Source organism: Paenibacillus sp. MER TA 81-3 (assembly GCF_023713585.1).
Taxonomy (GTDB): domain Bacteria; phylum Bacillota; class Bacilli; order Paenibacillales; family Paenibacillaceae; genus Paenibacillus_B; species Paenibacillus_B profundus.
The window spans coordinates 57672-115342 of record NZ_JAMAWB010000009.1 but is presented as its reverse complement, the minus strand read 5'-3'; the positions used below and the strand labels follow the sequence as shown (position 1 = coordinate 115342).

The 57671-nt window shown below is 48.9% G+C and carries 58 protein-coding genes, 2 pseudogenes and 1 riboswitch (2 of these 61 cut by a window edge); of the genes and pseudogenes, 43 read left to right on the top strand and 17 right to left on the bottom strand.

What is annotated here, in order from left to right; genetic code table 11:
• Positions 1-458 carry the 5' portion of a DinB family protein gene (locus tag M3650_RS14750; RefSeq protein ID WP_251575829.1) on the bottom strand. The gene continues 43 nt to the left of window position 1, outside the view, so 458 of the gene's 501 nt are visible here — the first part of the coding sequence; it begins with the start codon at positions 456-458; the stop codon falls past the left edge of the window.
• A 28-nt stretch (positions 459-486) separates the two neighbouring features.
• On the bottom strand, positions 487-1167 hold the full coding sequence (locus M3650_RS14745; protein ID WP_233696810.1) for a peptidylprolyl isomerase: 681 nt from the start codon (positions 1165-1167) through the stop codon (positions 487-489).
• Between the two features lie 401 nt (positions 1168-1568).
• Between M3650_RS14745 and M3650_RS14740 the strand changes: the two genes are divergently transcribed.
• Together M3650_RS14740 and pepF are read left to right on the top strand one after the other, a co-directional pair.
• Complete coding sequence (locus M3650_RS14740) at positions 1569-1934, top strand: hypothetical protein (protein WP_251575827.1); 366 nt, start codon at positions 1569-1571, stop codon at positions 1932-1934.
• A gap of 253 nt (positions 1935-2187) precedes the next feature.
• Positions 2188-3987: an oligoendopeptidase F gene (pepF, locus tag M3650_RS14735; protein WP_251575825.1), complete on the top strand. Its 1800-nt coding sequence runs from the start codon at positions 2188-2190 to the stop codon at positions 3985-3987.
• Positions 3988-4072: 85 nt separating this feature from the next.
• On the opposite strand, the gene M3650_RS14730 is transcribed toward pepF, so the two are convergent.
• Positions 4073-4822, bottom strand: coding sequence for an endonuclease/exonuclease/phosphatase family protein (locus tag M3650_RS14730; RefSeq protein WP_251575823.1), 750 nt, complete (start codon positions 4820-4822; stop codon positions 4073-4075).
• A gap of 195 nt (positions 4823-5017) precedes the next feature.
• Here M3650_RS14730 and M3650_RS14725 point away from each other — a divergent pair, with 195 nt between their 5' ends.
• The 7 genes from M3650_RS14725 to M3650_RS14695 all read left to right on the top strand — a co-directional run bounded on the left by M3650_RS14725 (position 5018) and on the right by M3650_RS14695 (position 10576).
• A complete protein-coding gene (locus tag M3650_RS14725) occupies positions 5018-5608 on the top strand; it encodes a TetR/AcrR family transcriptional regulator (protein ID WP_251575821.1) in 591 nt (196 codons plus the stop codon).
• Between the two features lie 37 nt (positions 5609-5645).
• Positions 5646-6095, top strand: a complete 450-nt coding sequence (locus M3650_RS14720; protein ID WP_251575819.1) for a DMT family transporter — start codon at positions 5646-5648, stop codon at positions 6093-6095.
• Positions 6096-6098: 3 nt separating this feature from the next.
• Positions 6099-6491 carry a YvaD family protein gene (locus tag M3650_RS14715; RefSeq protein ID WP_251575817.1) on the top strand — a complete coding sequence of 131 codons (393 nt, stop codon included), beginning with the start codon at positions 6099-6101 and terminating at the stop codon, positions 6489-6491.
• A 129-nt stretch (positions 6492-6620) separates the two neighbouring features.
• A complete protein-coding gene (locus tag M3650_RS14710) occupies positions 6621-6800 on the top strand; it encodes a small acid-soluble spore protein H (RefSeq protein WP_019423993.1) in 180 nt (59 codons plus the stop codon).
• Between the two features lie 152 nt (positions 6801-6952).
• Positions 6953-7540 (top strand): YitT family protein, encoded by a 588-nt coding sequence (locus M3650_RS14705; protein WP_251575816.1) that lies wholly within the window; start codon positions 6953-6955, stop codon positions 7538-7540.
• 124 nt (positions 7541-7664) lie between these two features.
• Entirely contained in the window at positions 7665-9881 is a 2217-nt protein-coding gene (locus M3650_RS14700; RefSeq protein WP_251575814.1) for a heavy metal translocating P-type ATPase, read from the top strand.
• 17 nt (positions 9882-9898) lie between these two features.
• Entirely contained in the window at positions 9899-10576 is a 678-nt protein-coding gene (locus tag M3650_RS14695) for a sulfite exporter TauE/SafE family protein (RefSeq protein WP_251575812.1), read from the top strand.
• Between the two features lie 24 nt (positions 10577-10600).
• On the opposite strand, the gene M3650_RS14690 is transcribed toward M3650_RS14695, so the two are convergent.
• Positions 10601-11023 carry a FixH family protein gene (locus M3650_RS14690; protein ID WP_251575810.1) on the bottom strand — a complete coding sequence of 141 codons (423 nt, stop codon included), beginning with the start codon at positions 11021-11023 and terminating at the stop codon, positions 10601-10603.
• Between the two features lie 195 nt (positions 11024-11218).
• Between M3650_RS14690 and M3650_RS14685 the strand changes: the two genes are divergently transcribed.
• Both M3650_RS14685 and gpmA read left to right on the top strand, forming a co-directional pair.
• A complete protein-coding gene (locus M3650_RS14685; protein ID WP_251575808.1) occupies positions 11219-11800 on the top strand; it encodes an SCO family protein in 582 nt (193 codons plus the stop codon).
• A 200-nt stretch (positions 11801-12000) separates the two neighbouring features.
• Positions 12001-12732: a 2,3-diphosphoglycerate-dependent phosphoglycerate mutase gene (gene gpmA, locus M3650_RS14680; protein ID WP_251575806.1), complete on the top strand. Its 732-nt coding sequence runs from the start codon at positions 12001-12003 to the stop codon at positions 12730-12732.
• A gap of 63 nt (positions 12733-12795) precedes the next feature.
• Here the strand turns inward: gpmA and M3650_RS14675 are convergent, their stop codons facing one another.
• Positions 12796-13092: a DUF5316 family protein gene (locus M3650_RS14675; protein ID WP_251575805.1), complete on the bottom strand. Its 297-nt coding sequence runs from the start codon at positions 13090-13092 to the stop codon at positions 12796-12798.
• Between the two features lie 158 nt (positions 13093-13250).
• Here M3650_RS14675 and M3650_RS14670 point away from each other — a divergent pair, with 158 nt between their 5' ends.
• The 3 genes from M3650_RS14670 (at position 13251) to M3650_RS14660 (ending at position 17411) form a co-directional block, all read left to right on the top strand.
• Positions 13251-14168, top strand: coding sequence for an NAD(P)/FAD-dependent oxidoreductase (locus tag M3650_RS14670; protein ID WP_251575803.1), 918 nt, complete (start codon positions 13251-13253; stop codon positions 14166-14168).
• Positions 14169-14311: 143 nt separating this feature from the next.
• The gene (locus M3650_RS14665; RefSeq protein WP_251575801.1) at positions 14312-15391 is read left to right on the top strand and encodes a lactonase family protein; all 1080 of its coding nucleotides are present in this window, start codon (positions 14312-14314) and stop codon (positions 15389-15391) included.
• Positions 15392-15665: 274 nt separating this feature from the next.
• A complete protein-coding gene (locus tag M3650_RS14660) occupies positions 15666-17411 on the top strand; it encodes a Rieske (2Fe-2S) protein (RefSeq protein ID WP_251575799.1) in 1746 nt (581 codons plus the stop codon).
• Positions 17412-17539: 128 nt separating this feature from the next.
• On the opposite strand, the gene M3650_RS14655 is transcribed toward M3650_RS14660, so the two are convergent.
• Positions 17540-17731, bottom strand: coding sequence for a hypothetical protein (locus tag M3650_RS14655; protein ID WP_251575796.1), 192 nt, complete (start codon positions 17729-17731; stop codon positions 17540-17542).
• Positions 17732-17733: 2 nt separating this feature from the next.
• On the opposite strand from M3650_RS14655, the gene M3650_RS14650 reads away from it, so the two are divergent.
• Complete coding sequence (locus M3650_RS14650) at positions 17734-18060, top strand: HEAT repeat domain-containing protein (protein WP_369011123.1); 327 nt, start codon at positions 17734-17736, stop codon at positions 18058-18060.
• A gap of 17 nt (positions 18061-18077) precedes the next feature.
• Here M3650_RS14650 and M3650_RS14645 read toward each other — a convergent pair whose 3' ends face one another.
• Positions 18078-18992, bottom strand: a complete 915-nt coding sequence (locus M3650_RS14645) for a DMT family transporter (protein WP_251575792.1) — start codon at positions 18990-18992, stop codon at positions 18078-18080.
• A 194-nt stretch (positions 18993-19186) separates the two neighbouring features.
• Positions 19187-19963, bottom strand: coding sequence for a delta-lactam-biosynthetic de-N-acetylase (gene pdaA / locus M3650_RS14640; RefSeq protein ID WP_251575790.1), 777 nt, complete (start codon positions 19961-19963; stop codon positions 19187-19189).
• 280 nt (positions 19964-20243) lie between these two features.
• On the opposite strand from pdaA, the gene M3650_RS14635 reads away from it, so the two are divergent.
• The 8 genes from M3650_RS14635 (at position 20244) to M3650_RS14600 (ending at position 28700) form a co-directional block, all read left to right on the top strand.
• Positions 20244-22709, top strand: a complete 2466-nt coding sequence (locus M3650_RS14635) for a peptidoglycan-binding domain-containing protein (protein WP_251575788.1) — start codon at positions 20244-20246, stop codon at positions 22707-22709.
• A 191-nt stretch (positions 22710-22900) separates the two neighbouring features.
• On the top strand, positions 22901-23935 hold the full coding sequence (locus M3650_RS14630) for a glycoside hydrolase family 18 protein (protein WP_251575786.1): 1035 nt from the start codon (positions 22901-22903) through the stop codon (positions 23933-23935).
• Positions 23936-24082: 147 nt separating this feature from the next.
• The gene (locus tag M3650_RS14625; RefSeq protein WP_251575784.1) at positions 24083-24658 is read left to right on the top strand and encodes a TetR/AcrR family transcriptional regulator; all 576 of its coding nucleotides are present in this window, start codon (positions 24083-24085) and stop codon (positions 24656-24658) included.
• Positions 24659-24677: 19 nt separating this feature from the next.
• Positions 24678-25805, top strand: a complete 1128-nt coding sequence (locus M3650_RS14620) for a cytochrome P450 (protein WP_251575781.1) — start codon at positions 24678-24680, stop codon at positions 25803-25805.
• Positions 25806-25984: 179 nt separating this feature from the next.
• The gene (locus tag M3650_RS14615; protein WP_251575779.1) at positions 25985-26218 is read left to right on the top strand and encodes a hypothetical protein; all 234 of its coding nucleotides are present in this window, start codon (positions 25985-25987) and stop codon (positions 26216-26218) included.
• 22 nt (positions 26219-26240) lie between these two features.
• Entirely contained in the window at positions 26241-27377 is a 1137-nt protein-coding gene (locus tag M3650_RS14610; protein ID WP_251575777.1) for a GerAB/ArcD/ProY family transporter, read from the top strand.
• Between the two features lie 104 nt (positions 27378-27481).
• Entirely contained in the window at positions 27482-27598 is a 117-nt protein-coding gene (locus M3650_RS14605) for a YjcZ family sporulation protein (protein ID WP_233696833.1), read from the top strand.
• 154 nt (positions 27599-27752) lie between these two features.
• Complete coding sequence (locus tag M3650_RS14600) at positions 27753-28700, top strand: Gfo/Idh/MocA family protein (RefSeq protein ID WP_251575775.1); 948 nt, start codon at positions 27753-27755, stop codon at positions 28698-28700.
• A gap of 192 nt (positions 28701-28892) precedes the next feature.
• Here M3650_RS14600 and M3650_RS14595 read toward each other — a convergent pair whose 3' ends face one another.
• Positions 28893-29195: a hypothetical protein gene (locus M3650_RS14595; protein ID WP_251575773.1), complete on the bottom strand. Its 303-nt coding sequence runs from the start codon at positions 29193-29195 to the stop codon at positions 28893-28895.
• Between the two features lie 135 nt (positions 29196-29330).
• Between M3650_RS14595 and M3650_RS14590 the strand changes: the two genes are divergently transcribed.
• Positions 29331-29498, top strand: coding sequence for a hypothetical protein (locus M3650_RS14590; RefSeq protein WP_251575771.1), 168 nt, complete (start codon positions 29331-29333; stop codon positions 29496-29498).
• A 239-nt stretch (positions 29499-29737) separates the two neighbouring features.
• Here the strand turns inward: M3650_RS14590 and M3650_RS14585 are convergent, their stop codons facing one another.
• Positions 29738-30040 (bottom strand): Ger(x)C family spore germination C-terminal domain-containing protein, encoded by a 303-nt coding sequence (locus M3650_RS14585; RefSeq protein WP_251575769.1) that lies wholly within the window; start codon positions 30038-30040, stop codon positions 29738-29740.
• Positions 30041-30095: 55 nt separating this feature from the next.
• A complete protein-coding gene (locus M3650_RS14580) occupies positions 30096-30401 on the bottom strand; it encodes a hypothetical protein (protein ID WP_233696838.1) in 306 nt (101 codons plus the stop codon).
• Positions 30402-30929: 528 nt separating this feature from the next.
• Between M3650_RS14580 and rpoD the strand changes: the two genes are divergently transcribed.
• From rpoD to M3650_RS14565, 3 genes are all read left to right on the top strand, one after another.
• On the top strand, positions 30930-31802 hold the full coding sequence (gene rpoD, locus M3650_RS14575) for an RNA polymerase sigma factor RpoD (RefSeq protein ID WP_036705433.1): 873 nt from the start codon (positions 30930-30932) through the stop codon (positions 31800-31802).
• A 210-nt stretch (positions 31803-32012) separates the two neighbouring features.
• Positions 32013-32972: a ketopantoate reductase family protein gene (locus M3650_RS14570; protein WP_251575767.1), complete on the top strand. Its 960-nt coding sequence runs from the start codon at positions 32013-32015 to the stop codon at positions 32970-32972.
• Positions 32973-32987: 15 nt separating this feature from the next.
• A complete protein-coding gene (locus M3650_RS14565) occupies positions 32988-33938 on the top strand; it encodes an alpha/beta hydrolase (RefSeq protein WP_251575765.1) in 951 nt (316 codons plus the stop codon).
• A 186-nt stretch (positions 33939-34124) separates the two neighbouring features.
• On the opposite strand, the pseudogene M3650_RS14560 reads toward M3650_RS14565, so the two are convergent.
• Positions 34125-34914 (bottom strand): annotated as a pseudogene (locus M3650_RS14560) (ABC transporter ATP-binding protein).
• Between the two features lie 41 nt (positions 34915-34955).
• On the opposite strand from M3650_RS14560, the gene M3650_RS14555 reads away from it, so the two are divergent.
• The 5 genes from M3650_RS14555 to M3650_RS33135 all read left to right on the top strand — a co-directional run bounded on the left by M3650_RS14555 (position 34956) and on the right by M3650_RS33135 (position 40514).
• Positions 34956-35240: a hypothetical protein gene (locus M3650_RS14555; protein ID WP_251575764.1), complete on the top strand. Its 285-nt coding sequence runs from the start codon at positions 34956-34958 to the stop codon at positions 35238-35240.
• Between the two features lie 222 nt (positions 35241-35462).
• Positions 35463-37037, top strand: a complete 1575-nt coding sequence (locus tag M3650_RS14550) for a catalase (RefSeq protein WP_251576084.1) — start codon at positions 35463-35465, stop codon at positions 37035-37037.
• A gap of 558 nt (positions 37038-37595) precedes the next feature.
• Entirely contained in the window at positions 37596-38414 is an 819-nt protein-coding gene (locus tag M3650_RS14545) for a GNAT family N-acetyltransferase (RefSeq protein ID WP_251575762.1), read from the top strand.
• 132 nt (positions 38415-38546) lie between these two features.
• A riboswitch (FMN riboswitch) is annotated at positions 38547-38692 on the top strand.
• A 138-nt stretch (positions 38693-38830) separates the two neighbouring features.
• Complete coding sequence (locus M3650_RS14540; protein ID WP_251575760.1) at positions 38831-39751, top strand: DMT family transporter; 921 nt, start codon at positions 38831-38833, stop codon at positions 39749-39751.
• Positions 39752-39941: 190 nt separating this feature from the next.
• Positions 39942-40514, top strand: coding sequence for a YkoP family protein (locus tag M3650_RS33135; protein ID WP_483311744.1), 573 nt, complete (start codon positions 39942-39944; stop codon positions 40512-40514).
• Between the two features lie 86 nt (positions 40515-40600).
• Here the strand turns inward: M3650_RS33135 and M3650_RS14535 are convergent, their stop codons facing one another.
• On the bottom strand, positions 40601-42814 hold the full coding sequence (locus tag M3650_RS14535; RefSeq protein WP_251575758.1) for a GH92 family glycosyl hydrolase: 2214 nt from the start codon (positions 42812-42814) through the stop codon (positions 40601-40603).
• 170 nt (positions 42815-42984) lie between these two features.
• Here M3650_RS14535 and M3650_RS14530 point away from each other — a divergent pair, with 170 nt between their 5' ends.
• Positions 42985-43857 (top strand): AraC family transcriptional regulator, encoded by an 873-nt coding sequence (locus M3650_RS14530; protein ID WP_019422130.1) that lies wholly within the window; start codon positions 42985-42987, stop codon positions 43855-43857.
• A 93-nt stretch (positions 43858-43950) separates the two neighbouring features.
• On the opposite strand, the gene M3650_RS14525 is transcribed toward M3650_RS14530, so the two are convergent.
• Positions 43951-44595, bottom strand: coding sequence for a metal-dependent hydrolase (locus M3650_RS14525; RefSeq protein WP_251575756.1), 645 nt, complete (start codon positions 44593-44595; stop codon positions 43951-43953).
• A 328-nt stretch (positions 44596-44923) separates the two neighbouring features.
• Between M3650_RS14525 and aspA the strand changes: the two genes are divergently transcribed.
• Positions 44924-46348: an aspartate ammonia-lyase gene (gene aspA, locus M3650_RS14520; RefSeq protein WP_251575754.1), complete on the top strand. Its 1425-nt coding sequence runs from the start codon at positions 44924-44926 to the stop codon at positions 46346-46348.
• A gap of 23 nt (positions 46349-46371) precedes the next feature.
• Here aspA and M3650_RS14515 read toward each other — a convergent pair whose 3' ends face one another.
• The gene (locus M3650_RS14515; protein ID WP_251575752.1) at positions 46372-47229 is read right to left on the bottom strand and encodes an alpha/beta hydrolase family protein; all 858 of its coding nucleotides are present in this window, start codon (positions 47227-47229) and stop codon (positions 46372-46374) included.
• 486 nt (positions 47230-47715) lie between these two features.
• Between M3650_RS14515 and M3650_RS14510 the strand changes: the two genes are divergently transcribed.
• The 5 genes from M3650_RS14510 (at position 47716) to M3650_RS14490 (ending at position 54178) form a co-directional block, all read left to right on the top strand.
• Positions 47716-48630: a transposase gene (locus M3650_RS14510; protein ID WP_251575750.1), complete on the top strand. Its 915-nt coding sequence runs from the start codon at positions 47716-47718 to the stop codon at positions 48628-48630.
• Positions 48631-49428: 798 nt separating this feature from the next.
• Positions 49429-50964: a histidine ammonia-lyase gene (gene hutH, locus M3650_RS14505; RefSeq protein ID WP_483311745.1), complete on the top strand. Its 1536-nt coding sequence runs from the start codon at positions 49429-49431 to the stop codon at positions 50962-50964.
• 47 nt (positions 50965-51011) lie between these two features.
• Positions 51012-52676: a urocanate hydratase gene (gene hutU, locus M3650_RS14500; RefSeq protein WP_251575747.1), complete on the top strand. Its 1665-nt coding sequence runs from the start codon at positions 51012-51014 to the stop codon at positions 52674-52676.
• Positions 52677-52721: 45 nt separating this feature from the next.
• Complete coding sequence (hutI, locus tag M3650_RS14495; RefSeq protein WP_251575745.1) at positions 52722-54017, top strand: imidazolonepropionase; 1296 nt, start codon at positions 52722-52724, stop codon at positions 54015-54017.
• Positions 54014-54178: a hypothetical protein gene (locus M3650_RS14490; protein ID WP_251575743.1), complete on the top strand. Its 165-nt coding sequence runs from the start codon at positions 54014-54016 to the stop codon at positions 54176-54178. The genes hutI and M3650_RS14490 overlap by 4 nt, the downstream gene beginning before the upstream one ends.
• Here the strand turns inward: M3650_RS14490 and M3650_RS14485 are convergent.
• On the bottom strand, positions 54169-54312 hold the full coding sequence (locus M3650_RS14485) for a hypothetical protein (RefSeq protein WP_251575741.1): 144 nt from the start codon (positions 54310-54312) through the stop codon (positions 54169-54171). The genes M3650_RS14490 and M3650_RS14485 overlap by 10 nt on opposite strands.
• On the opposite strand from M3650_RS14485, the pseudogene M3650_RS14480 reads away from it, so the two are divergent.
• The 3 genes and pseudogenes from M3650_RS14480 (at position 54247) to M3650_RS14470 (ending at position 55531) form a co-directional block, all read left to right on the top strand.
• Positions 54247-54645, top strand: a pseudogene (locus M3650_RS14480) (arginase family protein). The gene M3650_RS14485 and the pseudogene M3650_RS14480 overlap by 66 nt on opposite strands.
• Positions 54646-54847: 202 nt before the next feature.
• Complete coding sequence (locus M3650_RS14475; protein ID WP_251575737.1) at positions 54848-55177, top strand: magnetosome magnetite crystal formation protein family; 330 nt, start codon at positions 54848-54850, stop codon at positions 55175-55177.
• Positions 55178-55363: 186 nt separating this feature from the next.
• A complete protein-coding gene (locus tag M3650_RS14470) occupies positions 55364-55531 on the top strand; it encodes a cold-inducible protein YdjO-related protein (RefSeq protein WP_251575735.1) in 168 nt (55 codons plus the stop codon).
• Positions 55532-55630: 99 nt separating this feature from the next.
• On the opposite strand, the gene M3650_RS14465 is transcribed toward M3650_RS14470, so the two are convergent.
• Positions 55631-56908, bottom strand: a complete 1278-nt coding sequence (locus M3650_RS14465) for an adenylosuccinate synthase (protein ID WP_251575733.1) — start codon at positions 56906-56908, stop codon at positions 55631-55633.
• A 134-nt stretch (positions 56909-57042) separates the two neighbouring features.
• Here M3650_RS14465 and M3650_RS14460 point away from each other — a divergent pair, with 134 nt between their 5' ends.
• Positions 57043-57671, top strand: partial view of a LysR family transcriptional regulator gene (locus M3650_RS14460; RefSeq protein WP_251575731.1) — the 5' portion only. The gene runs 253 nt beyond the window's last position; 629 of the gene's 882 nt are visible here — the first part of the coding sequence; it begins with the start codon at positions 57043-57045; the stop codon falls past the right edge of the window.

The window sequence follows — 57671 nt, the reverse complement described above, 5'->3', positions numbered from 1 at the left end:
GAAGGTCCGTATACACCAGGCACGGCGAGACCAGCCTGTCGCATCAATATTGTCAGCTGACCGCGGTGATGGTTCTGATGATTGATGAGCAGCATCAAAATCACGTTGTTCGGCATTTGTTGTCCGAACATGTCGCTCTTCACCTGCAGCGTGTCGTCCGTCCACTGCGACTTCAACGCTTGCATCAATGCATCAGTCGTGCGGCGATAGCTCTCGGCAATTTTCTGAGCCTCTGACGGTTCTGGAGCATCGCCGCCAGGCGCTTCGATCTGCAAACCGGCTCCCCCCATGATGACCTGTATTGAAGTCACGATATGCCATGCGATCGTTCCAAGCGTTCGATCTTGCGGCGTCACGTCTTGCTTCAGCGATTCATCGGTGAGCGCATCGAGTATGCGCTGAGTTGCACCTGCCTCGAATTCCCACGTTTGCAGAAAACCGTTTATCGTTTGATACATACGATCCCTCCTTATTAATTTGGCAGCGCTATTGCTTGATGGTTTCAGGCTCTTTGTACTCCACGCCGAAAGTATCGACCGTCACTTTCTTCATCTTTTGCGGAGTATTAGGCTTATCCTGCGCATCTCTAGGTGTGCTGACGATCTCTTGGACCATCTCCATTCCTTTAGTCACTTTGCCGAAGGCGGCGTATTGTCCGTCCAGATGAGAGGCTTCGGCAACCATAATGAAGAACTGGGAGCCGGCCGAATCCGGAGAAGCGGACCTTGCCATGGAGATGACGCCTTCGCTATGCTTCAAATCATTTTGAAAATTGTTGTCGGCAAATTCCCCTTTAATGCTGTAGCCGGGACCACCGATGCCTGAACCTTCCGGATCGCCGCCCTGAACCATGAATCCTGGGATGACGCGATGAAAGATCAGTCCATCGTAGAACCCTTTTTTCACTAATGAAATAAAATTGTTTACCGTATTCGGAGCAGTATCGGGGTAAAGCTCCAATTCAATTTTTTTACCGTCTTCCATTTCGATTGTGACAAGGGGATTCTTTCCGTTCGAAGCCGGCTCCTTCTTCTCAGTGTCAGACACGTTCGATGTGTCTGTGGCGGATTGGGCATTGTCCGCGTTTGATTTGGCGCCGCATCCTGCGATCATGATCATCGCTGCAATCAATAGAATGGACAAACTTAGTACTTTTCTGCTCCTCATGAATCGATTCCTCCTGCGTTCTGCTGCATTATACAGTACAGTATGCCATTGAACTAACTGCCAATCAAGCCACGGTTCGTGTTCTTGCGAATTGCACCTGATTGGAATACGATTGGAGAAACAATTTTAATGAGTTGTTGAAGGGGTTCGAGGCATCATTTTATCAACCGGAGCACCAGCCGGAAGGACTGGTTATGCTTTCATATATGTTTGTCATCAACAGCGAATTTGTGCGGCAGCGCATCATCCGCTGTTGATTTTTTTGCTGCAAAATTATTCATAGCAAGTATGTTTACCTAATCCAAGGAAGGCTTGCGGACATAAGCTGTTCATAATGGACGGTCTTCGTCTCGCATCAAATGCAAACCATATTGATAAAAAATAAAATGGAGGCTTTCATGATGAACAAAAGAAAAACTGTACGCGTGAAGCAAGCGCTGCCGCTGCTCAATCAAAATGTTCCAGGATTGTCTGGACCCGAGTCATCATTGACTGAAGCGACCGGTAGCGGGCCGTTTACTGCCAAGTTCTCATTGTTGGAGCGATTCGGGGGCATTGATGGCATCATGACGACGGTCGGTCACGTTCAAAAATTGTACGGCATGTATCAGCAGCTCAATTCGATGATGCGAACGTTCGGTTTATTGGGCGCGCCACAAGTGGCCGTATCCAATTCACGCGGTAAACGTTTGCAGAATACAACCCGAAAAACACAGACAGCTCGTTCGCGTGCGACATCATATCGCAAACATGCAAAAAGGGGTTGAACACTCGCCAACAAGTAGCAATAGCTCAGAGACTCGGGAAAGGACTGCTGGCTTGGCCCGTATCTCTTCACTGTCCATGAACGGAAGCCGCCCAATTTACGCGGCGGTTTCCGATTGGGTTACCATCGTACATAAGTTGCGAAAGATTGGCGGTCAGGAGAAGTCTTTTTACTAGATTGTTAGTATATGGTACTATTTTATAATAGAACATAATTCGAACTGTTCATTCCAATGGTGAGAGGGGTAAATAAAGATGGAAAAGAGACTGACACGCGCCGAAGTCCCGCAGGAGGCAACGTGGAAGCTGGAAGATTTGTTTACGACCGTACAGGCGTGGGAAGCTGAGCTGCAATCCATTCATGCAGATGTAGGTACGGTGACGCAATATAAGGGTCAATTACATGAGAGCGCCGCAACCTTGTTGTCTTGCCTCAATGCGCAGGAAGCACTTCAAGAACGGATTGGCAAGGTATCCGCATACGCGCGGTTGTGTCTATCCGAAGACAGCACGAACTCGGATCACCAAGCCAATTCGGGCCGGGCCGGGAACATTATGTCTGAGGTGTCCTCCGCGCTATCGTTTGTCAAATCGGAGATTTTGGCGCTGCCGAATGGTACACTTCAGCGCTACTTCGAGGAAGAGCCCGAACTGCAAGTATATCGGAGAAGTCTGCTGTTGCTGCTGGAGACGAAGCCGCATCAGCTATCCGCGGAGACGGAAGCGGTTCTGGCGTCGCTGGGGGAGGTCCTTGGTGCGCCTTATCGAATCTACCTGCGAAGCAAGCTGTCGGATATGACATTTGAACAGGTGCAAGACAAGAGCGGGAACACATTGCCTGTATCCTTTGCTCTATATGAGAACAAGTATGAGCAGTCTCCGGATATTGTGCTGCGGCGGGCAGCGTTTCAATCGTTCTCAAAAACGCTATCAACCTATCAGAATACGTTTGCCGAGACGTATGCGACGGAAGTAAAGAAGCAAATCGTGCTGTCCCGTCAGCGGAACTATGAATCTGTTACCCATATGCTGCTTCAGCCGCAAGAGGTAACGATGGACATGTATAACAATATTCTCGATGTCATTCAAGCAGAGCTGGCTCCCCATATGCGCCGGCTAGCCAGACTGAAGAAGCGTGTCCTCGGCTTGGACAAGATGCTGTATTGTGATTTGAAGGCGCCGTTGGATCCGGAGTTCAATCCAGAGATCACCTATGAAGAAGCAAGCCGCTTAGTTCAGGACGCGCTGCAAATTATGGGCCCTGAGTACGGAGAGATTGTGAAGACCGCATTCTCCGAGAGATGGGTCGACTACGCGGATAATGTCGGCAAATCGACAGGCGCATTCTGTTCGTCTATTTACGGAGCGCACTCATACATTCTCGTGTCTTGGGCGAACAACATGAGGGGCATGTTTACGCTTGCTCATGAAGTTGGCCATGCTGGGCATTTTATGCTGGCAGGACGATATCAAAGACTGGTCAACACGCGCCCGTCCCTGTACTTCATCGAAGCGCCATCAACGATGAATGAGATGCTGCTGGCTCAGCATATGATGAGCCAATCGACAGACAACCGCATGCGTCGGTGGGTCATTATGCAGCTCTTGAATACGTATTACCATAACTTCGTCACCCACCTTCTCGAAGGTGAAATGCAAAGACGCGTCTATCATTCGGCGATGGCCAATGAGCCTATTACTGCAAAGACATTGTCAGAGAAAAAGGGCGAGGTGTTGTCATCCTTCTGGGGCAATGAAGTGGAGCTGGATGAAGGCGCAAGACTGACCTGGATGCGCCAGCCGCACTACTACATGCAGCTCTATCCATACACATATGCCGCCGGTCTGACAGCATCTACGGCAGCGGCCCGCTTGATTCAGGAGGAAGGCCAGCCTGCTGTAGATCGCTGGCTGCAAGCGCTCAAAGCCGGAGGAACGCTCAGTCCGTTGGAGCTGATGAAGCTGGCTGGTGTTGATATGTCCGAGCGCCAACCGATCCAACAGGCTGTCGCTTATGTAGGCTCTCTGGTGGATGAATTGGAAAGCTTGTTCTAGGCAAGCTCAATTGAATTGAATCGAGGTCTATTGATCGAAGCCGGCATCTCTGTGCAGAGTGCCGGCTTCGTCGATCTAGTCAGGTTCAATGCTGCCCTGAAATCGGATTGTTAGCCAGAGTGAGCGACACCTTCAATGGCAGATGATCTGAAGCAGAAGGCAGGAGGCGAAGCGCTTCGACCGAATCGATCTGGAAGTGTGAGCTGGCGAAGATGTAATCGAACTGAAACAAAGGACGATACGAGGGAAAAGTGTGCACGGGAGATGAGTGAGCAGCATGACACACGTCGCGCACACAGTCATTCATTTTCAGCCAGGTTGCTGTCCCCGGTCTTAAATTAAAATCACCCATCACAAGGTGCGGCATTGATTCATTGATAAGCTTATTGCGAATCCTATTCGCTTGTATTGCTTTCAACACCGGATTAATGCTTAAGTGGGTCACGAACAATTTAAACGGTTGCCCGTGTGCCAGCAGACATGCTTCCAGCATGGCGCGTCCTTCGAGCTTAATCGGAAGCACATTCAAGGGGTGATTGGAGTGGCTGATGATTGGGAAACGGGAGAGAAGGCCGTTTCCGTACTGTCTTGGTGTTCTTTTCAATGTAGGCAGAGTCACCGTCGCTCCGAAAGCCGCATGCATGTTCAAGCGTTCAGCCAACCATTGCAGTTGATCGACCAAAGCGCTCCTTCTTAAAAAGCTCCGATCCAGTTCATTTAATCCGATGACATCTGCACCGCTTGCTTCAATGATATGTGCGATCCGGCTCAGGTCCAACTTGCCGTCTGTCCCTCTGCCATGATGTATATTGAACGTCAATATGTTGAGTTGCATAAGATACCTGCCTTATTCTAGAAGCTGCTTGAACTAGTATGACCAGTTATTGAATCTGGGTGAATATGTTATATCATTTTCGGATATAAGATAGCAAGCGGCGCTTGACAGGGATTTACGGGATAAAATATACTGATGTGATGGTACTAAAAAAAATATATTAGTACCCATGTTACAGCGAGGAGGGAGACACACATGAAAGACCGTCTCATGCAATCCGCCTTGGAATTGATGACATCGCATGGTCTCAAGTTCACGATGAGTGATCTTGCGAGTGAGTTAGGCACGAGTAAACGGACCATCTATGAGCACTTTGCGTCTAAAGAGGAGCTGATCGGGGCGATCGTCGACAAATCCATCGCAGAGGTCATTCAAATCGAAAAAGGAATATATGAGGACGACAGCTTAAGCTGTGTCGAGAAATTGAAGCAGGTGCTTTCCATTGTTCCAAGCGGTCTGAAGCTGAGCGATAGACGGCTGCTGGCGGAGATGAAGCGGTTCGCCCCGAATGAATGGAGCAAAATCAATAATTATTTGCAAGAAGAGTGCGGATGGGGAACGGTGAAAAACATTCTCGAAGAAGGGGTAGCAGCCGGTGATATCCGTCCCGTGCATGTCCCGAGCGTGCTGCAAATGATGATAGGTGCGTCAGCAGCAATATTTGATCCGGACTTCTTATTGCGCTCGTCCTGTACATTGCGGCAGGCTGTCGAAACGATGGCGGAGATGCTGACTTTTGGTTTGTCTGCAGCTCAAGAGAATGTGAATGATGCAAGGGAAGGATAAAGAGCGAGTAACAACCTCATAAAAGGAAGTGACAACGATGCATTGGCTCTTTTTGCTTGGCGCTATCGTACTGGAAATTGCCGGGACGGTATCGATGAAGCTGTCGCAAGGCTTTACGCGGCTGCTGCCGTCGGCACTTATGATCGTTTTTTATTTATTGGCCTTCACTAGCTTGAATTTCTCGCTCAAGCAAATTAACGTCAGTGTCGCCTATGCCATCTGGTCTGGCGTTGGAACGGCGGCCATCGCCGTTATCGGCTACATGTATTTTCAAGAGGAGCTGACTTTTCTGAAGATTGCATCCATCATCTTAATCATTCTCGGTGTAATCGGCCTGAACATTGGCGGAGGAGCGCATGCCAGTGAAGTGAATGATGTTCGAGCCGTTCAGAGCTCGGAAAAGGAGGAACGGTCGATCCCAATTGCTGCGGAATCAACCGTTTCCACTCTAACTAGCGACGTCAAAATCGTCGAGAGCAGGGAATAAGCGATGCGATGGATGAGAGTGTTTTTCTGGATAACAGATGTCGGATTCATCTTGTATTGGGCGGTGACGGCGTTAGAGCTGATTCCGCCTCAATATCTATACAGCGATTACAGCAACCCCATATTGGTCGCATGGAACTGGTCTTTCATGCCCCTAGATTTGTTAATCTCGTTTACCGGTCTATACAGTATGTTGCTGCAGAAGCGCAGACGGGAAGCTTGGCGCATGTGGGCGCTCATTTCGCTCGTACTTACGTTCTGCTCAGGACTGCAGGCGATCTCCTACTGGGCGATTCGCCTCGAATTCGATCTGGCTTGGTGGATACCGAATGTGTATCTGCTTCTCTATCCGCTCTGTTTCATTCCGCTATTGCTGCGTCGACAGGCGGTCCGCTAGGTCTGATGCAAGTGCTGGCCGATCGCTGCGCGAAGAAGACGGAATAAGGCCATCACGGCTGGAGATAGGAATAAATGGACCTCCTTGCGACAACATTACTAACGTATAGCCAAGAGGGAGGTATCGAGTATGAATAAGCAGCGAGCTATGGAGATTGCGGCTTCACCGGACGTGGTGGAGGTCACCTATGAGGGAACGCCGATTTATATTCAACACGTGAACGAACAGAATGAGACGGCCCGCATCTTTCCGCTTGACCAACCGGAGCAAGAACGGGAGGTCCCTTTAAGCAGCTTAGTGGAACGATGATGACCATTCGACCACATTAAAACAGAACAGGCGATGGGAGACAGATTCCCATCGCCTGTTGTTGTGTATGGGACAGCCAGTCCATAGGATTGCGGCAATTTTTATCCGCGCGCGCATATATATAAGACATGCCTATAGCGGAGTTGATCAAGGTGCGGTATGTCCACAAAGCAATTGCAATATTACTTGGGAGTTTATTAATCGCTGCAGGAATTCAACTTTTTCTTGTCCCCTTCAAGGTGCTCGACGGAGGAATCGTTGGCATCTCGCTCATACTGAATTATTTGTTTGGAACGAAGGTGGGGCTGGTCATTATCGGATGCAGCATTCCGATCTTCGCTGTGGCATGGGTATACCGACGCGAATTGTTTTACAACAGTCTGCACGGAATGTTCATATCATCCTTCATTATCGATTTGTTCGAACCGCTGCAATATCATTTTCTCTATTATGTGAACTTATCTCCACCGATGAGCTCCACGATCGGAGGCCTCATCATTGGAACGGGTATAGGCATCATGCTGCGATTCGAAACAAGTACGGGAGGAACTGATCTGTTGGCGAAGCACATCTCCAATGTGCTTAATATCAATGCAGGCTTCATTATTTTCATTATGGATGCGATCGTGATTGGTATTGGCGGCTTGCTTATTTCGACGGAGACACTGCTGCTTTCTCTCATTGCGATTTCCAGCGGCGGCATCATGACAAGCCTGTGTGTATCGAAAGGCAAGACATAGCCCTATCGGGCTATCCTAAAATCTCAACCTCTTCATATACTGTCTGAAAGGCTTGTCTATAAGCGTAGTTCAAAAAAGGTCACTAATGGGACGTTTTGAACAACTGTGTAAGGGGAGATGAAAGATGAGCAACCGTCAGCCTACTATGGAACGGCAGTCTTTGTCGATCTCAGGCATGACATGCGCCGCATGTGCGGCACGAATCGAGAAAGTCGTCAGCAAAATGGAAGGAGTCCATGAAATCAACGTCAACTTTGCTCTGGGAAAAGGGGATGTGACGTTCAATCATACGACAACTCCGGTAGAGCAGATTACAGACAACATCAAGCGTCTCGGATTCGACGCCTGCGTCGAAACGAATCTGTTCGCCAAGTCAGCCTCGACCAGTGCGGAGTGCAATCGGCTGCGTAACCGATTCCTCCTGTCCGCATGCTTTACCATTCCACTTCTATGGACGATGGTGAACCATTTTCACTTTACTTCCGGCATTTGGATTCCCGTACTGTTCCTGAATCCTTGGTTTCAATTTGCAATGGCGACGTTCGTGCAGTTTGTCATTGGCAGACCTTTCTATACGAGTGCCTACCGTGCGCTTCGGCATAAGAGCGCCAATATGGACGTTCTTGTTGTCCTCGGCACATCGGCGGCTTATTTATACAGTCATTATGTTGTATTTCATCCCAATGCAACTGCGATTGGACAGCATCCGCCGTTATATTTCGAGACGAGCGCCATGATTATCACCATCGTTCTGCTTGGTAAATGGCTGGAAGCGATGGCGAAAAAACGGACGCTGTATGCGCTGGAGCAGCTGCATGCACTACAGGCTGAGGAAGCCGATGTGCTGCGGGGGCGCACTGTTGTACGTGTTCCGCTGGCGGAAGTTCTTCCCGGCGATACAATTGTCATTAAGCCCGGAGCAAAAATTCCCGCAGATGGAACCGTCATCATCGGATGGTCAGCGATTGATGAATCCTTACTAACCGGAGAATCACAGCCGGTGGATAAGCATAGCGGGGATACCGTTATCGGCGGAACGGTCAACCTGAACGGGACTTTGCATGTGAAAGCTGAGAAAATAGGCAGTCATTCGGCCTTGTCCCATATGATCCAATTGGTCGTGCAGGCTCAGCATACGAAACCATCGATTCAGCGTCATGCAGATGATATTGCGGAATTATTCGTTCCGATCGTAATGAGCTTTGCAGCGATTACTTTTGCGGCGTGGGAGTTCGTGTTCGCTCCGGGCGATTTCGGAGAAGCGCTGGAACATGCCATCTCTGTGCTTGTCATCGCCTGTCCTTGCGCAATCGGATTGGCGACGCCCACATCTGTGCTGGTCGGTTCGGGCAAGGCCGCCAAAAAAGGCATTCTGTTCAAGGATGGAAAGCATCTCGAAATGCTCCAGCAAATCGATACCATACTGCTGGACAAGACGGGAACGATTACGGAAGGGAAGCCAAAATTAACGGATTATATCGCAGTCGGCAGCATCGACGAGATGTCTCTACTCCGATACGCGGCCGCCGCAGAAGTCCACTCAGAGCATCCGCTGTCCCGTGCAGTCGTGGCCGAAGCGGAGGCCAAGTGTCTCGCGGTTCCGCCTGCTTCCGGCTTCCAGGCATTTCCCGGCTACGGCATTCGCGCATCGGTCGGGGGGAAGGACGTGCTCATCGGCACAGCCCACTGGCTGCGCAAAGACGGCGTGAAGGTCCACGATATGGCGGAGGCCGTCAAGTTCGAGTCGCAAGGGAAGACGGTGTTGTATGTGGCTATTCAGGGGAGACTGGCCGGCTTATTGGCGGCTCGTGACAGCATCAAGGCCACGTCAGTCCAAGCGATTGACACATTGCGCAAGTGGGGGGTCGACGTTGTCATGGTCACAGGTGATCAGGAACGAACGGCCTTGACGATTGCGCAGGAAGTTGGGATCCGCAGCGTGCATGCCGGTTCCTTGCCGGATGATAAAGTCAAAGTACTGCAGAAGCTGCAGCAGGCAGGCAGGAAGGTCGCGATGGTCGGTGATGGAGTTAACGATGCTCCCGCATTAGCTGCGGCAGATATCGGCGTCGCGATCGGGACCGGCGCTGACATAGCCGTTGAGGCGGCGGATGTCAATCTGGTGCGTGGTCATCTTACCGGATTGACGGATGCTATCCGCATTAGCCAGAAGACGATGACGAACATCAAGCAAAATTTGTCGTTTGCCCTCATCTACAACGTGCTCGCCATTCCGCTTGCGGTCATTGGCTGGCTGGAGCCGTGGATGGCCGGGACTGCCATGGCGTTAAGCTCCATATCCGTAGTAAGCAACGCGCTGCGGCTGCAGCATTCGAAATGAGCGACAGGAGGCGAATGATGAATCAGACCTTGCTGCTTACCGCGCTGTCGGGCCTGATGAGCGCGCCGCATTGCGTGCTCATGTGCGGAGGGACGATGGCGAGCTTCGCCTTAAATGCGAACCAAGGACCGCTTGCCGTAGCAGCCGCTTACAACTTGGGGCGCTTGTGTACGTATACGCTTATTGGCGCCTTCATGGGCCTGATCGGATCGTTCGTCGATGGAGCAGGGGTGTTGATCGGTCTCCAAGGGATATCCGGAATTATGGGCGGACTCCTTATCATGCTATGGGTGTTCGGCAAAATTACATTGCCTGTCCAGCGCTTCAGCCCGCTGCGGCTGGCTGTTGTCCAGCGTTGGCTCACCAGGCTGCGAGGAAGCAAGGAGCGCTGGACCATCTTGCTCAGCGGGGTGCTATTCGGGTTCATGCCATGCGGCTTAACCTATGCCATGCAAATGAACGCCGCCGCAAGCGGGAACTCGTGGAGCGGTGCGGCAATCATGGCCGTGTTCGGCTTAAGCACGTTCCCGACGCTATTAGTCGTTGCCTTGTTCGCCAGCCACATTCATAAATGGCTGCGCAGTTATATGACGACAGCCGGTAAAGTGTTGGCGGTCATCATCGGCCTGCTGTCGATATTGCGAGGCATGGCTGCGAACGGCTGGATTCCCCATCTATACCCATGGCTGTGGTAGGCCACAGGTGCAGATAGCCGCTTTTCATTGCACGGCCTCAAATGGATGGACGGCCTCGACCAAGCTTCCGCCGCTATGCACTACGACTAGCATTTCCCACATTCCCGCCATGAGGGGCACGGCCTCTCCCGTGTAAATACCCGGTTCCGCTTCGCTTATCTTGACCTCAATCCGCCCGCACATCATGTGCGGCATCGATAGGGTGGCGCTCATTTCCGCTCCGCTCACCGGCTGTCCGCTGCCGTCACTGAGGCGAATCGACAGTGTGGCTGATGCCAGCATCTGTGGCGGAAACGGTGCGATTTCCGTCTGCAGCTCGACACCTTCCTGCTGCACAGTCATCACTGCTTCATATTGAATCGAATCCTTCCACGCATAGCCGGCGCTGATGAGGAGGAGCAGGCTGATGGCGGCGGCTGCGCCAACGATGAATGGTTTCAGCTTCATTTTCATATCTCCATAAAGGGAATTTGTTAATGTGTATCCGGCTACGGGTTGTACTATGACATATGACATCATTGCATTCAAAACTTAGAAATTTGAACTGTCACAAATTTGTGCGGATGACTAGCCCGATCGAGTCATGCCGTACTTCAGCAATCCGTTACAATGAGACGTAGATTTGGGAAACGGAGGCTGAACATGAAGAACATACATATCGGATTTGGGATTGTGCTCCTGCTGGCCGTGATCATGTCAGGCTGTTCGGGCAAGGAAAAACCGAATGATTTCGACTGGAAGGTCAACGCGCTGTCTGCGGTGGATCAGAACGGAAATGCCTTTGCGACCGGAAATATGACAGGGAAGGTATGGCTGGCGGATTTCATGTTTACAAGCTGCACGACGGTGTGTCCGCCAATGACTTACAATTTGACGCAAATCCAGGACATGCTGAAAGGTAAAGGGATTCAAGAGGTGGAGATCGTATCGTTCAGCGTTGATCCAAGTGTGGATACACCGGAGAAGCTGAAGCAATTCATCGGGAAATATGAGGCGGACACGAGCAGTTGGCGGCTCGTCACGGGATACGACCAGAAGACGATTGAGCAATTCAGCCGTGATTCCTTCAAGACGCTTGTGCTGAAGACGGAGGATTCGGATCAGGTGACGCACGGCACTTCCTTTTTTCTGGTCGACCAGTCGGGAACGGTATTGACGAAATACGATGGCCTGGAGCCGGATCATGACAAGATCGCAGCGGACGTGCGGGCTTTATTGGATTAATTGCGCATCAACGGCATGACGGACGTTCCGGCTAGGCTCACGTTGATTCGCACGGTCGTCGACAAGCTGTATACTAACATGGATTGGTCCATCGAAATGGAGGAAGGCTTAGATACCGGTAAGAGGATACAATGACGCTTGCTATGTTATAATGAAATGAGTACAGACTAGATATTGCATGGACAGATAGGAGGATACATATGCCGAAAATCGTGCTTATTCGTCATGGCCAGAGTGTGTGGAATCTAGAAAACCGGTTCACCGGATGGACGGACGTCGACTTGTCGGATCAAGGGCTGCGCGAAGCACGGGAAGCGGGGGCAATCTTGAAGAAGAACGGATTTGCGTTCGATATCGCTTATACTTCCGTGCTTAAACGGGCGATTCGTACCCTGTGGATTGTGCTGCATGAAATGAACCAAATGTGGATTCCCGTCCATAAGACCTGGATGTTGAACGAGCGTCACTACGGTGCGCTGCAAGGCTTGAACAAGGCGGAAACCGCCGCGAAATATGGTGAAGAACAGGTGCATTTATGGAGAAGGTCGGTCGAAGTAAGACCGCCTGCCTTGGATAAGAGTGATTCGAGATACGAAGCGTTCGCTCCTCAGTACCAAGAATTGCAGGAAGGGGAGTTCCCTCTCACTGAAAATTTGGAGGACACGGAACGAAGAGTGCTCAAATATTGGCACGACACGATTGTGCCTTCGATTCAAGCGGGCAAGCGAGTCATCATCTCTGCGCACGGGAACACGTTACGGGCGCTCGTCAAATATTTGGATGACATTCCTGCAGACGGTATCGCCAACTTGAACATTCCTACAGGAGTACCGCTCGTATATGAATTGGATGACAATCTGAAGCCAATTAAACATTACTATATAGGGAATGAAGGACCGTTGCCGGAAGGAAACGTAGCCAAACATATCTAGTGACGTCATGTCATAATATCGGGGAGAGCCGCACGTGGCTCTCCTTTGTCGTGATTACAGGCTTTAGCGGTAAACGCTTATATACAGAATGAGCGCCGCTATGATGCTGGGCAGACCAAGCAGCCATAGGGTCACGTTCAACCGCAACCGTCGTTGTTCATCCTCCACGGTATCATATTCTTGATTGAACCGCTGATAGTTCGCATCGCTGAAGATGCCGGACAGCAGTCCGGCAAGCGCCCATAGACCGAGACCGATAGAGCCGCTGCCGACGAACATTTGGTGAAGATTCCCCCAAATCAAACAATATATTGCTGTAACGATGACGATAAGCAGCCCGAGATTAATCCGTTTCGCCATATGTTCTCCCCCCAGTGTCTCTATGTATCCCAAAGTTCTATTATACTTAAATATGGGTAATAGTGGAATGTGAAAAGTGAGTGCAAGCATAACGAAGCCAACGCCGGGACACGATAAAATGGAAAATAGCAGGGAAACGATGGAAGGAAGAGATTCACATGTTCGATTGCATCATTATTGGCGGCGGAATTGCTGGCCTGCAGGCTGCGATTCAGCTTGGACGCTATGAGCATCGCGTGCTCGTCATCGATTCGGGAACCGGACGTTCTACATTATGCCGCCGGTACCGCAACATTCTGGGCTGGCCCGACGGTGTTGCAGGGGATGAGCTGCGCCGGCTCGGACGAATACAAGCGGATACACTCGGTGTTCACTTCGTCACTGGCAAAGCCGGATCCGCAGGCGGAAGTGAGGAAGCAGGGTTCTTCGTCACAGTCGGCGATGGAGCGGATAGGGAGAGGTATCGGGCACGTACGCTGCTGCTTGCCACTGGCATCATGGATCGCCTCCCACCAGTGCCTGGGCTGCGAGAATGCCTCGGTCTGACGCTGTACGTATGCCCGGACTGTGACGGTTATGAAGTCCGCAACCGCCGCACTGTCGTAATCGGAGCAGGCAACACCGGTGCCGAGATGGCATTGACCCTCCGCAGCCGGACGAACGAATTAATTTATATCAATCATGAGCGCACTGCAATTAAAGATGAAATGTACCGTGAACTCAATGAGAACGGAATCCCCGTCATGCATGAACAAATGAGCGAAATCACGGTTGCTGGAGATGGAGAGATGACCGGAGTCAAGCTCGTACAGGGCGGGTTTATCGAGGCGGAGCGGGGATTTGTCGCCTTTGGCGGCAATGCCGTCCATACGGATCTGGCGACGGAACTGGGGGTTGAACGGCTTGAAAATAAGCACATCCCGACAGATCCACGCAGCAAGATGACCAATGTTCCGGGAGTGTGGGCAATTGGCGATATTGGCGTGCATTCCGAACAGGCCACGATTGCAATGGGGGAAGGAGCGCAAGCGGCGATATGGATCCATAAGTCGCTCGTACGCCGTCGGGGAAGCTGAGAGAGCTTTTTCATTCGCCCCTTTCATTTTTTCAGCACTTAATAGAGGAGCAGCAAATGCGGATTGCTTTTGGGGACGAGATAAGTGTACATTAAGAGAATATACGTCTTCAGCAATGATTGCTTTCAAGGAGGAATAAATACATGACTGAACGCATGCTTGTATTTGTCGGTTCGTATGCGGAAGCATCCGATCCAGGGGTATACGTCTATGAATTTAAAGAAGAAACAGGAGAGCTCACGCTGCAGGATCAAGTGTCGGGATTGAAGAATCCGACATTTCTGAATGTGAATGTGCCAGATGCAAAGCTGTATTCCATTGCAGAAGGTCAGTCGGAAGCGGGCGTGAAGACGGGTGAAGCGGTATGCTTCTCCATCGACCCTGCTCAAGCGAAGCTGCAGGAGTTGAACCGTGCGCTCGCTGTCGATGCTCCGACTTGTCATATTCAACGCGATGCGGACAACCGTTACCTATTAGTAGCTAGCTATCACGGCGGTAGAGTAGGACTCGTTGCGCTTCAAGCAGACGGTCTGATCGGCGAGCAGCTAGACGTCAAGCAGCATGAAGGCCATGGACCACATCCGGAACGGCAAGTTCAGCCGCATCCGCATTCGGTGTTCTTCAGCCCGGATAACCGGTATTTGTTCGTATCGGATCTCGGCATTGATTGTATTCGCGCATATACAATTGATAAGGAACGCAATGTGCTGCAATGGCACGGGGATACGGAAGTCCAGCCGGGCGCGGGTCCGCGTCATTTAACCTTCCATCCGAACGGGGAACTCGTCTATGTTATTAATGAAGTGAATTCTACCATTACGTCCTTCCGTTACGATGCAGAAGCGGGCCGTTTACATACGATTGAAACCGTTCCGACACTGCCGACTGATTTTATAGGAGATAATTCTTGCGCGGAAATTACGGTATCTGAGAACGGAAAATATTTATACGGTTCGAATCGGGGTCACGACAGCATCGTCGTATACACCATCGATTCCGAGACCGGACGATTGACGCTTGTGGAGCACGTGTCCACGGAAGGCAAGCATCCGCGTCACTTTGCTTTGACGCCGGGAGGACGATTCCTAATCGCCGCCAATCGCGATACGAACAATATTGCGATATTCCGGGTTAATGAAGCGACAGGCAAGCTGCAATATACCGGCAGTTCGGTTCAGGTTTCGAAGCCAGTGTGCGTGAAGCCAGTCATACTTGCGGTGTGATAGATATTTCATTTTAACCTTAAACTGATTTCGATTCGAGATAGCTTGTGCGGACAACCAATATGTTGTCCGCTTTTTATTTTGGACTGAACTATACGTTGTGACATAGCAATGACACATACAATCAATTGTATGGAGGAACGATTGGTATCAGAAGCAGGTAGAAAATAACAAAAGGTTTCACTTTTGAAACAAAAACGTATATTATTACATTGTAGGAAATATCTTATTGTAATCATTATATTATAGAAATGATGCTAGAGGAGGGACTGCATTGACGAACTGGGTTCACGCAGGTGCACTTGAAGATCTGAAGCAGGAAGGCGCAAAGGTTATTAAGGGCGGCATCGCCGTATTCTATCATGAGCAGAAGGTATATGCGGTGGATAACCGCTGCCCTCATATGGGATTTCCGCTCCATATGGGAAGCTTATGCGACGGCATTCTTACGTGTCATTGGCACCATGCGCGCTTTGACGTGTGCAGCGGAGGGACGCTGGATCCTTGGGCGGACGATGTGCCGACCTATCCCGTCAAGCTGGAAGCGGGAAAAATCTATGTCAATCCGAAGCCGCTGACCAAGGGCCAAACGGAAAGACACTTCCAGCGGCTGCATGAGGGGATGGAGCAGAATCTGGCGCTCGTCATCGCCAAGTCTGTCGTTGCCTTGGTTGAAGCTGGCGTGCCCGATTCACAGATCGCCCAAGTGGGATTGGAGTACGGAACAACGTACCGTTCGGGTGGATGGGGCTCTGGGTTGACCATTCTTGCAGCTATGGTCAACATCCTGCCGAAGCTAGAGCATTATAACCGAATACTGGCACTCTATCACGGTCTTAGACGCGTCGCTGCTGATTGTTCAGGTCGGCCGCCGAGGTTTCTTATGCAAGCGCTTCCGAATAGTGGCGCATCTATAGATAGGCTGACATCTTGGTATCGTCAATGTATCGAAGTTCGCGATACACAAGGGGCAGAACGCGTGCTGCTCACTGCGATCCGGAGTGGTGCCGACACACGGCATATCCTGGACATGATGCTGACAGCGGCAACGGACCATTTTTATCTGGATGGCGGCCATACGTTCGATTTTCATAATAAAGCGTTTGAAATGCTGGAGAAGGCAGGCGATGAGCTGGCAGAACGTGTGCTTGCTTCCTTGGTCCCGCTGCTCGGCAATCCTTCGCGAAGCGAAGAACGGCACAGCTGGCAGCATCCGATTAATCTGGTTGCTCCGCTGCATCAAGCATTTGAAGCGCTGCCGAAGCTGGGGGAACGCAGCACTGAACAACATGACGAGTTGGACGAGGAGCAATTCATTCATCAACTGCTCGGTGATCAGCCGCTTGCCGCGCTTGCTGCCATCACACAAGCATTGCAAGGCGGAGTGGCACCCGTTCACATAGCGCGCCTCGTGACACTCGCTGCTGCAGAGCGAATCAACCGGTTCCATACGCAAAATGATTTCGGAGACTGGATCGCAGTGTTGCATACGTTTACACATGCTCATGCCGTGCATGAAAGCTTGCTTCGCGGAGCAAACGATCTTACGATCCGTGCGGTCTATTATGCGGCCGTCAGCATATACCTTGACCGCTTCCTCAACATTCCCGCCGCATCGCCACCGACAGCTGAAAAGTATGGCAGCTATGGCTACACGACTGACTTAAGCGAGCTGCTGGATCTAATGAATCAACGCCAACAAGTTGCAGAAGCTGCTAACTGGGTCGCAAATTACCTCGATCAAGGAGGCGATGTCGATTCGTTATTCAACACGTTGGGCCACTCATTGCTGCGTGAGGACGCCGAGTTCCACTCCTTCCAAATGATCGAAGCCGCCATCAAGGAATATGATCAATGGTCGAACATTACCGGCCCGCTTGCGAATCGGGCAAAAAGAACGATGATTCTGGCACTGACCCGCTATTTGGCTGCACATGCTCCGACTGCGCGCGAGCAGTCACACATCGCACGCATTGCGTGGCGATTACAGCGTGGAGAACGGCTGTTCAAAGACGAATAAGTGACCTGTCAAATTCTGATCCATTACAACAAAATCCTTCAAATCTTAGTATTTTGCAAAAGAACGTTAGCATCGTCTATGTATTATTCCACACCTTTTTTTTACCATTAAGGAAAGTTTCGTACGAATCACATCCCAGTGTCGCGGATTGCGGCATACGGATTATCAGCTGCAGGTGCAGACGCCGTACCCGGTTTGATCGCCGCCTTAAGCGATAAGCGGGAGGAGACGATCGATTCATGCTGTTTTTGCGCTCGGCGAATTGCGCCAGCTTGCGTCACAGTCCATTCCGACCATGGTTGGTCTGCTTGGCCATTCATCTGTGACGATTCGACGCACCGTAGTTGATGCATTGGGAATGATCGATACGCCAGCGGAGGACGTCGTGCAGGGATTAATTCAATGTTTGCATGATACCGATGTTCAAGTGCGGTTCATGACCGGGCTGTCCTTGGCCCGTCTGGGTTCTGCTGCCGAGATAGCCGTAGCTGAGTTGGAGAAGGCACTGGAAGATGATAACCGATACGTTGAGCCCGGGCGGTGGATGCCTGGGCTTTGTCGCGTACTAGCTCTAATCTGCTGTGCTTCGATGCGGTCAATGAGTGGGGAGACGACGATGCGCTGCAGCAAAGCTTTGAGGATGTTGTAGCCATAACGTCTCGATTGCTATGCGGTACCTACATCCGCCGTGGTTGAAACATTCTGAGGAGCCTTGCGATCGTTCACAAGGAACACCCACACACCGAAGATGAGAAGCAGGCAAGCTAGCATTTGTAAAGGCGTCATCGCTTCCCCCAACAAAATCCATGCGAGTATGCTAGAGCCAACTGGTTCACCGAGTACGCCCATCGAAATGGAAGTGGCATTCATGTATTTGAGAAGCCAGTTGAATAGCATGTGCCCCAACACGGTAGGGACGATCGCCATTAAGCTGAACAGCACCCATTCCTTTGCCCCGTATCCAGTCATTGCATAACCGGCACTGATGTTATACACGGCAAGACAAGCTCCCGCCACGAGAAATACGGTAAAGTTGTATACATAAGAAGAGACACGTTGCCGTAAGTCTTGACCGAGCAGCATATGTATGACTACAGCAATGGCGCCCAACACAGACAACAAATCTCCATAGAGCGCTTGCCCGGAAATTTTCAAATCTCCCCAACCGATAAGTATAACTCCAAAGAGAGAGATGACAATCCCGAATACAGCCCGCGACGTCGTCCGCTGTTTGAACAACCAGAAGGAACCGGCCATGACGAGAATCGGCTCCAGCGTCAGCAGAGCAGTGGAACTAGCTACCGTCGTGTGACGAAGCGATTCCATCCAGAGAAGAAAATGCAGCCCGAGAAAGAAACCGGACATCGTCATCCGGAGCCAATCCCTGCGCTGTATCGAGCGCCACTCCGCCCGATACGACCATACCCATGGCAGCAGCACCAGATTGGTCAGCAGCAAGCGGTACATTCCGATAACCGGAGCAGGGGCTTCCGACCATTTGACGAAAATGGCGGAGAACGAAATTGCGATCATGCCGATAACCAATAGGGCATATAAATGCGATGTTTTTCGTGATGACATTTTTCTGACAGACACCTCGGTATTTATAAAATGGATTCCTAGCATCAAAGCGTTAGTATACAACAATCCTGAAGAAGTTGGAATGATAGTTTTTTTCGATACACAGAAGAAGAAGTCCCCGTAATTGAGGACTCCTTCTAGGTATGATGAAGGTCGGGCGATTATCCATTTACCGTCGTTCATGCTGAGGATATTCACTTCGGCTGCTGCAACTGATCCAGCGCAATAAACTCATATCCTTGTTTTCTGGCACCATCAATAATACTGCCCAGAGCATTGGCGTTATCCTTCGAAATCGAATGGAGAAGCATAACGGCCCCGGAATGCAGCTGACTCATCACCTTGTCATATGCATAACGCGCGCCCTTCTGAGCGTTCACATCCCAATCTTTGTAGGCCAAAGACCAGAATACGTTCGTGTATCCCATCTCGCGAGTTACTGCCAACGTTCGCTCGCTGAAGATGCCACGGGGCGGGCGAAGGTAGATCATTTGCTGCTTACCTGTTACTTGTGCGACTTCCGCCTTCACCTTGTCCAGTTCTTCCTTCAGTTGCGCGTTAGAGATTTGCGTCATATCGGGATGACTCCATGAATGGTTGCCGATGATATGTCCCTCGGCGGCCATTCGTTTCAGAAGCTCCGGTTGACTCTTCACGTAGTGTCCGGTCACAAAAAAAGCAGCGGGCACTTTTTTGTCTTTTAGCGTGTTCAGGATCTGTTCCGTTAATCCATTCTCATAGCCGTTGTCGAACGTGAGATACAGCACCTTTTTGTCGGTATCGCCTAAAAATATCGCTCCGTTTTTATCGATGATATTTTTGAATCCTTCCTGATCAATTGAAGGTAGCTGGCCGTTCTGGCTTCGTTTAAATCCGAAATGATAAGCGTGGTTCTCAAAGGCATACGCCGATATGCCAACTGTCATCGTCAACATGATGACCAGCAGGGACGAAATAACATATCGTTTCATTGGTTGTAACTCCTTATTGCAATCGTTTTTTTTATTCTACCGTTTACTATTTCTTGTTCGCGCCAATTTATACGATATGTCTCCGTGAAGCGCATTTTTTCGGTTTGAAGCCCTAAAATCACGCTTGACCATTTGTTTAAATGCTGATGCACAAAGGCATCGCCAATCATACAATGGTGAAGATACAAGACGATGGCTGATATCCGGCCGCCAACTGCAAATGTAGTGCGTCGGGATAAGGTTCATAAAAGCTGTCCTGTCGTGAAAGGGGTTATTACGAATGGAGTTGTACATGTCACTCGGGAGTGCCGGACCCGAAGTGCTGGAATCTGAACAAATGCTTAGCCGTTTAGGGTATTACGTAGATGTGAATGGACAATTCGATAGATACACCCAGCGAGCCGTGAGTAAGTTTCAAATGGACCGCAGCATACCGGCGACCGGGATTATCAACAATGTAACGTTTGAACATTTAAAATATGCAGTAGCCGAATATAATTCCCGAATCGGTCAGCCTTTGTCGTTTGTTCCAAAAGCAATTGCTCCGCCGTCTCCGGCTCCCCAGGAGCCGCCGGTTATGCATCAACCCGCACCGGAATGGAGCAGTCAGCCGGAGGCGCATCAACCTGCACCGGAATGGAGCAGTCAACCGGAGGCGCATCAATCCGCACCGGAATGGAGCAGTCAGCTGGAGGCGCATCAACCTGCACCGGAATGGAGCAGTCAGCCGGAGTCGCATCAATCCGCACCGGATTGGAGCAGTCAGCCGGAGGCGGATCAACCATGGCGGGAGATAAACATCCCTTCTCTCATGCAGGAAGGGTCAATCAGCGGGACCATCACCAGAGCTAACAATTACAATTTTTGCATCATTGCGGGCAAGGAGTACGTTGTGAAAGCCGCCGCTCTGCATGATTCCTTAAAAAGGCATACCAGCAACTTCAATCTGTTCATATGCTGCATGGATCCGATTGCCTTCTCTATGTTAGGGAAAATGAATCTGAGCAACGTCATTCTTATTCGAGTTGAGGTCATAGAAGATGATCGCCTTCGGTATGCCAAAAGCGATCGGAAAATGAATGAGTACTGCTGGACGCTCAAGGCCCCTCTGATCGAATTCTGCCTGACTCACTATGGAATCGATTCTGTCATTTACTGCGATGGGGATATATACTTTTTCTCTGATCCGAAGCCCATTTTTGACGAATGGGGAAGCCATTCCGTATTTATGTGCCGACAGAGGGATGTCGAATGGGTAGAACAATTGTACGGAAGGTATCAAGCCGGTCTGATCGGCTTCAGAAATGATCAATACGGTCTGGAGAGTCTGCGATGGTGGAAAGAAAAATGTCTGGAGTGGTGCTACCACAGAGCGGAAGAAGGAAAGTTCGGGGATCAAAAGTATTTAGACTACGTGCCGAACTATTTTCCGAATATAAAAATATCGGATAACCTAGGAATTAACGCGGCTCCGTGGAATTGCATTTATAATAATGATTTCAGAATTCATCGGCAAAACAACGAATTATATATCGAAAATGATAAACTTGTCGCTTATCATTTTGCCTGCATAGCCATTTATAACGAGAATGAGTTCGATCTCTGGTCGATTGGTGAAATAACGATCGGCAAAATCATTAAAAATGAAATTTATGTACCGTACCTCGATAAATTAAGAGACATCATTGCATCTGTCAAAGTGAATGACGGTTATGCGTTAAGTCAAGCTCTAAATCACGAGGATCCATCCAAAGCGAAAACGTATTATAAATATTCCGGATTCAGAAGAAAAATGGATCAGTGGGACCAGTTCTTTAACTTCGCAACCATCGTCCACCAAGAAAACCTGATTAGAGGGTTGGCGCTATATCATTCATTGAAAAACAAAATAGGGAATTTTCATCATTGGATCTGCTGCATGGATGATTACAGCTATCATGCGTTGAGCAGAATGAACCTGGAAAATGCATCGTTAATCCAAATGAAGGAGGTTGAAAACGAAGAGCTGTTACGAGTTAAAAGCTCGCGAAAACGAAACGAATACAGTTGGACATTAAAAGCGCCATTATGTCTCCATATCCTTAGCCATTATAAGGAAATCGACCACATCATTTATTGTGACCCGGAAGTTTATTTCTTCTCCGACCCGAAGCCGATATTGGATGAATGGTGGAAGTATTCCATTTTCTTATGCAAGCAAAGAGGGAATTATGAGCATGAACAGGTGCAAGGGCTGTTCCAAAGCAGCCTCGTCGGATTCAAGCGAGAAGAAAACAGCATTACGATTTTGAAGTGGTGGAAGGACAAATGCTTAGAAAAGTGCAGTGAAAATTACGATGCGAATGATCAAACGTTCAGAGATCAAAGATATTTAGAATATATCCCGCTCATTTTTCAAAATATTAAATTAATCGATCATAAAGGAATTAATGCCGCCCCGTGGAACGTCATCTTGAACAACCATTATTCCGTCGGGGTGCAAGAGAATAAAGTATTTATTTACGATAACGAGCTTGTATCTTACCATTTCGGAAATATGCTTATCTACAATCAAGACGAATACGATTTGTGGCAATTGGCGCCGATCTCATTCGATTATTCGATTATCAGCAATATTTATACACCGTATATAAATACCGTAAAGGAAGTGTGCAAATCCATTCATTTCAAAACGGGAGCAGATGTATCGCTTCTTTACGAACACGCCTCCAGTAAGCATTCTGCTAAAAATTATTTCAAATTTTGATTGGCTCATATCAAATAATACGACGAGGTAGCAGGGGACTGCTGCCTTTTTTGTTGATCCACGGGAACACATATGAAATGTGCGATTCAGGTGCTATAATATCTTTGAGAGCTGAGACTAAGATGGGTACCTTAAAAAAGAAGTTATTGTGCATGTTGATATCGATAACTCCATTGAAAAGGTGATGACAGATGAAAACAATGAACTACATATTGGCAGGCTATGCAGGGGACAGTGTTCTACCGCAAGTTACGCCAGTTGACGCGGCAAGATTGACCCATTTGAACGTGGCCTTCGGTCATGTGAAGAACGACAAAATTACGATCGGCCATTTGCAGAATCTGGCTTATTTGTCCAAGTTGAAGGAATACAATCCTGAACTGCAAATTTTATTGTCTGTTGGCGGATGGAGTGCCGGCGGTTTCTCGGAAGCGGCTTCAACGGCGGAAGGGCGCCGTCTATTTACAGAATCTGCTGTGGAAATACTGCGCGCGCATCCGTTTGACGGCATTGACCTGGATTGGGAATATCCTTGCTATTCAGAAGCGGGAATTAAGTCCAGTCCTGATGACAAGACGACTTTTACGCTGCTTCTGAAAGAGTTGAGAGAGGCGATTGACCGTCAGGGACAAGAAGACGGACGTCATTATTTGCTTACGATTGCAGCGGGTGCCGATCAATATTATTTGGATGGGACTGAAATGGATAAGGTTCAGCAATATTTGGACTTCATTCAATTGATGACATACGATATGCGCGGCGGATTCCAGACGCTTACGGGCCATCATACGAATCTATTCACCTCTACCGGGGACCTGTTCCGGATCAGCGTAGATGCATCGGTTCGTCTCTTCGTGAACGCGGGAGTTCCGCGCGAGAAGATTGTTATCGGGGCTGCCTTCTATTCGAGAATGTGGAAGGATGTGCCGAAAGAGAATGATGGCTACCTGCAAATGACTTCGTCCTCAGGAGGCTATGGTCCTGACTATTCGGCACTAGCGGCTGAATACATCGACCGCAACGGTTACATCCGTTACTGGGATGACGAAGCGAAGGCTCCTTATCTATACGACGGCAGCACCTTTATCACCTATGATGACGAACAATCTTTGACGTGCAAATGTGAGTATATTAAAGAGCATCAAATCGCAGGCATTATGTTCTGGGAGTACAGCTGCGACCGAACGGGCAATCTGTTAAGCGCATTGTACAGAGGACTCAAATAGGATCTATTTTATCGCCGGGCCGTTGGCTGCTGAAATGCAGTTGACGGCCTTTTTGCTCATTTTTTTCATTGACATAATAAAACTTGAATGGTAAGTTTTATTTGAACTGACTAGTCAGTTCAAAGTGGTGGTGGAAGGAGAAATACAGTGAGCAGAGTGAAAATATTAAATGCCGCGGCAGACGTATTTTCCACACATGGATATCAGCGTGCAAGCATGGATGAAATCGCTATGCAGGCAAATGTGGCAAAAGGAACGCTGTATTATCATTTTTCGGGAAAAGCGCAACTGTTTCAAACCTTGGTAACGGAAGGCATGAGTGAACTCGTCGCCAAAATCCGTTCGGATTTAAATACGGATGTGACGTTGGAGGAACAAATCAAACGCATTGTGCAACACCATCTGGACCTATATCTGGATAACGGCGCTCTGGCTCGGATTGTTTTTTATGAATTGTCCAACGGCCTGGAGGACGAGGTGCTAGAGAACATTCAACAGATACACCAAGAATATATCCGCTTTCTAACCGAAGTATTGGAAATGGGAAGAGCGGAAGGGATGCTCCGTTCCGTTAACAGCAGATTGGCCGCTGTCGGTATCATCGGTATGATTGAGCATGTGTGCGCGGAGTTTTTGACAGAAGGAGAACACCTCGTTAGGGAACAGCTTGAAGAAGTAATTATTACAATTGTTACATCAGGATTGATACGTAAGGTTGAATAGTGAAGGAGTGGTGAATGCAATGGAATGGGCAAATGAAAATAACATCCTGCCGCTGTCCCACTTTGCGCAGAAACGCGCAGCGGATCCGGTTTCGTGTCAAGATGGTGTATGGAATGTATACAAATATAAGCATGTCAAAGCGATATTTGGCGATCACGAACATTTCTCTTCGCAAGCGGAAGGGGATCCGGGCTATGATGAACCGATTGAATTCAGCATTTTGCGGCGGGACCCGCCGAAGCATCGCCAGCTCCGAACCTTGGTGTCGCAAGCTTTTACTCCGCGTGCAATTGAAGCGCTTATTCCCCGTATCGAAGCTCTATCGCACGAGTTGTTCGATCGGGCGGAGGGCAAAGGCGCGATGGAGGCCATCAGCGACTTTGCCGGACCGCTCCCGATTATCGTCATCGCGGATATGTTGGGTATCCCTGTGCAAGATCGGGACCGGTTCAAAGAGTGGTCTGATGCGTTGGTAGGGAACGATTATGAGCGCTATGTCTGGTGTCAAAAGGAAATGGCCGCTTACTTTGCAGCCATCGCCGAGGAACGTCGCCGTGAGCCGCAGGATGATCTCATTAGCCGGCTTGTTCAAGCGAAAGCGGATGGCGAACCGTTACAGCCGCTGGAGTTAATCGGCTTCTGTATTCTGCTGCTCGTCGCTGGAAATGAGACGACGACGAACTTACTATCTTCAGCACTGCTCTGCTTTGACAGCCGTAAAGACAAGTGGCACGAAATTCGCCAAGATCGCTCATTGCTTGCCCCTGCGATTGAAGAAGTGCTGCGATACTGTTCTCCTGTACAAATGATGGTTCGACGAGTCAAGCGCGATACCGAGTTGGATGGATTAACGTTTAACAAAGGACAAATCGTCAATCTGTGGATCGGATCGTCCAATCATGATGAAGACATCTTTGAACAGCCGGAATCATTCGACATCCGCCGCAGTCCGAATCCACATCTCGCTTTCGGTCATGGTATCCATTTTTGTCTCGGTGCCCAGCTTGCGCGATTGGAGGCGACCATTGCACTGAACGCTCTGCTTGACCGTTTTCCGGATTTCCACCGCGACCGCTCGCAAGTGTTGGAACGCATCGACAGCTGGCTTGTGTTCGGTGTCAAGAGCCAGGCTATCAAGTTGAAATAATAAATGATGAAAAATGCATAAATGGGCAAGCGCGAATGGAAAACTGTTCGTGCTTTTTTCATGATTCAGATTATTTTGGCCGGAAATAAGTTTAAAAAGAGGAGCGCCGTCCATAATTGAAATAGAGCGCATATCAAACACAATCTTTCCTTCATCGAGGAAATGGAGGAGCAGACTTCATGTTGGCAAGTATAGGGATACTATTGATTGTCTTCGTAATTATATCTATCGAAGTTCCTGCTCTGGTGAAGAACGGAACCAAGCAAGAACTGCGCGTATTTTGGGTGCTGCTTGCAATCGGGACGTCCCTTGGCATTGCATTAGGATTTAAGATCGATATTCCGAACCCGCTGGACTGGATTGCGGCAGTGTACAAGCCAGTAAGCAGCCTGATATCCAGGTTATTGCAATGAAAAATGAAAGGAGCAATGATAAATGCCAGCGGGCGAAAATGGAAACATATCGGTACGTCAATTCACGATACTCGTGTTTCTATATTCGGTAGGGACTACGATATTGGTTATTCCTTCAAGTCTGGCAGAAGTGGCTAAGCAGGATGCATGGATTGCCGCGGTTCTTGGTGTCGGACTAGCTTTGCTATTAGTAAGGTTGTATAGTGCTGTAGGGAATTTGTTTCCCGGTCTGACCTTGATTGAAACGAACGAGCAGCTGCTCGGAAAGTGGTGCGGCAAGGCTGTTTCGCTACTGCTCGTCTTCTTTGCATTGATTACCGCATCAGAATTGTTATATTTCATGGGGACTTTTATGACGACACAAATCATGCCGGAGACCCCAATCCAAGCCATAAATATTTTATTCGCGCTTGTCGTTATTATGGGGGTGCGTCTAGGCTTGGAAGTACTTGCTCGCTCAGCAGAAATACTGTTCCCATGTTTTGTTGCTTTATTTTTGGGTTTAATTCTATATATTGCTCCTCAGATTGAGATTCACAACATCCAGCCTGTATTCGAAACGGGAATAAAGCCGTTAATCTTTGCAACTTTACTATTTATAAGTGTATTTTCATTACCTGCTGTCTTGTTTTTAATGGTCTTTCCTGTATCGATCAATGAACCGCAAAAAGCTCAAAAGGCATTTTACATCGGTACTCTCTTAGCCGGAATCGTATTAATCCTTGTAATCGCATCATCTATATTGGTGCTTGGAGCGGATACTACGTCGCGGCAGATGTACCCAAGCTACGTATTGGCCAAAAAAATAAACATTGGTAATTTCTTGCAGCACATTGAAGTGATAGTCGCTGTCATGTGGTTCATTACGATTTATTTGAAAATGGCCATATATTTTTATGTGTCGGTCAAAGGTCTGGCGCTAATATTGCATTTGAAAGAGTACCGGCCGCTTGTGATGCCAATGGGCCTGATTTTAGTTGCATTCTCCCTAATTATCCATCCCAACATCGTTCATTCCAATATCTATAATAAGGAAACCTGGCTGCCGTTTGTTTCAACTTTCGGATTTGCGCTTCCGTTGCTTTTGCTGGCTGCGGCATCGTTTCAAAAAAAACAAAAGGTAAAATCGTCAGACCAATGCTCCCAGGGGAGTGAATAAGACTGGGCATTTGAAAAATATGCATATTAGGCAATTCACCGAGTCAAGGACAAGCGAAACAGTAATACAATACAAGGTATCTTGCTGGAAGGGAGGATTAAGCCATGGGTGAATGTGTAGGCGGAGTTGGATTTGGCAGTTGCGGATCTCTCTTTACATCAACAGGCGTAATTTTGGTGCTCTTTATTCTATTGGTTATTGTATCGCGCTGCTTTATTTAACAGCTATGTACGAGCGGCAAGGTACGCCAGCCGTGTGATTATCAAGCGGGAAGAAGGAGGGGGCCCCCTCCTTGGCGGATACTCCCCAGCCTCGACTTGGTTCGTTTTCATTTGTTATACTACGGTTACCCTAACCAAACTAGGAGGAACCGTCATGAAGAAACGAATCGGGATTATCGGGCTGGGGGATATCGCTCAGAAGGCGTATCTCCCCGTACTGGGGAAGCATGAAGGAATCGATATCGCCGGCATCATGAGCAGAACGCCGTCTACGGTAGAGAAAATCGGACAACAGTACCGTATCTCTGGCAAGTATACGGATGTGAACGAACTGCTGCAATTGGATCTGGATGCTGTATTCATACATACGCCGACCGACACTCATGAGAACGTGGTGACGACTTGTCTGGAACGAGGCGTACACGTCTACGTGGACAAGCCGCTGTCTTACGATATCAATGCTTCCGAGCGGATGGCGGAAGCCGCATTGAAGCATGATAGATTGTTGGCTGTTGGATTCAATAGGCGCTTTGCGCCGATGTATCAAGAGGCACGGGACTGGATGGAAGAAGTCGGAGGATTCGATCTGTGCATTGTTCAAAAGCATCGGACCAGACAACAATCGATGTCGGCAGATAAGACATTGTATGATGATCTGATTCATATGATTGATCTCCTGTTGTGGTGTGGAGCCAAGCCATACGAATTAGCGTCATATATGCAGGAACAGGATCAAGAGGGAAGACTGCTGCATGCTGCAGGGAGCGTGGCTTTTTCGCGTTCGATGGCGCTGTTCAGCATGAACCGGCGAGCTGGGGCGGATGTGGAGCGGCTGGAATTGCATGGAGGCGGGAGAACAGCAGAGATTACGAACCTGGAATCTGCGGTCTGGAACGATCGGAACAGCGGTCAGCAAATAAGACGATTCAGCAGTTGGGATACGATTGGCTATCGCCGCGGTTTTGAAGGCGTTGTGAATCATTTCCTGCAATCATTAGACAATCCGAAGCATTGTACGATCGCAGCCGACCGTGTGATGGACACGCATCAACTGATCGAGAAACTGATAGAAAGTTATAAAAATAGTCAGGGTACTATATAAGTTGAACTATTGAATTTCTTGATTAGCATTTGATACAGCTTCGTTACTTATCTCAAAATATTGGAGAGGCGATAATCTCTCCATTCGGCTCTTCCGATCACTCTCCCCTTCGGTCAGTCAACTAGTTCCGAAAAATTACCGAACCGGGGGAGTGAGGCTCTGCCATGAAAATGAAGAGCACTCATTCCTCGGCTACAACAGGTTAAACCGTTCTAAATGGTTGTGCAACCCGGCTTCAGCCAATATTTGCTGCTGCTTCGGTCCCATCAGGTCGAAATGGGGGAAAGGAGGACGATGATGAATGTACTTTGGGTTCAAGCCATGAGCTGCACACCACTCGGTCAAGCGTTGTAAATCACTGCAGCCTACCTTGGTTACAGTCTTGATGCCCGGAAAGCGATCGTCCAGCCAATAATGGGTCAAGTAGGCGAGTTCTCCCCGTTTTACGCGTTCTTTCCACACCGACAATTCTGTTCTTGTAATACCAAATGCCATAGCTTCATTCTTCTTTCTTATGAACGTAATCTCTTCTTATTATAACAAAGAATGCGCATCGAACATCTATGATTGCATCAATAAGCTTGTGTCATAACGGGTATCCTAATGTCAATGAAAGAAAGGAGGATATCCATGCCTGGAAAGAAAAATGTTGAATCCGACAAGAAATCCGTCAAGGAAGAGGCTGCATTACAGGAGCAATGTGTTACACCATCAATCGCTCAGGTTGATTCTCCCGCTGATTTACAACATGGGATCGTTGAAATCGCGGACAAGGACGAATATGTAGACGAACCATAACGGGATGAACCGGCTAAGTGTTCGGCTGTCGAAGATGCCTAATAAGGTTGGAAATGAAACAAATAGGGGTGGAGGGTGTTGCTAAGAGAGCTGGCGATCGCCTTTGAATTCATGTCTCCAGAGCACATTCTTAACCAAATGCCATGGATTCAAAAGCAACGAAAGCAGACCCCCCACCATGCATGTTTCCTTTTGACTTCAATTTGCTCTCATAAATTTAACCGCCTGCGCGTTCGATTTTATTTTACGGCGCCCATACCAATTATTTTTACATTTACCTTCACATTAACCTCGGCGTCTTTGAACGCCTCGCCCCAGTTATCGCTTACCTTCAACCATTGCGGATATGCATATGCCCTTGCATACATGCCGAAGCCAGTAGGATCAATCTTTGCGTTTTGCAGCTTGCGAATGAGCCGCTCGAACTTCTGCTGCAGCTGTTTGGCAATAATAACCAGGTCCGGAGCATGTGTAAATAATGTTTGCAGCCGTTCAACATTTATCTCGATTTGTTCATGTATCGTTCCGGCCTGACACGTCATGATTCTCATCCTTATGTTTGTTCATATGAGAGCAGCTTGTGTAAGAAAAGCTCAGTTACTTGCTCTTCTTGAGCTTGTTGATTTCCTCCGTAACGACGAACGCCAAGTCTTCGTTGCCAAATAAGGACAAGACGCCAAGCAATGTATCAAGGGGAATGTCTCCAGCTTCTTCCTTGGCAACCGTCAATTCCATCGCTTCTTGCAACGCATGGTTTTCTCCTTGCTTCGGATAGGCGCGATGATATAACTCAGCGGGATCAAGGTCATGATTGATACACCACTGCGCGAACACAAGTATCATCATTTGTTCGTCTTGTTGGTAGTTTCGAATAATCTGTTCTTCGATTTCTTTCGTATTCATTGAGGATTCTCCTTGCAGCTAATATTATGACTTCATTATAACGAAGGTTCAGGGAGGCGCACAATAAGAGGTACGTAGAGAACGATGAAATAACTTTAGGGATAGCTGAAAATAGATCGAAGGAGAATTTGAATATCATTCGTCAAAATAGATTAGATATCGGTGTAAAAGAGTTTCACCTCAACAATTGCTGTAGCACTCATTCATGTTGTACAATGACGAGTGTGCTCATGGATTCATCCGTAGCATCACAGAGAGGGTTGGTTTCTTATAATCCATATGTATTTAATGGGTTTACCTAAGAGTTTCATATGAACCAATTAGGCTTAACTTACGTAGAATAAAAAAAAAAACCTTCTGCAAATGCGAGAAGGTGAAATTTAGGTGTTGATTTAGGCCCAAAAAAATGATAGAATAACGGATGCTATAAAAATAAATATAATTAATCAAAATCATACCACATTATAGGATTTTTGTCAAATATATTTTCAGTGCTGCAAGTAGTATATAGGGGGGAACTGGATTGTGATGAACGACCAACAAGAATACGACCTAACACTGCCGCCGGGGATTAAATTGGATGACCCCGTGCGTATGTATTTGAAAGAGATTGGACGCGTTCCACTCCTATCCGCAGAGGACGAGATTGACCTGGCTTTACGGATCGCACAAGGAGATGAAGAAGCCAAGCAAAGACTGGCTGAAGCGAATTTGCGTCTCGTCGTCAGCATTGCGAGACGATACATTGGCCGCGGCATGATGCTCCTTGATCTGATTCAAGAGGGCAATATGGGCTTGATGAAGGCAGTGGACAAATTCGACTATACGAAGGGGTTCAAATTCAGCACGTATGCGACCTGGTGGATTCGTCAGGCGATTACGCGTTCCATTGCCGATCAGGCCAGAACGATCCGTATTCCGGTACACATGGTCGAGACGATCAACAAGCTCAATCGCATTACGAAGCAGTTACTGCAGGAGCTTGGCCGTGAACCGCTGCCAGAAGAGATTGCTAAAGAAATGGAGCTAAGCACGGAGAAGGTACGGGAGATCATGAAAATCGGACAAGATCCGGTATCGATTGAAACACCGATCGGCGAAGAGAACGACTCGAATTTAGGAGACTTTATCGTGGATCGTGAAGCGCTGGCACCGGCGGATGCCGCTGCCTATGAGCTGTTGAAGGAGCAACTGAAAGATGTGTTGGACACATTGACCGAACGCGAGGAGAACGTGCTGCGTCTTCGCTTCGGATTGGATGATGGGCGCACACGTACGTTGGAGGAAGTGGGCCACGTATTTGGCGTTACCCGGGAGCGGATTCGTCAGATCGAAGCGAAAGCGCTGCGCAAGCTGAGACATCCTAGCCGCAGCAAGCGATTGAAGGATTTCCTAGAATAATTACGAAGCTGCACTTTACTTATATTTTGATGGGAACACGCCTGAAGCGCGTGTTCCTTTATTCATATGTACGGGTGGCGTCAATGTTGCCGAGGGAGATGTTTACTCAAGCGCTTCACGAGCTGTTGGATGACGGATTAATCAACCGTACGAAACACAGCGGGAAGATGCTTCGGATACGTTCAGCTCCATCGATGAGGAGGAGTTAGCGTGAAGATATTAGTAATAGGTGCAGGTGTAATCGGTACGGCTTATGCCTGGGTTATTCATGAAGCTGGCTATGACGTTACGTTATATGTTCGGCCACACAAGCTGGAAGCGATGAGAGAAGTACCTATTTCTTGCCTTGACAAGCGAAGAAAAAAACCAGTGCAAATCAACACCATCTATCGGCCAAAGGTGACGGATCAATTTACTTCTGCTGACGGATACGACCTCATTCTCGTCTGTGTGAAATATAATCAGTTGGAATCCGTGTTGCCAATGCTAGCGGAGGCTGCAGGTGAGGCCGATATTTTATTTTTCCAAAACATGTGGGAAATTAGGAAAAAGATCGAACCCTATCTTCGAGCTTCGCAATATTTTCTTGGTTTTCCGTCAGTAGGCGGAGGTAAAACAGAGAACAGGTTGGATTGTTTTCTCGAATCTAGCTTTGCCGTTCCGAATCTATTAGGTGAAGTCAATGGGGAAATAACACCGAGAGTGAAAGCAGCAGCGGCCATTTTCAAGCAAGCGGGATTTAAACCAGTAGTTTCAAAATATATGACCACTTGGCTCACTACACATTATGTGTGGGCAGCCTCATTTCTCGGCGGAGTCGTCAAGGCTGGGTCCGTAGAGAAATTTTCCCGTAATCCCGTATTCATTAAAGAGACTTATTTGGCCATGCGGGAAGGATTCCGGGTATGTCGACAAAAAGGGTTTGAGGTAAAGAAAGTTGCTCCTCAATCCTTGTATGATACACTGCCTTTGTTTCTGCTGACGATGGTTACCCGCAAGATGTTTCAACAAGAAGAAATGCAAAACATGTTGAAGGCTCATATCGCACATTCCCCAGATGAAATGCTCGGGATGTACTATGATGTACTCAACGACGGCCAAGCCAAAAACATAGAGATACCTTATTACATAGGCTTTAAAGACCATATCGACAAATATTTCACTCAATAAAGGAGGCGTTGACTGATGCCGCTCGATCATCAAACTCAAGCTTTTCTGGAGAAACTAAAAGGACAACCGCCGATTGAAAGTTTACCTCCTGCTATCGCTAGAGAGCTTCAACGACAAATGGGAATGCAAACCGAATTATTGTCCGCAAAAGAAAAAATCCAGGTTGGAGCAGTTTCCGATCTTACAATTCAGGGTGCACATGGGGAAGTTCCGATAAGGATATATACACCAGCAATTGAGGGACCTCACCCCGTACTCGTCTATTATCATGGGGGAGGTTGGGTGCTTGGCGATCTGGACCGCTTTGATGATATTTGTCGCCGGTTAACGAAATCTTCTAACTGTGCCGTCGTGTCTGTAGATTATCCGCTTTCCCCTGAGAACAAATTCCCGACTGCAGTAGAAGCTGCCTACACAGCGGCGCAGTGGGTCTTTGACAATGCGGAACAGCTTCAACTCGATCCGAACCGTCTAGCGGTTGGGGGAGACAGTTCTGGAGGTAACTTGGCGGCAGTTGTCACTCATTTGGCCAAAGAAAGAAAAACGCTCAAAATTGCTTATCAAGTCCTGATCTACCCAGTAACCGATGCGTCTATGCAAACCGCTACATACAGGGAATTTGCCGAGGGCTATTTTTTGACCCGAGATCAAATGACATGGTTCTTTGACAACTACTTAAACAGTCATGAAGAAGAAGCAACGAATCCATGGGTTTCGCCTCTTTTATTTACTGATTTTACCGGCTTGCCGCCTGCGCTTGTCATTACTGCTGAATTTGATCCTCTGCGGGAGGAAAGTGAAGCCTACGCTGAGCGGATGAAGGAGGCCGGTGTGCCTGTCGTCTTGCATCGTTATGAAGGCACGATTCATCCGTTTGTCAGTTTTGCCGACGAAATCGATAAAGGAATAGAAGCGATAGAGGAAGTAGCTGATTCGCTGTGTACATTTTTCGGAGTTAATCGTTAATTGCTTGCACTACCCTTGTTGAGAACCCCAAAATGAAGTAAAAAAGAAACAAGAATGGTGGGAGTATCCGCTTCCGTCGCTGTTGAATCCAAGTCATTGGGATAAGACTGCGCGGGGATGACTTGGATTCAAAGGCGATCGTCAGGTCTCTCCAGCGGATACCCTCTACCTCGATTTGTTTCGTTTTCAATCCTCCAAATGCGGAACCCGGACATACACGCGCTGACGATGCTTCTCTACTACCACGGGAGCTTCAAAGAAATCACTCAATGTAGCTGCCTCCATAATCCGTTCCGTTGCATCGCTATGGATGACCTCACCCTGCCGCAGCAACAGTGTGTGGCTGAACACAGGGAGAATTTCTTCGGTATGGTGGGTTACATAGAGTAATGTAGGTGTCTGTTCCTGCTACGTCAGCTCATGAATACTGTCGAGCAGTCTTTCACGCGAGAACAGATCCAGCCCATTGCACGGTTCATCGAGAATCAAAATTTGAGGGTCGGCCATCAACGCCCGGGCAATCAGCACCTTCTGCTTCTCACCTTGCGAACAGGTCCTGAACTCGCGATCCCATAAGTGACCGCAGCCGAGTGTGCGCATCAGCGCTTCGGCACGGCTTGTATCTTCCTCTGACAATTGTTCATATAAGCCGATAGTGGCATATTTCCCGCTAATGACGACGAGCTGGGTCTTATCGGATCCATACAGCTTCTCCTGTAGGGAAGAGCTGACACATCCGATGAGCTTGCGAAGATCGCGCAAATCGACTTGGCCAAAACGATGGCCCAAGACGGATACAGTTCCTTGAGTCGGCCAGATATATCCGTTGATCATATTAAGAAGCGTCGTTTTCCCCGAACCGTTCAGTCCAAGCAGCCCAATGCTCCTGGATCCCGACTTTCCAGCTGACATTCTTAAGCAATACATCCTTGCCATTTTTCCAATATACTCCCTGCATATCTATTACATGGTTCATCTTTCCTGACCTTTCTTATTGCATCAATTATCGGATAATGCATGTGTGTCTCTGACGGCGCCGCAGTCTATTCCATCTATCATAAAGAAGGTCCAGCAGTCTGTCGATATGAAAAGTGCTCATTGGAGCAAGAATTCGATCTGCAAGAGGTCGTTGACCGCTTCTGGCAGTGGACCTCGTCATTGCTCTTATATGGGTTCGAGGAGCCGCTTGCGATGCATGAGACGGAAGGCCAAGTGCTTCAATATTTTATTTGCGAATCAACGTTCCTATCTTTCAGCAAAAAAAGTTTGCACAATTCTAACGGGAGAGAATCAGCAGTATAGTGTGTTGTGGGGTCATTACACCGTTACAGAGAACCGAGATATTGAACAGTGAATAATTCATTTCATATTACTTCAAAATAACACATGTCCCTACATTTACCATTTGCATGTCGTAAGGAGGATGAAGTGATGGACGATGAGAAAATGAACACAAATGAAAAAGAAAATGCGCTGGAACATGGCACTTCGGTAACAGGTGCTGGGGATGCGCTCGATGAGCGCATGGCGGAAGGAGAAGAAGCATCTACCCTGACGACCCGTCAAGGTCATCCTGTAAAAAATAACCAGAACATACGGACGGTGGGGAACCGGGGACCTGCAACGCTTGAGAATTACCAATTCATCGAAAAAATAACACATTTTGATCGTGAACGTGTTCCTGAGCGGGTGGTTCACGCACGAGGCACGGGTGCGCATGGGTACTTTGAAGCTTACGGAAAAGTCGGGGATGAGCCGGCTTCCAAGTATACCCGAGCGAAATTGTTTCAGGAGGCGGGTAAAAAAACACCTGTCTTTGTCCGCTTCTCAACGGTAATTCACGGTGGTCATTCCCCTGAAACGTTACGCGACCCGCGGGGCTTCGCAGTCAAGTTTTACACGGAGGACGGAAACTGGGACCTGGTCGGCAACAATCTTAAAATATTTTTCATTCGCGACGCGATCAAATTTCCGGATATGATTCATGCCTTCAAACCGGATCCAATCACGAATATTCAAGACGGTGAACGATTTTTCGACTTCTGCTGCAACTCGCCTGAGACGGTCCACATGGTCACATTCGTATACTCGCCATGGGGGATCCCGGCTAACTATCGACAGATGCAAGGGTCCGGTGTGAATACATACAAGTGGGTGGACAAAGAAGGACACGCCGTTCTCGTTAAATACCATTGGGAGCCGAAGCAGGGGATTAAAAATTTGACGCAAGCGGAAGCTGAAGAAATTCAAGGTAAAAACTTTAATCACGCCACACAAGATCTATATGAAGCGATTGAGCGCGGAGAATATCCCGAGTGGGAGCTGTTCGTACAAATATTGAGTGACGATGAGCATCCTGAGCTTGATTTCGATCCATTGGATGACACGAAAATATGGCCGAAAGATGAGATCCCGTGGTTGCCAGTTGGACGAATGGTATTGAATAAAAACCCGGGAAATTATTTTGCCGAGGTCGAGCAGGCTGCCTTTGGCACCGGAGTTCTTGTGGACGGCATGGATTTCTCGGATGATAAAATGCTGCAGGGGCGCACACTTTCTTACTCGGATACCCAGCGCTACCGTGTTGGTGCGAATTATTTGCAGCTGCCGATAAATGCGCCGAAGAAACGTGTGGCTACCAATCAACGTGACGGGCAAATGGCCTATTATGTGGATGCCGCTCCAGGCCAAAATCCGCATATTAACTATGAGCCATCTTCATTGAATGGATTGAAAGAGGCGCCGAAAACAGATAACGAGTACACGCCGCATGTAGAAGGGAAATTAGTTCGCGAAAGCATCGACCGAACGAATGATTTTAAGCAAGCAGGTGAAACCTATCGGGCATTTGATGACTTCGAGCGCGATGATCTCATCTTAAATCTCGTGAACACCTTAAAAACGTGCAATTCCCATATCCAGGAGCGGATGGTTGAGTTATTTACGAAATGTGATGAAGAGTATGGGTGTCGAGTAGCTGAAGGACTGCAGCAATATGCGAATCAAGGTACGGCCAATCACGGCCCGATTGGCTCTGCGGATACAGGCGAAGCTGTCAAGGAAGCTGAGAGTAAAGGGCATCAGACTGATTCGTATTAAAATAGGAAGAAACGATATGACTTCGACGAAGCTGTTCATCCCGGCAGTAGTGAATGATTTTGGTTTTCTGTTCTGAATGGATATACAATGTCGCTCATCTATTGGTGATGAGCGGCTTTTTCGTTATACCACCCAAAGTTTTAGGGAGACCAAACAAATCTGGAGCGGAGAGGTGCCGGGGACGGATAACGAACATACAATATAAGATTAAATCAAAAATGAATTCTTCCGGCTAAAGAGGTGCTGATTCATGACATTGACACCGTTGCAGAGAATTGTGAGCTGCAGCAATAATGTGGTTACCGCACCCACCAGGGATGAGGTATTTTTCTCCACTTCTTCATGAACTACCAGCAATCTCTATCTCGATAAGCGTATATGCAAGGTAAAATGCCTCCCTCGTTCAGTCCGAGGGAGGTTTTTTTATGTCACAGTTTATTTATGTAATGGACACGGGCCTGCTTTGAAACCTCGGCCGCCGCTCTTTAAAATGGATTGACACCTACTACCAAACTAGTTAGAATACAAAAAAATGAAACGGCAGAAAGAGGTTATATTATGTGGATTTCATGTTCCCCGAACGATCCGGTGCTTATCCGGCGGCCCTTCACAGACAATGAAGTGGAGTACCAGCTGTTGCATCGCATCTGCGGATCGCAAGATTGCAGCATACGAATGAGGACGGAGAAGGGAGACGCCGTCTTTGCCCAAACCGCCGGACAACATGCATGGCTGTGGGTGAGCGAAGAAGCAACATTGGAACAGAAGCAGTCGCTCATCATGGCATTATGTGAGCTTACGAGCGATAAAGACATTCCCGGCATTTCCGCTCATCCGGAAGTTGCCGAATTATTCGCACAGATGTATACGGACATGGTAGGCGGATCATATAAGCTTCAAATGGACTTGCAATCGTACGCTTGCGAGCATGTGACTGCGCCGGCGAATGTGCAGGGGACGATGCGGAGAGCAGCCCCGGAGCATGTAAATACGATTAGCGGCTTCGTCACTGACTTTATCGCAGAGGCAATGGGCACGGCAGTTCCTCGTTCCGATCAGGTTCCATTCGTTGAGCGTTCCATTGCATCGGGTGATATGATGGTATGGACGAGGGAGGAAGAGCCCGTAGCAATGGCACGGATTGCCCATCGTTCACCGAGACATGCGCGGATTAACAGCGTCTATACCGCTCCCGAGCATCGGAAAAAGGGGTACGCTAGCGCCTTGGTCGCTGAACTGTGTGACATCGTTCAACAAGAACAGTTGATTCCAATCTTGTATGCGGATATGGTCAATCCCGACTCGAATAATGTGTACAGAAAGATTGGATTTGCGGAGCGTGGCATCATTAGAGAGCTGGCTTTTCAGCAGAGCTAAATTGCAATAGCCTCTACAGCCGAATTGGAAATTTGTATAGGAGAATTATTATATTGATGTAAATCCAATTCGAGTTATAATTAATAACGGGGCATGACCGTTTATTCGAATGCCTACATTATGAATTTGAATAAGGATCTTCAGGGCCAGGTGTAATTCCTGACCGGCGGTGAAGGGCTGAGAAGCAGCCCCAAGCCCGCGACTCGCTGCATGTTTGCAGCGACTGACTTGGTGCAACTCCAAGGCCGACGGTATAGTCCGGATGGGAGAAGATCGCTCAAGCGTTTCACGTGAAGAACTGCACATGACAGCTCTAATGCGGAATTTGCTTCATCATGACCTTCATCATGACGGATAGGCGACGTATGTCTTCTTCAGCCAGATCCTATATTCAACGACCTTGGAGGTTATTGAATATGGACCACGTTATTCACGTTGAACAGAGGAACAGCAGCACGCGCAGAGGAGTTCTGTTCGTTGCGCTAGGGGCAGCCCTATGGGGACTGGGGCCCATCTTCCGAGTTCTAGTGTTGGAGTACTTGACTTCGACACAAATCGTCCTCATCGAACATCTCATTTTACTCCTTTATGCAGCCCCCATTCTATGGGTGCACCGGAGGGAACTTCGGGGATGCTCTTGGCGTCATTTGTTCGCGCTCCTTTTCATTTCGTGGGGGGGCTCGGTAATGGCGACCATCATGTTCACGGAAGCTTTCGCACATGGTAATCCGAATGCGGTATTGCTTCTGCAGAAGCTGCAACCGATATTTGCCGTCATACTGGCACGTGTTCTGTTGAAAGAAACACTTCCCAGACGCTTCCCTATGCTGCTGTTGCTGGCAGTTGCCGGCACATACTTGCTTACGTTTGGATGGTCATTGCCAATAGGCCACGTGCGTGAGGTCGTAGGGGTAAGCAGTCTGCTTGCTTTCGGGGCCGCGTTTCTATGGGGCGGGTCCACCGTAATGGGCAGATTAATGCTGGACAAGATGGAATATGAAACGGTTACGGCATTGCGATTCCTGTTGGCACTGCCACTGTTGTTCATGCTTACATGGAACGAACATCCAAGTTGGAGTCTCCCTGCAGCACAGTTGGGCACGGTATCATTTTATATCATTATGCAGGCATTGCTGCTGGGACTCGTAAGTTTATTGTTATATTACCGCGGCTTATCCGTTACGAAAGCTTCTTACGCAACTCTTGCGGAGCTGTCGTTCCCGCTCGTCGGCATGATGATGAACTGGATCGTCTTCAAGGAGGTCGTCACCATTCCGCAATTGACGGGATTCGTCCTAATATGGGTTGCGTTGTATCTGGTCTCTAGACAGCAATAAATGCTATTCGAATATATTACCGTTGACCTTCCTGGTATATGCACCAGGGAGGTTTTTTCATGATACCTAACCGTTTTTCATCTATAGTGTCGGAAAAAACATTATTTCGTGCAATTATTTTCCTTCAACTCCCATCATAAATTCCTTGTAAATATGCAAATTAATCATCATTGGCCGATTATGAAAGGGAATGCGCATGAAACTAAAAATGTACCTGTTATCCACATGGAACGTTTTCGATCCTATATACTGCTCACTGCGACGGCTTACTTATATCGACCGTGCGAACCAGAATATTTTCAGAGTAAAATTGCTAACTTATCGAGGTAAGGAAATAGCGATGTCTGACGGAACATGCATCCGGAACAAGGATCTATTAGTAAAGATTCATTTGTACAATGTACAATTGTTGCGACAAGTGTTGCATGTAACGAATAACGTTCAAAAGGGGCGCATCATTTATCGGTGCGTGGATCGTTCATTGCCGGGCGTGTGCCAATTCATCCAGAACCATCCGAGAGGGAATGAAATCAAAGCCATCATTGGAATCACCATGCTAAATCGGGGATGCCGACAACTCGGCTTTGACGTGGTGCCTATTTCCAATCCGTTATATCGGGGGTTTAAATGGATTAATCAACTGCCTATTCATTTAATTTCGGTGTCAAATCCGATAAATCGATTCAAGAAGCGGCATCTCCCGACATATTTAGTGATGTCCAAAAACAAGCTTGAAAAAATTTATGGACATCCTTCTACATAGACGAACTGGAACAACTGCTGACACGTCTCATTTCATAAAAAGAAAGGGTGCCCCGAGTCTTCACCGAGGGGCACCCTTTTCTGCCATTAACCTTGTTTTGACATCGCGTATGGAAGCGCTGCTTCGTCATAGCGGTCTTCACGTGGCGAATTCGCCATATCGAAGGAGATTGTTCCTCCGTTCTTCACCTTAGCGTGCTCCAAGTACAACGTCGCCACTTGTGCGCCATCCATGCGTACGTCTGCCACATATTTATTCGCGGCGGAGTTATTGTCCGCTTCGATGACAAGTTGTTTGCCATTCTCCAGATGGACCGTCATCCGCTTGAACAGCGGCGTTCCGATGACATACTCCGGAACTCCTGGGCTGAGCGGGTACAAGCCCATCGCGCCGAAGACGTACCATGCGGCCAAGCTGCCGTTATCCTCGTCGCCTGGAAGTCCGTCTGGGCGAGAGCTGAACAGTTCATCCATCGTCTTGCGTACCCAATGTTGCGTCAAGGACGGGTATCCAAGCGCCGCAAAGATGTACGGGAAGTGGAAGCTTGGCTGGTTGCTGATTGCGAATTGTCCGAAGTCGACGGCTGCCATTTCAGACATTTCATGTATTTCAAAGCCGTACGAGCCAACCTTGAACTCCGGCTTTGCTGCGAACAGCGCATCCAACTGCTTCTTGCATTGCTCGCGCCCGCCCATTAGCTCGGCAAGGCCTAACAGGTCATGCTGCACTGCCCAACTGCTCTGGTAAGCGCCGCCTTCTGTATACGGACCGCCCCACATCGTCGGGTCGAACGGCTCGAGCCAACTGCCGTCTTGCAGCTTGCCACGCATGAAGCCTACGGCTGGATCGAACAAGTTTTTGTAGTTCTTAGCGCGCTCCATAAGCTGTTCGTATTCTTCTTCACGGCCTAAATGTTTCGCTATCTGTGCGATACAGAAGTCGCCGAATACGTAGTCGAGCGTATTGCACACACTCTCATGCGTGTGAATATCAGCAGGCATATAGTCGTATTTCAAATATTCGCCCATGCCTTTGCGTCCGTATCGATTGTCGCTGGAAACGGTCATGGCATGCTTTAACAATCCTTCGAACGCCGTCTCTACATCGAAGCCGGTGTTTCCTTTTACGACGGCATCTGCAAATGATACGTCAATCAACGTTCCCGGCATCATGCTCCGCTCGCCAGGGGAAGCCCATTTCGGCATCCAGCCGGCTTCCTTATATGCGTTGACCCAGCCTTGCATCATTTCATTGACGAAAGAAGGGTAGAGGAGGTTGTACAGCGGGAACGATGTACGATACGTATCCCAGAAGCCGATATCTGCAAACAAGGGACCTTCTTCAATCTTGCCGTTGTACGGGCTATAATGGATTTGCTTGCCGTTTGCATCATATTCATGGATGGCGTGCGGGAAGAGGGAAGTCCGATACAGACAAGTGTAGAACGTATCCAACTTATCCGTGTCGTCGCTCTCAACTTCGATGACGCCGAGCTGTTTTTCCCATGTGTCCGTCGCCATGCTGCTCACTTCATCGAAGGTACGGCTGCCAACTTCGCGCTCCAAGTTAATGAAAGCCTGCTCTTCGCTGATGAAGGAAGTGCTCATGCTGACATGTACGATGCCGTTCTCAGGAACGGTCAGTCCAACATACGCGCCGATGCGCTCGCCTGTCTTCGACAAGCTGTTTACCGGCTTGTATTCATGATCGGACAAGCCACTTGCGTCTGCAGCGACCGGGCAGTCGAACTTCATGACGAAGTACATGCGGTAATTGTCCGGTGTGCCGCCTGCTTTCGCCGTCGTGTAGCCAGTCAACGTGCCTTTGTCCGGATCGATCGTCATCGACGCTTCGCCAGGGAACGTCGACAGAATGAGTCTCGCTTCATCCTGACGATCGAACGTCAGCCGGATGCTGGCGCAACGCGCTGTCGGCGAGAGTTCCATCGTCGTCTGGTAGCGAAGCAGTTGGACCTTAAAGTAGTCCGGACGTACGATCATGTCTTGCTTGCGGAACGAAGACGAGCGCTCAGGCGCCCACACTTTAAGCGGTCCAGTCTGCGGCATTAAGGTCATATGGCCGTAATCGCCGATCCATGGGCTCGGCTGGTGAGTCAGCCGGATGCCCTCTAGTCGATTATGGTTCGGGCTGAAGAACCAGCCGCCAGCGGCTTCGTTCGTCTGCGGGCTCCAAGATGCCATTCCGAACGGCATCGCAATCAGGGGCAGAGTGTTCCCATTCGAATACGGATAAATGGAATCTGTTCCTTGCAGAGGGTTCACATGCTTTAGTAAGCTCATCTATTGTCTCTCCTCATGTTAAAATTGAATGTCATATTAAATATGCCTTTCATGTTATATTGTATGGTGATATGTCATATTACACCTATCATATTTTTATAATTTCTATCACTTTTCATGATAAAATAAGGATAGCTGTCATTTATATTAGGAAGAAAAGAGTGATTGGAATGTTTCCTTACAACTTGCATGGAGACGACGAAATCCACGGGGAATTTCCGTTCACACTGAAAATTCATCGTTTGAATGTGCCTGTGCCCGCCCATGTGCATCATTTCATTGAATACACGTATGCCTTGAAAGGCAAAGGAAAAGAAATCATCAACGGAGTAGAAAAGGAACTGACGCCGGGCACCTTCACTTTATTGTTTCCCCATCAGGTGCATGAGCTAGACATCGCTCCCGGAGATGAATTGCATTTATATGTGGGAGCGATCGGTCTGAAGGCTTTTTTTGGCGCGGGAGACTCGTTCTTGGCCTTGCACAGCTTGCTGAAGGGTGCTGAAAATGACGAGAACACCACATACAAGCTGGACGAGGTGACAGCAAGAGAGGTGCATTTGCTGCTTCAGCAAATGCATGAGGAGGCGCGTGAGGAGAAGCCGTGGAGCCGGATGATGTTTCTCGCCAAGCTAACGCAGGTGTTCATCTTATTCGACCGTTACCGTCAGGAGAGGTTGGACGAAGGGCCTCAAAGCTACGGAAGGAACCCTCGCAGAGGAATGTGGGAAGTCGTTCATTACGTGTACCAGAATTTCAAAGAAGATATAACGCTGGATACACTATCGAAGCGGTACAATTACAGCGTTTCTTATATAAGCTCGGCCTTCAAACAAATGGTCGGAGAAAATTATTATTCCTTTCTGGAACGAATCCGCGTCGCGCATGCCTGCAACTTGCTGATCGGTACAGACATGAAAATTACCGACATTGCCTATGAGGCCGGGTTCAAATCTTACCCGACGTTCATCCGCGTGTTTCAGTCCCGGATGGGCATGACACCGACCCTGTACCGCAAGCATAATAACATTGAATTGATTTAATGCATGTGATTCCTATTTTAATCCATGAGGAGGAGGAGAAGTGTGATGGGGGAATCGGGACTCCAATCAGAAGTCCCAATCTTCTAGCTATGCTTATAGGCGAATTTTGAATGAGCGGTTAGATAGCGGATAGAGCCATTTAACGCCTCTTGGTGTCAAAGTATCGGCAATCAGATGGGAAGCATAACCGCAGATGGATACGGCAGTGATGCCTTCAATGCGAAGCTGTTGCTCCAGGCCCCATCCGATGCAACCCCATAACAGGGTGGCCCATATGGTATGTGACATCCCCCTATGACTGAGCCATGGAACCCAGGCAACAAACACACCCAAGCCGATCAACCAATTCCAACCCAACGTCCATCCCCAATAGAGCAGCCCGCAGCCAACCATGCTTACCATAATGTTGCGGGTGACGCCTTCTTTGGCGACAAAGCCGAGCAGCAGCACGACTACCGAGACGATACTCAATTCTTGACTGACAAATGCCTGCGTCGAATACTGGTAGATGACTCCAGCGGCAAGACAGACACCGAGCCAGAGGAGTATTTCATGCAGCCATCTGGAAATCTTGCCGATTTTGCTGCTCAATATGCTAGGGCCGTCCAGATCCGCACTCAAGGCGGATAATGCCGATACCGCAATATATAAGGACGCATTCTTAAAGGTAAATGGATAATACACGGCTGCGGCAGCTCCGACGGCAATACCGATAGTAAGGTGTGTCGATCCTTTCATATGTTCTCCTTTCATAGTTGCTAATATCCTGATGGAGGCACAAACATATGTTTGCATCTAGCCATTATACCTATTTTCGTACAGAATTAGCAAGCCTTTCATAGCCAGTGCAGAGAAGTGTTAATAATTTGACTCTATACGGCGTGCAAAATAAGTGAAATATAATGTTTTTTATCTTAAAAATTGATCATTTATCAAAAGGGAGCTACAATCATAGTGGGCACATTACATTTTCTATCTTTGTCACGTAAATGGGGACGTGCTCATTTTTATGACGCAGTATGAAAGCGTTTCAAAAACCGATCATAAGAGAAGGAAAGGGATCAAAATGACGAATCATTTAACCCGTACCGAAAAAGATTTTCTGGGAGAAAAGGAAGTTCCTGTCGAAGCGTATTACGGAATTCAGACGCTGCGCGCTGTGGAGAATTTCCCGATTACGGGCGCACACATGAATGAGGAGCTGATTCGCGGTTTAGCTATCGTGAAGAAGGCTGCGGCGCTGGCTAATATGGAAGTGAAGCAGCTTCAGGACGAGATGTGCGAGGTCATCGTTCGAGCCGCGGATGAAATCATTGACGGGCAATGGCACGACCATTTCATTGTCGATCCGATCCAGGGCGGAGCAGGCACTTCGATGAACATGAACTCGAATGAAGTCATTGCGAACCGGGCACTTGAACTGCTTGGGAAAGCAAAAGGGGATTATGCCAGCTTAAGCCCGAATAATCATGTCAACCGTTCGCAATCTACGAACGATGCGTTTCCGTCCGCTATACATATTGCGGTGTTGACGCTTATCGATAAACTCTTGATCACGATGGGAGAATTGTACGAGACGTATCGGAAGAAGGCGGCTCAATTCGATCACGTTATCAAGATGGGACGCACTCACTTGCAGGACGCTGTTCCCATTCGATTGGGACAATCCTTTGAAGCGTATAGCCGAGTGTTGTGGCGAGACATGAAGCGTATTGAGCAATCCAAGCAGCACCTGTATGAAGTTAATATGGGCGCTACCGCAGTCGGAACAGGACTAAATGCCGATCCGAGATACATTCACCGGGTAGTGGAACTATTGGCCGAGATAAGCGGATTCCCGTTAATTCATGCAGAGCATCTGGTGGACGCCACGCAAAACACGGACGCTTACACGGAAGTATCGGCAGCGCTCAAGGTCTGTATGATGAACATGTCCAAGGTGGCGAACGATCTGCGTTTGCTCGCATCCGGTCCTCGCGCCGGCTTCGGTGAAATACGTCTGCCAGCCCGTCAGCCAGGCTCATCCATCATGCCGGGTAAGGTCAACCCGGTAATGTGCGAAGTCGTGAACCAGGTGGCGTTTCAAGTTATCGGCAACGACCATACGATATGTCTGGCATCGGAAGCCGGCCAGTTTGAATTGAACGTGATGGAGCCTGTGCTCGTATACAATCTGCTCCAATCGCTCAGCATGATGAACAACGTCTTTAAGGTATTCCGTACCCACTGTCTAGAGGGGATTGAAGCCAATGAAGAGCGTTGCCGCGAATACGTGGAGAACAGCGTTGGCATCATTACAGCCTTAAGCCCTCATCTCGGTTATGAAGTGTCCGCCCGTATCGCCCGCGAAGCGACGGAGAACGGCAAGTCCGTAAGAGAACTGTGCTTGCTATACAACGTGCTAACGGAAGAGGAGCTAGATACGATTCTCGATCCTTATGAAATGACCAAGCCGGGAATCGCTGGTGCAGCTTTGTTCGAGCGAGAGTAATTCTGACTTGAGAGACGCCCATTCTATGGGTGTCTCTTTGTTGTGTCTCTCGATATCCATGCAAACATGCGTTTCACCGATTGCTGATGAATATCAGGCGGAAAAAGGTGTCCATATCCATCAAATGTATGCATATCCACATCTGCTCCATCTTGTTGCAGCTTCTTAAACATCTGGAGTCCATGACTGAAATCCACTTGAGCATCTTCGGTCCCGTGAATAAGGAGAATCGGGCAGGAGATATCTTCCGCCATATAAAGGGGAGAACGAGCAATATAAGACTCTCGTTTCTTGACGGGGTTCCCGCCAATGACGCGTTTCAGCATTCTGCGAAGCTCCATACGCTCTTCATACGTTTGCGCCAAGTCTGACACGCCACTCCAGAGGATGAGCCGGTGAATATCCGGCATGTCGACCGCCGTTTGTGCTGCATTGATGGCACCGCGTGAGAAGCCCATGACCGAAAGACGGCTAGGATCGACGAACGAAAGACTTTGCAGCAGACGATAAGCCGAACGAACGTCTTCTTGCTCAGCACCGCCGAATTCATCTCGTCCTTCGCCACCTTCATTGCCGCGGTAGGTAGGAGCAAAGACAAGATGTCCGAATTGCGAGAACTGCTCTAACCAGTCCGATTTGACCCGGCCAAATTTACCCATGCCTCCTCTGCAATAGATAAGAACAGGCCATTGTTGCTCATATAAATCTTGGTTCGCCCGGTTCAAAGGATGGGCTATTTCCGTAACGGGCAGATTACCTTCACCATAGAATCGTTCGATATTGGATTGTATTTCGCTGGCTGGACGTTCATGGCCATAGGGGAGGCTCAAATACCCCTTTACACGTAATCCATCCGATAAGTATGTAATGTGATAGATCATTTTGTGAATATGCCCCTCTCATTAGTCTTGTTATCCACGATAATATCAACATGAAGAATAGGACACAATTATATTGTATCTCCCGCTTTAAGCGGCCGCGGCATGTCCCGATATGCGGTAGAGTTCGTTGAGGTGTCGTTCATCCGTTGGTTTCTGATGTGTTTTGCGGTATTTCTTATTTTCGGAAAAGTGATAGTCATCGAACATTTAGCAGCCTTTTCGCCATTCTTGTGCCAACGATGATCATCGTGATTATGCCCTTAGCAACACTCTCCCTAACGCTCAGTCAAAACTTTTTGTCACGGCGGATTCATGCTAGAACACACTAAAAAACTGAAATTCTAGGAAGCTAAAGCTACGTAAAATTCGAAGTCTCGAATAATTGATAAAGTCTCTTGAAATAGGAATGTTTGTTCGGTATAATCAATATATAGGAACAAATGTTCTGATTGTGGATCGGAAAGAGCTGTAGCAAGGAGGCGACCTATGAAAGCATGGCAATCTATTGATACGCTGGAAGAGTTACATAACTATTTTCATTCGGAATCCGTATGTGCAAGCTTACTGTATCAGATGAAGTGGCCGGAGGGTTTTGTCTGTTCGCGTTGTAGGCATGGCCATGCCTACATTATTCAGACACGCCGGTTGCCTCTGTACGAGTGCCGCATGTGTCGGCATCAGAGCTCGCTTACCACCGGCACGGTCATGGAAGGTAGTCGCACCCCCTTGCAGAAATGGTTCACGGCGTTCTGGCTGGCCTCTCGCCCGGATGCTGGCATTAACGCCGTTCAGCTTAGTTCGATCATCAAGGTAACCTATAAGACAGCTTGGTTGATGCTGCACAAGATTCGGGCTGCGATTAGCCATGCCGACGCCGCGCGGCCACTAGAAGGCAAAGTTCAAGGTATAGTTGCCTTTCAAGGCCTCACGTACCATTCTATGTTGGAGCTTCATCCCCGGGAGTACCCCCTTATCGTTTCTGCATCCGTCAAGGAAGACGGGCTGGAGAGCAAATTCAAGATGAAGCTTGTGAAGCAGGAGCATCTTTCGGGGAAGTTGCTGCTTCGTTCAGGCTGTGACCATTTCACAGCTCTTCACGTCACGGAGACCGCTCTCGAGACGACTATTATCCGGCATCCTTACCGAACTCGTAGGGATAATCGCTTATATCAAGCCTTCAATCGGGCACGTCGCTGGATGAACGATACGTTTCACGGAATTGGAGAGAAGTATCTTCAGAGGTACCTGGATGAATTTTGTTTCCGTTTGAATGCAACTACTCAACCTACGTCCACGTGGGAGCGACTTTTATGCGTGTGCATGTCTTTTCCCGCTGCCTTGGAACATCTTTTTGCCCATCATGACACAAGTCCTTCTTCTGCCGCACAATCCGCTGCGTAACCGAGTTCATGCAGACGTGAAACGCTAACTTCTATTATATCTGAATTCATTTTGACATCGTCGCCTTTTTAATTTCTCAGGTCATGTAGATTATGCAGCTTGCTTGCGACGTTCTGTCATTGTGCACACATAAGCGTGTCCAGCAACGTTTCTGGGATCATGAGACATGATCGTGCCTGCACCGTACCTGAGGCATGCAGACATGAAGCATGCTTTAGTCAATTTTGTAGTTATATCGCGATGATATGCTTGCGTTGTTCAAAAAACATACAGCGATGAACCTACATTTTTTGGACTGAACATGCGAAGTCAAAATGTGAAGAACGAGCCGAATTTGTTAGACTCGTGGTCTTCTTGGATCCAACTTGTTATGTACCTGAGCCAAGGGGAGAGTGTCGCTAAGGCTTGAGTAAGAACATCATTCCTCGGAAACGAAACGGGATTTCTGTAACTGGAGTACCTGCCGTCACGTCACTGAACATGGATAGACTATGTCAGCGGCGAGATGATCATCATGCGTATCGTATAATATCTGCACTATCTTCTGTCGATGCACCATACTTGACAGAAGCGCATCCACATGTAATAGTAGAGCAAATGGATATAAATACCGAATCCAAATGAAAGGGCGATGCAATATGGTGCGCGTTCATCATTATCAATGGGATGACAATTTCATAGGTCGCTCTTTTTCAACAAGGGGCTGTGTGGAAGTAGAGAACTTCCGCACAGCCTCTTTCTTTTGTTAAAGCATGAAAGGAGATGAATGTATTGGCTGTCAAACAATCACAGCAAGAAATGCAAACAGGACCTATCACGTTAAAAGGAGAGCAGCTGACACTTAATCAGTTGGCCGCCATCGCCTGCGATTACAATCCAGTCGTGCTTGGTGCTGACGCGGTACAACGTGTCAACCGTTGTCGTGAAATGGTAGAGGAACTCGTGAAAGCGAATAAAGTGGTATACGGGGTTACAACCGGATTTGGAAAGTTTAGCGATGTCACGATTTCATCAGAAGATTCGGCCGGGCTCCAAGCTAACTTAATCCGCAGTCACGCGTGCGCTGTGGGCCTTCCTTTGCCCGAAGCCACCGTACGCGCAATTATGCTTTTACGGGCGAATGCCTTGGCAAAAGGCTACTCTGGCATTCGTCTGGAAACGCTTCAATTGCTAGTCGATTGTCTGAATCGGGGAGTGCATCCGATCATTCCCGAGCAAGGATCGCTCGGCGCAAGTGGGGATTTAGCTCCGCTGTCGCACTTGGCACTTGTTCTCATGGGGGAAGGGGAAGCAGTCTATAATGGCAAGCGTATGGGGGGACATGAAGCGTTGACTCAGGCAGGCCTCAAGCCGGTTCAGCTACAAGCGAAAGAAGGTCTGTCGCTCATCAATGGCACGCAGATTATGACGGCGATCGGCGCGTTGACTTATGTGAATGCACAGCGGCTTGCCAAGACGGCGGACGCCATCGCCGCCCTCACGGTTGAATGCCTGCAGGGAATTACGGATGCGTTCGCGGATGAGCTCCAGCGCGTCAGACCTTATCCGGAGCAGATCGGCGTTGCAGCCAATCTGAGAAAGCTGCTCGACGGCAGCCAATTGACGACGAGACAAGGCGATATCCGTGTTCAGGATGCATATTCCTTGCGCTGCTTGCCTCAGGTTCATGGTGCAACACGTCAGGTGCTTGCATATGTGGAGGATAAGCTTGACGTGGAGATGAATGCCGCAACCGATAATCCGCTCTTGTTTTTGGAAGAGGGTGTAGTCATCTCGGGCGGGAATTTCCACGGACAGCCGATGGCTTTTGCAATGGATTTCTTAAAAATCGGGATGAGCGAGCTTGCCAATATTTCCGAACGACGTACGGAGCGGCTTGTCAATCCAGCATTATCCGGCGGACTTCCTGCATTTCTAAGCCAGCAGCCGGGCATGTCGTCCGGCATGATGATTCCACAATACGTGAGTGCCTCGCTCGTATCCGAGAACAAGGTGCTGGCTCATCCGGCGAGCGTCGATTCTATCCCGTCCTCCGCCAATCAGGAGGATCACGTATCGATGGGCACAACGGCTGCCCGCCACGCGGCGCAAGTTATCGACAATACGGCCAAGGTGCTGGCGATTGAACTCATCTGTGCAGCGGAAGCAGCAGTATTTCGAGGCGTAGATAAGCTTGCGCCGTCGACACGCACGTTATTCGACAAGGTGCGTGAACTCGTACCGCCACTAACAACAGATCGCTCCCTCGGCAAGGAGATTGAAATTATTGCGTCAGTACTAAGTAAGGGAGAATTCCTTCATGCTGTGGAGAAGGTATCTGGACCGTTGTATTAAATGAATTTCATTTTACGAGGATTCACACTAAAAGGAGGCGTAACAAGATGAATGAAGTGAAGCGAAGCATCCGCGCACCGCGGGGAAAAGAGTTGACGTGCAAAGGCTGGGTTCAGGAAGCTGCCATGCGCATGCTGATGAATAATTTGGATCCGGACGTTGCTGAGCGGCCTGAAGATTTGGTCGTCTATGGCGGTATCGGCAAGGCGGCACGCAACTGGCCGTCCTATGATGCGATTGTGCGTGAACTACAGCGTCTAGAGAACGACGAAACACTGCTAATCCAATCTGGCAAGCCCGTCGGCGTATTCCGTACCCATGAACGGGCGCCCCGCGTGCTCTTGTCGAACTCCGTGCTCGTCCCGAATTGGGCCAATTGGGAGCACTTCCGTGAACTCGAACACAAAGGATTGATGATGTACGGGCAAATGACTGCTGGAAGCTGGATTTATATTGGAACTCAAGGCATTCTTCAAGGAACGTATGAAACGTTTGCTGAAGCTGCACGCCAGCACGCGCAAGGAACATTGCGAGGCACGCTGACGCTGACAGCAGGTCTCGGCGGCATGGGCGGCGCACAGCCCCTTGCTGTAACAATGAATGACGGCGTCGTCATTACGGTCGAGGCGGACCGTTCCCGGATTGAACGCCGGATTGAGACGCGTTACTGTGATGTGTTGGCCGAATCATTCGATAAGGCATTGGAGCTTGCTCGGCAAGCACTGGACGGGAAGAAAGCGCTATCTATCGGGTTGCTTGGCAATGCGGCAGACATCTTTCCAGAGTTCGTGCGTCGCGGGATTAAGCCTGATTTCGTCACTGACCAGACCTCTGCCCATGACCCGTTGAATGGTTACATCCCAGCTGGATACAGCATGGAAGAAGCAGCTGATTTTCGTGGTCGCGATCCGAAACGCTATATCGAGCTATCGAAGGCCAGTATGGCTGTTCATGTGCAGGCGATGCTGGACTTGCAGAAGATGGGCTCGGTCGTGTTCGATTACGGCAACAACATCCGTCAAGTCGCATTCGACCAAGGCGTGCACAATGCCTTCGCGTTTCCAGGCTTCGTTCCAGCTTATATCCGCCCGCTCTTCTGCGAGGGCAAGGGACCGTTCCGCTGGGCGGCATTATCGGGGAATCCGGAGGATATTCGCAAGACAGACGAGCTCGTGCTTAAGCTGTTCCCGGACAATGGACATTTGCGCCGCTGGATTACGATGGCCCAAGAGCGTGTCGCTTTCCAAGGTCTGCCGGCACGCATTTGCTGGCTGGGCTATGGGGAACGTGCGAAATTCGGCCTAGCCATCAATGAGATGGTCAAGACTGGAGAACTGAGCGCCCCGATTGTCATCGGCCGTGATCATCTCGATTGCGGTTCCGTCGCTTCCCCGAACCGCGAGACGGAGAGCATGAAGGATGGCTCCGATGCGGTCGGCGATTGGGCGATTCTGAATGCGCTCATCAACACATCGGCTGGGGCCTCCTGGGTATCGGTACATCATGGCGGAGGCGTCGGCATGGGGTACTCGCTGCATGCTGGCATGGTCGTCGTCGCCGACGGTACGGAAGAAGCGGCGGAACGACTGCGCTGCGTCTTGACGACGGACCCAGGCATGGGTGTCATTCGCCATGTCGATGCGGGTTATGACGAAGCGATTGTGACCGCGGAACAGCATGGGATCTGCATACCGATGCGCGAGCAATCTTGACAATACATGTCATATTCAGAAGAGCAGTGAAGGAGGTTGGCTTCTTTGAAACAGATTGAATTGCTTCTTACCGGAATCGGATGTTTGTATACTCCTGAAGGTATTCAACCCCGATACGGGGAAGAGATGGGGTGTATTCGCCAAATGACAGATGCAGCTGTAGCCATTGAACAAGGCCGAATCGTGCTAGTTGGACAGAAAGACGAAGTGATTACGGCTTTGGAGGGCGCTCATATTGTCGAAACAATCGACGTCGGTGGTCGTATGGTAACCCCCGGATTGGTCGATCCGCATACCCATCTCGTTCATGGCGGATCGCGTGAGCATGAGCTCGCAATGAAGCGTTCCGGTGTGCCGTACTTGGACATATTGGCTCAGGGAGGTGGAATTCTGAGCTCCGTAAAGTCTACGCGGTCCTGGAGCGAACAAGAGCTATACGACAAGGCCTGTAGAAGCCTGGATGAAATGCTGCTGCAAGGTGTGACGACGATTGAGGCCAAGAGCGGCTATGGCTTGTCGCTTGAAGCGGAGCTGAAGCAGCTGCGGGTATCGCGTCGGCTCCATGATACACATCCGGTGGACGTCGTGTCCACCTTCATGGGCGCGCATGCCGTACCGGAAGAGTACAAGGGACGCGCAGATGAATTTGTGGACTTGGTCATCCGCGACATGCTGCCGGTCGTTGCGGCAGAAGGGTTAGCGGAATTTTGCGACGTGTTCTGCGAAGAAGGCGTATTCAACGTAGAGCAGTCGCGCCGCATCTTGGCGGAAGGTAAGCGTCTTGGCTTACATCCGAAGATTCACGCGGATGAAATCGTGCCGCTTGGCGGTTCCGAGCTGGCCGGCGAGGTAGGAGCGATCTCTGCCGAGCATCTGTTGACGACGACCGATCAAGGGCTGGCCAGTCTGGCCGCAGGGAACGTCGTCCCGGTCCTGCTTCCGGGAACGTCCTTCAACCTGGGCCTGACCCATCATGCCCGGGCCCGTGACATGATCGACAAGTTCCTGCTGCCGGTGGCTCTGTCTACTGATTACAATCCCGGATCATGCCCGACCGAATCCATCCAGCTCATCATTATGCTGGCATCCTTGAACTTGAAGATGTCACCTGAGGAAATATTGACCGCATGCACGTTGAATGCTGCCGCGGCAATTGGGCGTGCAGGCGACATCGGTTCCATCGAAAGAGGCAAGCGGGCGGACTTGACGATCTTCGATGCGCCCAATCTGGCCTACTTACCGTATCACTTCGGCATCAATCACACATTCGGTGTTATCAAGAACGGAATACCGGTCGTCTGGAACCGTGCCTTGACGGGGAAAGGAGGAAATGCGCGATGAGCTCCCGCACCCCTCACCTGCGTTCACCGGAAGAAGCCGCTTTTCGCGATCATTTGGAGACGAAGGTCGCCTATTGGCTCCGACCGTGGGACGGACAAGAGCAGCTGCTAGCAGGCATCGTTGGCGTTCCGCTGTCTAAGCCGTCCATCTCTCATTCCTGAGCGTTCAGCACTCCAGCGGCTGTGCGAGCAGCGTTCAAGTCGTTCACGACGTACAGCATATTGTTCAGATCGGCATCCGAGGCTTCATGAATTCCAAGCCGTACCACGACTATGTATCCGGTCACGGAATACATATCTTCACTTCACGTGACGTGCGCCGCTAGGGCATCGATGCGATCTTAGACCAAGCATTGGCATGGGCAGGTGAGGGAACGGAAGCGATATACGTCAGCTTTGATGTTGACGTCATCGATCAGGCTTTCGCTCCAGGATGTCCAGCCATCGGTACGGGAGGAATGGACCCGTGGGACGCATTAGACGCATTATACCGACTTGGCATACTGCCACAAGTCCAGGGACTGGACTTCGTCTGCATTGACCCAACGGTTGATGTCCGCAATGTGACATCAAGATTGGCCGTCCAGTTCATGCTGAGCTTTTTGAGCGGAATGGCAGAGCGATCGTAAATCCAATCGACACCGAGCTGCAGCTGCCGGGATATCCCGGCAGCTTTCTTGCGTTCATAGCACTTCCATTGTAATTCCGCACTTGATCCTTACGAAATCGCCAGCTTTGTGTAAGGAAAATCCATCGCACTTTTTCGACTGGTATGTAAAAATAGTATTGTAATCAATCAAATTAGCAAGCCAAAATGAAGAGGTGGTCTTGGTGAGATCCAATCATGTGTTATCGTCTTTATGTTATTTCAGCATCCTATTCGCACCGCTGCTGTTTCCTATTATCGTACTTCTTATTGCAACAGATGAAGTGAAGGTTCACGCTAAAAAAGCGCTGTGGACGCATCTCATTCCGTGTTTGTCTGTTGTTATCGGTCTTGCGATATCTGCTGCGGTCGGATTCGGTGTTCAGGATATAGCGACATTTGGCATCGGTTTATTTTTGACCTACGCAGCCTTCATACTTACCGGAGTCTATTATTTCTTCTGGAATATCGTGAAAGGCGTGCGCGTGCTGAACAGTTCATCTATCGCAAAGTAATCAGAGCTTGGTTAGCCAGCCATTCACTCTCTAAACGGGGGTGGATGGTTTTTGTTTTCTTTGACTTCAATTTTAGTTTAATGATATATTTTATCGGCGTTTGGATGCGATCGCAGATAAGAAAGGGATGTAATAGAAGTGACAACAAGCGAAGACACAAAGCCGAAATTATTGCCAACTAAAATCTTGAAATGCAGAAATTCGGAGTGCAAGGCGTGGGTGAGAGACGAATTTGCAACTGCCGAGCAAAGCTGTCCGCTCTGTAACGGCCCCATGCTCAGAAGCATCAAGCACCTGCCTGCCGTTCAGAACAAGATGAAGCCGCAACCGCGCAAGCGGAAATCGGAATTTTAATAAAATTACATAAGCGCATAAACAGAACCGCAGCAAATCCAGGTCGCGTACACGGTTCTGTTTTTTTCGCTTGCTACGAAGATTTTACATCGATAACGTTTATCTTTCTATCATCTGTTCACGATTCGGTCCGACGGAAATCCGGCGAATCGGCACGCCAAGCTGGCGTTCAATGTACAGCACATAATCTCGGGCTTGCTGCGGCAATTCATCGAAGCGGCGTATGCCGGAAATATCGGACATCCATCCGGGCAGGGATTTCAATACGGGTCTCGCTTCAACAATCCGGGCCGATACAGGGAAATGACCCGATACGACCCCGTCAAGCTCATATGCCTCGCACACCGGTATTTCCGGCAAATAACCAAGCACATCCAGGTTGGTCAGCACAACTTCGGTAGCACCCTGCACAGCGCATCCATATCGGGTAGCCACAACGTCGAACCATCCCATGCGTCGCGGACGTCCAGTCTTCACGCCGAATTCTCCGGCGTCACCGCCACGCCGCCGCAATTCATCCGCTTCCTGGCCCGCGATTTCGGAGACGAACGGTCCGGCGCCTACACAGCTGGAATACGCTTTAACGACGGTGACCACATGCCTGATCGCAGACGGAGGCAGTCCCGCACCGACCGCAGCGAAGCCCGCCAATGTAGACGAAGAAGTGGAGTAAGGGTATATCCCATGATCCGGGTCGCGCAGCGCACCTAGCTGTCCTTCCAGCAAGATGGATTCACCGTTTTGCAGCGCTGTTTGCAGCAAGACTGTCGTATTGCACAAGTATGGTTTTATTTTCTCCGCCTCTTCCAATAACTGTGGCAATAATGCCTCCACATCCAGCGTTGGTCTGTTATACAGATGAGTTAACAACACGTTCTTTGCTTCAAGTGAAGCTTGGATGCGTGACTTTAACCGCGCTTCTTGATACAAATCCGCAACCTGTATACCTAATTTGAAATATTTATCCGAATAAAAGGGCGCGATGCCCGATTTGGTAGAACCGAATTTACGATCTGCTAATCGTTCTTCTTCCAGCTCGTCAAACATACGGTGATAGGGCATGACTACCTGCGCACGATCAGAGATGCGCAACTTTGGCTCCGGCACGCCTCTGGCCAACAGAGCGTCGCGCTCCGACAATAAAGCAGTCATGTCGAGTGCCACCCCTGGTCCAATCACATTGACAACGTTGGGGTGAAATACGCCAGACGGAAGCAAATGGAGTGCGAATTTTCCATAGCCATTAATGATGGTATGTCCTGCATTGCTTCCTCCTTGATAACGAACGACATAGTTGGATTCCGCCGCAAGCGCATCCGTCACTTTCCCTTTGCCTTCATCGCCCCAATTCGCTCCGACAATCGCTGTTACTGTCATCCTAACGCCTCCATATAACCGATTTGATTAAACTGTTGTCAACATTGAAACCTTTCTGTATCTTCATTATAATGAAAGTATTTAAATAAATATAATTAATAACTTTTATGTTTGATATAAAGGTGGTTTATGTATTGAGGACAAATTTAGATTGGTATCGCGTGTTCTATGTGACAGCCACGCAGGGCAGCTTCTCCAAAGCTGCAGCAGCTCTGTTTATTACTCAGCCTGCCGTTAGCTATGCAATAAAGCAGCTGGAAATGGCGCTGGGCGGGAAGCTGTTCTCCCGGACACCGAAAGGGGTGGCGTTAACGGCAGAAGGGGAGGTGCTGTTCAAGCACATTGAGCAAGCATATGGCTTCTTAGCTGCCGCGGAGAGGAAAGTGGCCGAAATGCATCAAATGCTGTGCGGCGAAGTTCGCATTGGAGCGGGCGACAGCCTATGCAAGCATTACTTATTGCCTTATCTGGAGAGCTTTCATGCATCTTTTCCCGATATTAAAATTCAAGTCACCAACCGGACTTCGTTAGAGACCGTTCAATTGTTGAAGGAGGGGAAGATCGATTTCGGCATCGTCAACTTGCCGATCGAGGACAAACAAATCCAAATTTGCGAAATCGCCGTCATTCAGGATTGTTTTGTTGCTGGAGAAAAATATAAGCATGTTGCAACGAAGCCTGTTTCTATGCAAGAAATGAGTGAATATCCGATTATCCTGCTCGAAAAAGGGAGCAGCTCACGAAGGTATATCGACCGCTATGT

Excerpts from the sequence above, each read along its gene's own strand:
- M3650_RS14540 (WP_251575760.1), top strand. The coding sequence starts at position 38,831 with ATGGACCACGTTATTCACGTTGAACAGAGGAACAGCAGCACGCGCAGA.
- M3650_RS14550 (WP_251576084.1), top strand. The coding sequence starts at position 35,463 with ATGGCGGAAGGAGAAGAAGCATCTACCCTGACGACCCGTCAAGGTCAT.
- M3650_RS14600 (WP_251575775.1), top strand. The coding sequence starts at position 27,753 with ATGAAGAAACGAATCGGGATTATCGGGCTGGGGGATATCGCTCAGAAG.
- gpmA (WP_251575806.1), top strand. The coding sequence starts at position 12,001 with ATGCCGAAAATCGTGCTTATTCGTCATGGCCAGAGTGTGTGGAATCTA.
- M3650_RS14490 (WP_251575743.1), top strand. The coding sequence starts at position 54,014 with ATGAGCTCCCGCACCCCTCACCTGCGTTCACCGGAAGAAGCCGCTTTT.
- M3650_RS14530 (WP_019422130.1), top strand. The coding sequence starts at position 42,985 with ATGTTTCCTTACAACTTGCATGGAGACGACGAAATCCACGGGGAATTT.
- M3650_RS14510 (WP_251575750.1), top strand. The coding sequence starts at position 47,716 with ATGAAAGCATGGCAATCTATTGATACGCTGGAAGAGTTACATAACTAT.
- hutU (WP_251575747.1), top strand. The coding sequence starts at position 51,012 with ATGAATGAAGTGAAGCGAAGCATCCGCGCACCGCGGGGAAAAGAGTTG.
- M3650_RS14465 (WP_251575733.1), bottom strand. The coding sequence starts at position 56,908 with ATGACAGTAACAGCGATTGTCGGAGCGAATTGGGGCGATGAAGGCAAA.
- M3650_RS14655 (WP_251575796.1), bottom strand. The coding sequence starts at position 17,731 with ATGAATGGCCAAGCAGACCAACCATGGTCGGAATGGACTGTGACGCAA.
- M3650_RS14665 (WP_251575801.1), top strand. The coding sequence starts at position 14,312 with ATGACTGAACGCATGCTTGTATTTGTCGGTTCGTATGCGGAAGCATCC.
- M3650_RS14630 (WP_251575786.1), top strand. The coding sequence starts at position 22,901 with ATGAAAACAATGAACTACATATTGGCAGGCTATGCAGGGGACAGTGTT.
- M3650_RS14645 (WP_251575792.1), bottom strand. The coding sequence starts at position 18,992 with ATGTCATCACGAAAAACATCGCATTTATATGCCCTATTGGTTATCGGC.
- M3650_RS14610 (WP_251575777.1), top strand. The coding sequence starts at position 26,241 with ATGCCAGCGGGCGAAAATGGAAACATATCGGTACGTCAATTCACGATA.
- M3650_RS14590 (WP_251575771.1), top strand. The coding sequence starts at position 29,331 with ATGCCTGGAAAGAAAAATGTTGAATCCGACAAGAAATCCGTCAAGGAA.
- M3650_RS14635 (WP_251575788.1), top strand. The coding sequence starts at position 20,244 with ATGGAGTTGTACATGTCACTCGGGAGTGCCGGACCCGAAGTGCTGGAA.
- M3650_RS14670 (WP_251575803.1), top strand. The coding sequence starts at position 13,251 with ATGTTCGATTGCATCATTATTGGCGGCGGAATTGCTGGCCTGCAGGCT.
- pepF (WP_251575825.1), top strand. The coding sequence starts at position 2,188 with ATGGAAAAGAGACTGACACGCGCCGAAGTCCCGCAGGAGGCAACGTGG.
- M3650_RS14555 (WP_251575764.1), top strand. The coding sequence starts at position 34,956 with ATGTGTGTCTCTGACGGCGCCGCAGTCTATTCCATCTATCATAAAGAA.
- M3650_RS14485 (WP_251575741.1), bottom strand. The coding sequence starts at position 54,312 with ATGTATTCCGTGACCGGATACATAGTCGTGGTACGGCTTGGAATTCAT.
- M3650_RS14730 (WP_251575823.1), bottom strand. The coding sequence starts at position 4,822 with ATGCAACTCAACATATTGACGTTCAATATACATCATGGCAGAGGGACA.
- M3650_RS33135 (WP_483311744.1), top strand. The coding sequence starts at position 39,942 with ATGCGCATGAAACTAAAAATGTACCTGTTATCCACATGGAACGTTTTC.
- M3650_RS14580 (WP_233696838.1), bottom strand. The coding sequence starts at position 30,401 with ATGAATACGAAAGAAATCGAAGAACAGATTATTCGAAACTACCAACAA.
- M3650_RS14740 (WP_251575827.1), top strand. The coding sequence starts at position 1,569 with ATGAACAAAAGAAAAACTGTACGCGTGAAGCAAGCGCTGCCGCTGCTC.
- M3650_RS14615 (WP_251575779.1), top strand. The coding sequence starts at position 25,985 with ATGTTGGCAAGTATAGGGATACTATTGATTGTCTTCGTAATTATATCT.
- M3650_RS14695 (WP_251575812.1), top strand. The coding sequence starts at position 9,899 with ATGAATCAGACCTTGCTGCTTACCGCGCTGTCGGGCCTGATGAGCGCG.
- M3650_RS14545 (WP_251575762.1), top strand. The coding sequence starts at position 37,596 with ATGTGGATTTCATGTTCCCCGAACGATCCGGTGCTTATCCGGCGGCCC.
- aspA (WP_251575754.1), top strand. The coding sequence starts at position 44,924 with ATGACGAATCATTTAACCCGTACCGAAAAAGATTTTCTGGGAGAAAAG.
- M3650_RS14725 (WP_251575821.1), top strand. The coding sequence starts at position 5,018 with ATGAAAGACCGTCTCATGCAATCCGCCTTGGAATTGATGACATCGCAT.
- M3650_RS14685 (WP_251575808.1), top strand. The coding sequence starts at position 11,219 with ATGAAGAACATACATATCGGATTTGGGATTGTGCTCCTGCTGGCCGTG.
- M3650_RS14745 (WP_233696810.1), bottom strand. The coding sequence starts at position 1,167 with ATGAGGAGCAGAAAAGTACTAAGTTTGTCCATTCTATTGATTGCAGCG.
- M3650_RS14565 (WP_251575765.1), top strand. The coding sequence starts at position 32,988 with ATGCCGCTCGATCATCAAACTCAAGCTTTTCTGGAGAAACTAAAAGGA.
- M3650_RS14715 (WP_251575817.1), top strand. The coding sequence starts at position 6,099 with ATGCGATGGATGAGAGTGTTTTTCTGGATAACAGATGTCGGATTCATC.
- rpoD (WP_036705433.1), top strand. The coding sequence starts at position 30,930 with ATGAACGACCAACAAGAATACGACCTAACACTGCCGCCGGGGATTAAA.
- M3650_RS14620 (WP_251575781.1), top strand. The coding sequence starts at position 24,678 with ATGGAATGGGCAAATGAAAATAACATCCTGCCGCTGTCCCACTTTGCG.
- M3650_RS14525 (WP_251575756.1), bottom strand. The coding sequence starts at position 44,595 with ATGAAAGGATCGACACACCTTACTATCGGTATTGCCGTCGGAGCTGCC.
- M3650_RS14690 (WP_251575810.1), bottom strand. The coding sequence starts at position 11,023 with ATGAAGCTGAAACCATTCATCGTTGGCGCAGCCGCCGCCATCAGCCTG.
- M3650_RS14595 (WP_251575773.1), bottom strand. The coding sequence starts at position 29,195 with ATGGCATTTGGTATTACAAGAACAGAATTGTCGGTGTGGAAAGAACGC.
- hutH (WP_483311745.1), top strand. The coding sequence starts at position 49,429 with ATGCAAACAGGACCTATCACGTTAAAAGGAGAGCAGCTGACACTTAAT.
- M3650_RS14515 (WP_251575752.1), bottom strand. The coding sequence starts at position 47,229 with ATGATCTATCACATTACATACTTATCGGATGGATTACGTGTAAAGGGG.
- M3650_RS14605 (WP_233696833.1), top strand. The coding sequence starts at position 27,482 with ATGGGTGAATGTGTAGGCGGAGTTGGATTTGGCAGTTGCGGATCTCTC.
- pdaA (WP_251575790.1), bottom strand. The coding sequence starts at position 19,963 with ATGAAACGATATGTTATTTCGTCCCTGCTGGTCATCATGTTGACGATG.
- M3650_RS14720 (WP_251575819.1), top strand. The coding sequence starts at position 5,646 with ATGCATTGGCTCTTTTTGCTTGGCGCTATCGTACTGGAAATTGCCGGG.
- M3650_RS14710 (WP_019423993.1), top strand. The coding sequence starts at position 6,621 with ATGAATAAGCAGCGAGCTATGGAGATTGCGGCTTCACCGGACGTGGTG.
- M3650_RS14535 (WP_251575758.1), bottom strand. The coding sequence starts at position 42,814 with ATGAGCTTACTAAAGCATGTGAACCCTCTGCAAGGAACAGATTCCATT.
- M3650_RS14585 (WP_251575769.1), bottom strand. The coding sequence starts at position 30,040 with ATGACGTGTCAGGCCGGAACGATACATGAACAAATCGAGATAAATGTT.
- M3650_RS14700 (WP_251575814.1), top strand. The coding sequence starts at position 7,665 with ATGAGCAACCGTCAGCCTACTATGGAACGGCAGTCTTTGTCGATCTCA.
- M3650_RS14675 (WP_251575805.1), bottom strand. The coding sequence starts at position 13,092 with ATGGCGAAACGGATTAATCTCGGGCTGCTTATCGTCATCGTTACAGCA.